Below are 49,074 nucleotides of genomic sequence, written 5' to 3'. Positions count from 1 at the left end.
CACGCCCAAGAGGATCGAGGTCACCGGAACGATCTTGTCGCGAAACGAGTCCATCTAGTGGTCCTCGCGGGATGGGTGCCCTCCTCTCCCCAATGGGGAGAGGAGGGAGCTCATCTTCCGCCGCCTCAATCATCATAGCTGTGCCCCGCCCTGAGCCCGTCGCGCACGCGTGCCGCGATCGCCAGGAACTCCGGCGTCTCGCGGATGTCGAGCGGCCGCTTCTTAGGCAGCGTGGATTCGATGACGTCGCTGACGCGGCCCGGGCGCGGCGACATGACGACGATGCGAGTCGACAGATAGACCGCCTCGGGGATCGAATGGGTGACGAAGCAGATGGTCTTGTTGGTCCGTTCCCAAAGCTCCAGCAGCTGTTCGTTGAGATGGTCGCGCACGATCTCGTCGAGCGCGCCGAACGGCTCGTCCATCAACAAAAGGTCGGCATCGAAGGCCAGCGCCCGTGCGATCGAGGCGCGCTGCTGCATGCCGCCCGAAAGCTGCCAGGGGTATTTCTTCTCGAAGCCGCCGAGATTGACGAGGTCGAGAGTGCGCTTGATGCGCGCCGCCTGCTCCGCCCTGGACAGGCCCATGATCTCCAGCGGCAGCGCCACATTGCGCTCGATCGTGCGCCACGGATAAAGCGCGGCCGCCTGGAAGACATAGCCATAGGCGCGGCTCTGGCGCGCCTGCTCGGGCGTCATGTCGTTGACCGAGATGGTCCCCGAGGTCGGCTTCTCCAGATCGGCGATGACCCGCAGCAAGGTCGTCTTGCCGCAACCGGACGGCCCGATGAAGGACACGAATTCGCCCTTGCCGATGGTGAGATCGACATTCGACAGCGCCTGCACCGGACCGTCATTGGTCTGGAAGGTGAGGCCAAGCTTGCTTGCCGACACGACGGCTGGCGATGCTCCCGTCATAGGCCGCGGCCTGCCTTCTCGCGCGGCTGCCGTGCCAGCGTGAATTCGGTTGATTTTGCCTCGATGTTGCTTTCCACTCGCCCCGTCCTGTCCGACTGAGAGTTCCCGTCCGGCTGAGAGTTCCCGCTCGATCGAGAGTTGCCCCGATGTCGCCCAAACCCACTTGCCATCTTATCCGCCCTGAAAGCTCTTATGAAGGCAAGCAGGGCCTGAGTTATTTCGCCGGTATCGCCGCCGAAAGCGTCGGCTCTTCCGGCATCTGCATGCATCTGCTGACCATGCCGCCGGGCGCCCGCGCCAAGGCGCATATGCATGAAAGCCATGAAACCGCGATCTATGTGCTCTCCGGCGAAGTCCATACCTGGTACGGCGACCGGCTTGAACAGCATATCGTGGTCAAGGCCGGCGATCTTTTCTACATTCCGGCCGGTGTGCCGCATCTGCCGTCCAATCTGAGCGACAGTCCTGCCTCGGCCGTTATCGCCCGTACCGACCCCAGCGAACAGGAAAGCGTCGTCCTGCTGCCGGAACTGGAAGGGATGGTCGCCTGAGGACTGAGCCGAGACCGGAAAGTTGGCCGTCATCGGCACCGGGAGACTTCGCCCATGACCATGCCGTCCTCATCGGCGATCACCAGTTTCTTGGCATTCTTGGGGCTGCGCTTGACGGTGAATGTGATTGGCGACTGGCCTTCCTCGCCCTCAGCCTCGCACAATGTTTTCAGCACCACCGAGCCGTCGGCTTGCGGCTGCTTTTCGGTGAACGTGCAGGCGCTGGTCGCCGTGATGAATTCGGTGTCGTTGAGCAGCAGCATGTCCTCGGCATAGACCTGCTGGCCGTTCTTGTTGATGCAGCCCGACTTGTTGCCATAAGGCTTGGACAGGTCGACGGCCGCCGCCGCGGAGGCGTGGCCGGCCGCGAGCACAGCAGCCGCGGCAAACAACATGCGAAACCCGCTTTTGGTCACGAACATGATTTCAACGGCCCTATCTCATCAAGGCCGGGGATGGTCACGAAGAACCCGTCCTCTCCTCTGTTGATAATGTTGACGACGTCTGTGGTCGTCCCCTCCTCGCCCTCGGCGAAACAGGTGGAGCTCAACAACTGGGTCGCAGGCGTCGTCGTCAATCGCTGTGCGAACTGGCAGCCACTGCCATAGGTTTCGACGCCGTCGGCGGTCAGCACGACATAATCGTCGCTGTCCTGATAACCGAGCCGTACACCAGCGCAACCGACCTCATTGCCAAAGGAGCCGGCAAGGACGTCAGCCGCCGCCGGCCTGGCGGCAAGGATCACCGCGGCCATTGAGATAATCGCTCCGTGGCTCGCCAAGCTCAAACGCCCGTCGCCGGGATGCCCGTCCGTTCCACCTTGCGCGGCGCGGAAATTTCCTTCCACGTCGACAGCGCCCGGTTGACCGCCGCGTTCGGCTCGCGGCCGACGAACTCGCCATGGCCGGGCTTCGCCTTGACCTCGTTTTCCTCGATCGACAGTTCGCCGCGCGAGAAGACGAAGCGCGGCAGGCCGGTTACCTCAAAACCTTCGAAGACATTGTAGTCGATCACCGACTGCTGCTTCTTGGCCGTGATCTTCTTCTTGCGCTTCGGGTCCCAGACGAGGATGTCGGCGTCCGCGCCTTCGACGATGGCGCCCTTCTTCGGGTACATGTTGAGTATCTTGGCGATGTTGGTCGAGGTCACCGCGACGAACTCGTTCATCGTCAGCCGGCCAGTGTTGACGCCGGTCGTCCACAGCACCGGCAAACGATCCTCGAGCCCGCCGGTGCCATTCGGAATCTTGGTGAAGTCGCCGACGCCGTTGCGCTTCTGTTTGGTGGTGAAGGCACAATGGTCGGTCGCCACCACTTGCAGCGACCCGGCCTGCAGGCCGGCCCACAGCGAATCCTGGTGCCATTTGTTGCGGAAGGGCGGGCTCATGACGCGGCGCGCCGCATGGTCCCAGTCCTTGTTGAAATACTCGCTCTCGTCCAGCGTCAGATGCTGGATCAGCGGCTCGCCGAACACCCGCATGCCTTTCTGCCGCGCGCGGCGGATGGCCTCGTGGGCCTGCTCGCAGGAGACGTGCACGACATAGAGCGGCACGCCGGCCATGTCGGCGATCATGATGGCGCGATTGGTCGCCTCGCCTTCTACTTCCGGCGGACGCGAATAGGCGTGCCCTTCGGGGCCGTTATTGCCCGCCGCCAGCAGCTTCTGCGACAGGGCGGCAACCACGTCGCCATTCTCGGCATGAACCAGCGGCAGCGCGCCGAGATCGGCGCAGCGCTGGAACGACGAATACATCTCGTCGTCATCGACCATCAGCGCGCCCTTGTAGGCCATGAAGTGCTTGAACGAGGTGATGCCCTTGTCGACGACATCAGCCATCTCGTCGAACACCTGCTTGCCCCACCAGGTGATCGCCATGTGGAAAGAATAATCGCAGGACGCTTTCGAAGTCTTGTTATCCCACATCTGCAGGGCCTCGAGCAGCGATTGCTGCGGCGCCGGCAGACAGAAATCGACGACCATCGTCGTGCCGCCAGCAAGCGCGGCCCGCGTGCCGCTCTCGAAATCGTCGGCCGAATAGGTGCCCATGAACGGCATTTCGAGATGGGTGTGCGGGTCGATACCGCCCGGCATCACATAACAGCCGCTGGCGTCGAATTCGTGGTCGCCATGCAGGTCCGGACCGATGGCGACGATCTTGCCTTGCTTGAACAGCACGTCGGCCTTCCACGTGCGGTCGGCGGTGACGACGGTTCCGTTCTTGATGACTTTGGACATTTTCTTGTTCCCTTGTTCTTGTCGCGCTTCTTGCGAGCGGCGTTACGAGGCAGCAGCCTATTGCTTCATTCGACAATCACCGCCGTCTCGACCACCGCATGAAACAGCACATCGGCGCCAGCCGCCGCCCATTCCTTGGAGATCTCCTCGGCCTCGTTATGGCTGAGCCCGTCGACGCAGGGGCACATCACCATAGCCGTCGGTGCGACGCGGTTGATCCAGCAGGCGTCATGGCCGGCGCCGGAGACGATGTTGCGATGCGAGTAGCCGAGCCGTTCGGCGGCGTCGCGAATCGCCTTGACGCAGCCCGGGTCGAAGGTGACAGGGTCGAAATGGCCGACCTGATCGATGGCATATTTGATGTCGAGCGCGTCGCAGATCGTGTCGATGCCTTCGCGGACGCGCCCGTCCATGGCATCCAGCACTTCTTTTTCCGGCGAGCGGATGTCGATGGTGAAGACCGTACGGCCGGCGATGATGTTGCGCGAGTTCGGATAGACCTCCATATGGCCGACCGCGCCCACCGCGTCCGGCTGATAGTCCATGGCAATCTCGTGCACCAGCTCGATCACCCGCGCCATGCCGAGCCCGGCATTGCGCCGCTTCGGCATCGGCGTCGAGCCGGTATGCGCCTCCTTGCCGGTCAGCGTCACCTGCAGCCATTTCAGTCCCTGGCCATGGGTAACGACGCCGATGTCGATGCCCTCGTCCTCGAGGATCGGGCCTTGCTCGATATGCAGTTCGAAGAAAGCGTGGATCTTGCGCTCGCCGACCTTTTCGGTGCCCTTCCAGCCGATGCGTTCGAGTTCCTCGCCGAATTTCTCGCCGTCCTTGTCGACATGCGAGTAGACGTCGGCCTGGTCGAGGACGCCGGCGAACACGCCGGACGCCATCATTGCCGGCGCAAAGCGCGCGCCCTCCTCATTGGTCCAGTTGGTGACGACGATCGGATGCTTTGTCTTGATGCCGAGATCGTTGAGCGAGCGCACGATCTCCAGCCCGCCGAGCACGCCGAGCACACCGTCATATTTGCCGCCGGTCGGCTGGGTATCGAGATGGCTGCCAACGTAAACCGGCGGCAGATTGGGGTCGGTGCCTTCGCGGCGGGCAAACATCGTACCCATCTCGTCGACGCCCATTTCGAGCCCCGCCTCATCGCACCAGCGCTTGAACAGATGCCGACCTTCGCCGTCCTCATCGGTAACAGTCTGGCGATTGTTGCCGCCGGCAATGCCGGGGCCGATCTTCGCCATCTCCATTATCGAATCCCACAAACGGTCTGAATTGATTCGCAGATTCTCGCCAGGAGCGGCCATATTCTAAAACCTCATCGGTTGCGGCACGCCAGCGTCCCCCTCCCCCTCGAGGGGAGGGTGGCCGCGAAGCGGCCGGGTGGGGTCGCCGAACATGCGCGCGACCTTATCCTTGACCACTTGTGCGACATGCCAAGCGCTGTTTATGACATCGGGCTCATCGACGCGAAAGATCTCGAACCCGAGCGATCGCAGATAGGCATCACGGACGGCGTCGTGCCGTTTGCCTCTCTCGTGTTCGTGCAGATCACCATCCACTTCCACGACCAGCTTTGCGGCAAGCCAGGCAAAGTCAACGATATAGGGCCCAATAGGACACTGGCGGCGGAACTTGATGCCGGACGATTTCAGCTCGCGCAGTTCATACCACAGCAGCGATTCGCCCTTGGTCGCATGAACTCGAAGCGCGCGCGCCTTTTGGCGCATTTCGAAACTCACGCGGGTACGGGGCATCAGAGACACCTATGCGGCCGAAAGTCAGGTTGGCGCACTGCCGCACCGACCCCACCCGGCCGCTTCGCGGCCACCCTCCCCTCAAGGGGGAGGGAAAGCTGCACCTGGTTCAATCCACCGCCCTCAGCACTTCGCGCACATGGTCGATCAACTCGTTGATCTGACCCTTGGTGATGATCAGCGGCGGCGACAGCGCGATGATGTCGCCGGTGGTGCGGATCAGCGCACCGCGCTCGAACGCCTTCACAAAAGCCGAGAAGGCGCGTTTCGTCGGCTGGCCGGCGATCGGCGCCAGTTCGATCGCACCGATCAGGCCGATATTGCGGATGTCGATGACGTTCGGCTCGCCCTTCAGCGAATGCAGTGCGTCCTCCCAGTACGGCGCCAGTTCCTCGCCGCGGGTCAAGAGCCCCTCTTCCTTGTAGGTGTCGAGCGTGCCGAGTGCGGCTGCACAGGCGATCGGATTGCCAGAGTAAGTGTAGCCGTGAAAGAACTCGATCATATGCTCGGGGCCGGTCATGAAGGCGTCGTGGATTTCCTTCTTCACGAACACCGCGCCCATTGGGATGACACCGTTGGAGACGCCCTTGGCGGTGGTCATGATATCGGGCGTGACGCCGAAATAGTCGGCGGCAAACGGCGTGCCGAGGCGGCCGAAGCCGGTAATGACCTCGTCGAAGATCAGCAAGATGCCGTGCTTGGTGCAGATCTCGCGCAGCTTCTGCAGATAGCCCTTCGGCGGCAGGATGACGCCGGTGGAACCGGCTACCGGTTCGACGATGACGGCCGCAATAGTCGAGGCGTCATGCAGCGCGACGATGCGCTCCAGCTCGTTGGCCAATTCCGCGCCATGCTCGGGCACGCCCTTGGTGAAGGAGTTCTTTTCCGGCAAATGCGTATGCGGCATGTGGTCGACGCCGCCGAGCAGCGTGCCGAACATCTTGCGGTTGGTGACGATGCCGCCGACCGAGATGCCACCGAAATTGACGCCGTGATAGCCGCGCTCGCGGCCGATCAGACGGGTGCGCGAGCCCTCGCCTTTTGCGCGGTGATAAGCGATCGCCATCTTCAGCGCCGTCTCGACCGATTCCGATCCGGAATTGGTGAAGAACACATGGTCCATGCCCTTCGGCGCGATATCGACCAGGCGGTTGGCCAGTTCGAACACGATCGGATGGCCCATCTGGAACGCGGGTGCGTAGTCGAGTTCGGCCGCTTGGCTCTGGATCGCCTCGGTGATCTTCGGGCGGCAGTGGCCGGCATTGACGCACCACAGGCCGGCAGTGCCGTCGAGAACCTTGCGCCCGTCGCTGGTCGTGTAGTGCATGTCCTTGGCCGACACCATCATGCGCGGCGCCTGCTTGAACTGCCGGTTTGCCGTGAACGGCATCCAGAATGCGCTGAGATCGTTCGGCGTGACTTTCAGCCGGTTGGACATGACCAAGACTTCCCCTTGTAACCTGTTTCGGTGCGGCCAACGCTTGGTCTTTGCTGCGTTTTCGTGCTACGCAAATTTTTGACCGGTTGGACAAACGTTAGCACCGCCTTATCAGCGGTCAAGGGATTACTAGCGGAAATGCGGCTTTCGAAGTGCGCTCCACAGGGCGGAGAAAAACTGGTCCAGAGAATTGGTCCAGGCGCCCGTCACAGTGAAAGCTTTTCGGGGTGACGGGGGCGGTCGAAGGCTCCGCTCCTCGCCGCACCCGCATCCAGCTGGAAAAGCGCGAGCTCATCCTGGAGGCGGCGCTCGAAGTCTTCTCCACCAACGGTTTTCGCGGCTCGACCATCGACCAGATCGCCGAAGCGGCCGGCATGTCGAAGCCGAACCTGCTCTATTATTTCCGTCGCAAGGAGGACATCCACGAGACGCTGATGCAGCGGCTTCTCGACACCTGGCTGGCGCCGCTGCGCGAGCTCGACGACATCGGCGACCCCTTGACCGAACTGCGCAGCTACATCAGGCGCAAGCTCGAAATGGCGCGCGATTTCCCGCGCGAGAGCCGGCTGTTCGCCAACGAGATCCTGCAGGGCGCGCCGCGCATCATGCCGATGCTGGAAGGCGAATTGAAGACGCTGGTCGACGAGAAGGCCAACGTCATCAAGGCCTGGATGCGTGCCGGCAAGATCGCCCGCACCGATCCGTGGCACCTGATCTTCTCGATCTGGGCAACGACGCAGCATTACGCCGATTTCGACGTCCAGGTCCGCGCCGTGCTCGGCCCCGACCGCGGCGGCGACGGCCGCTTCGAGGATGCCGCAAGATTTCTCGAGCAATTGTTCATCGACGGGCTGAAGCCGAAGGGCTGACGACCATGATCCCGAAAAGTGGAAGCCGGTTTTCGGACAAGATCATGGTCAAAACAAAGAAAGGGTTCAGGCGCTGCGCCGCTCGGCCGGAAGCGTCTCCAGCAGCTTTTCGAGCTTGGCGATCGAGTTCTGCTCGGCGAGCGGCGTGTAGACGATCAGCTTCATGTCCGAGCCGTCGTCGATCGACAGGCTCATGTGCTCGAACGCCATGGCGCCGGCCGTCGGATGCCTGACATGCTTCACACCCGACAGTTTGCGGGCCACATCGCGCAGCGGCCACCAGGCGCGAAACTCCGGGCTCGAACGCGTCATCAGCGCGATCAGCCGCTCGAAATCCGGGTCGCCGACATATTTGGCGCTTTCCGCCCGGAATGACGCCAGCACGGCGCGCGCCAGTTCCTCCCAGTCGATAAGCAGGCGCCGATGCTGCGGGTTGGTGAAAACCATGTGGACGACGTTGCGGGCATCGCCCTCCAGCAGGCCATAGTCGCCGAACACGGCTGCCGCGGCAGAGTTCCAGGCCAGCACGTCCCAGCGACGCCCAACGACATAGGCCGGCTGCAGGACCAGGCTTTGCAGCATGTGCAGCAAGGGGCCGTCGACTTTTTCAGGCGCGTCGACGCGATGCTCCGGCTGCGGCCGGCCGGCAAGGATGAACAGATGCCGTTTCTCGGCGGCGTCCAGGCGCAACGCCTGACTGAGCGCCGTCAGCACCTCCACCGACGGTCGCACGTCGCGCCCCTGCTCCAGCCATGTGTACCAGGTCGTGCCGACGCCGGCGATCATCGCCACCTCTTCGCGCCGCAGCCCGGGTGTACGCCTGCGCAAGCCCGTCGAGATGCCCGTGGCCGAAGGCGTCAGCCTTTCGCGCCGCGAGCGCAGAAAGGCGCCAAGCTCGCGGCGGCGGCTGTCTTCGGCAGAATGCGTCGGTGAATCCATCGGACCTATTATAGCAGTACCGATACCAGGATAAAGTTTGAACTGTTTGGCAAACGGCTTGCGCCCCATCTTTCCGCTCAGAGCTATGAGATGGAGGCTCCGAACATGGAACTGAAAGACAAGACGATCCTCATCACCGGGTCGACCGACGGCGTCGGCCGCGTCGTCGCGCAACGGCTCGGCGCCGGCGGCGCGCGCATCCTGGTGCATGGCCGCGACGCAAAAAGGGGCAAGGCGACCGTGGCCGAAATCGAATCCGCCGGCGGCAAGGCCGAGCTTCTCGTCGCCGACCTCTCCTCCCTGGCGGAAGTCCGCCGCCTCGCCGAGGCCGTGCGCGCAAGGACCAAGCGGCTCGAAATCCTCATCAACAATGCCGGCGTTGGCACCGCCGGCCCAAACGCGAAACGGCAGGTCAGCGCCGACGGCTACGAGCTGCGCTTTGCCGTCAACTATCTCGCCGGCTTCCTGCTCACCACGGAGCTGCTGCCGCTGCTCAAGTCCAGCGCGCCGGCGCGCATCGTCAACGTCGCCTCGGCCGGCCAGCAGGCGATCGACTTCGACGACGTCATGCAGACCCGCTCCTATGACGGCGCCCGTGCCTACTGCCAGAGCAAGCTGGCGCAGATCATGTTCACCATCGATCTGGCGGAGCAGCTGAAGAGCACCGGCGTCACGGTCAACAGCCTGCATCCGGCAAGCTACATGAACACTACGATGGTGCGGCAGGCCGGCATCACACCCTGGAGCTCGGTCGAAACCGGCGCCAAGGCCATCATCAACCTCGCGACGTCGCCCGCGCTCGAAGGGCGAAGCGGCCTCTATTTCGACGGCCAAAGGCAATCCCGCGCCGATGCGCAAGCCTATGACGCGAAGGCACGACGCCAATTGCGGGAATCGAGCCTCGGTCTTGCCGGGCTCGCACCGGCTTCCGCAACATCGAAGAAAGAGGATTCATGATCGAGAAAACGCAGCACACCGTGGTCGTCGGCGGCTCCTCCGGCATCGGCCTCGCCACCGCGAAAAAGCTGCTTGGCCCGGGCATGAAGGTGACCATCACCGGGCGCAGCAGGGAAAGGCTCGACAATGCATGGCAAAGCCTTGGCGGCGCCGTCGAAAAAGCTGCCTTCGATGCCGCGAAGCCGGACGAGGTTCGCCGGTTCTTCAACGAACTCGGCCCTTTCGATCACCTGGTGCTGGCCGCCAGCGGCGGCAAGGGCCTCGGCCCGTTCGAAACGCTTGACCTGACCGACATCGGCGGCGGCGTCGACGAGAAAGTCCGGCCACAGCTCTCCTGCCTGCAGGCCGCCTTGCCGACGCTGAACAAGAGCGGCTCGGTGACTTTCATCTCGGCGGTGTCGGCGCAATTGTCGGCGCCGGGTGTCGCCGGCATCGCCGCCGTCAACGGCATGCTGCTGACCGTGGTGCCGATCCTGGCAATGGAGCTGAAGCCGTTACGCGTCAATGTCGTGGCACCGGGCGTCATCGACACGCCCTGGTGGGACTTTTTGCCCGATGAACAGCGCCATGCCGTGTTTGCCGAGTATGCCGGCAAGACGCCCGTCGGCCGCATCGGCCGCGCCGAGGATGTCGCCGAGGCGATCGCGTTCCTGGTTTCGAACAGCTTCGTCACCGGCCAGGTGCTGACCTGCGACGGCGGCTTGCGGTATGCGGCATAGAGCGGCTGCCTCCGCGAGGCGGCGGTGGCTGTCAAAGCGACTGCGCGATCATCGCCAGAAATCCTCCGGTCAGCGCCACGTTGCCGACAAAGCCATTGATGCGAGACGCACGTTCAGGTCCTTGATGATCCCAGAAATTATGGAACATCGGCGTAGCGATGATCAGGAACAGGATCAGGCATGCCGCTGCCGGAGCGGTCCAGATGCCCGCGATCACCAGTGCTCCGGCAATGATCTGCAGGACGATCCCCAGCCACAGCACCAGCCGTGCCTGCGGCACGCCGCGCGTCGTCATCAATTGGCTCACCAACGCCGCGTTCTGAATGTTGCGCAGGCCGGCAAAGACAAAGGCGCCGCCAAGCAGCAAGCGGGCGGCGAATAGGATCTCACTATCAAAGTTTGAAAACATGCTGTCGGGTCGTTGAGCAGAAAAGAGGCGCGCGGCGGAAGGCCGCGCGCCTGGTCCATGCTCAAGCGGCCAAGACTGCTGGCATCGGATGGATTGCATGAAACGGAACGCAAAGCCGGTTCCAGGTGTTGATCATGCCAAGCGCAACCGAGAGCTTGACCAGTTCCTCTTCCGAGAAATGCTCGAGCGTCCGTGCATAGAGTTCGTCCGAGACACCGTTATCGGCGATCTTCGTCAGCGCGTCGCTCCAGGCGAAAGCGGCCCGCTCGCGCTCAGAAAACAGCGGCGATTCCTTCCAGGCGGAGACGAGATAGAGCCGCTGCTCGCTCTCGCCGTCGCGGCGGGCTTCGCGGCTGTGCATCTCGACGCAATACGAGCAGCCGTTGATCTGCGAAGCGCGCAGCTTGATAAGGTGCAACAGGCTTTCTTCGAGCCCGCATTCGTCGACTGCCTTGTTGAGCGCCGACACCGCCTTCATGAGTTCCGGCGCCGCGCCGAAAAATTGCAGCCTCTCTCTCATCGTCTTTAGCCTTTCATGCTTGCTTGGTTGAACTTGATTTCTGCGGCCGCCGATGGCGCTCGACGAAGGCGCAGTTCGCGGCGACCGAACGGGGATCGGCATCGGCAGTGTATTCTGCAACGATGTCGGACAGCCGGGCCTCGGCAAGAGCGGCGCGATAGGCGCGCTCGGCCTTCAGCATCGCCACCTTGATGCCGCAGGGTTTGACATAGACCGAAGCATCGAGCCTGGCGGGGCCGCGCTGGCGGATTTCGGCGCAGCGGAATGCCGGTTCACGTCCTTCTACGGCGAGCACGATGTCGAGCAGCGTTATGCGTTCGGCCGGTCGCGCCAGCCGGTAGCCGCCGGACGGCCCCGGCACCGATTCCAGAATGCCCGACGCCGTCAGCATGTTGAGATGCTTGAGGAGATAGCTCGGCGACAGCCCGAACGCTTCGGCCATGGCCGCACCCGGCATGGTCGCCGCGCCCTCCATGCCGGCAAGCATCGCGGCGCAGTGGATGGCCGCTTCGACGCCCTCGCCCAGTTTCATTTCCCTCTCCTGTTCATGGATATATGGTATCCTGGATAATTTACATCTGCAATAGCCATTTGAAAAAAAGCGGCGCCCGCAGGTGCCGCTTTTCCATAACGGGCCGTGCCCTATTCCGCCGCCGCCTTGGCCATCGGATTGTTCGGATGCGTCGTCCAGTTGGCATAGATCGGCGACACCGGCCTGCCGGTGCGCTGGTCCATCACGCCGACCGCCAGCGGCTCCATGGTGATGCAGTTCTCGACCGGACAGACATTGACGCAGAGATTGCAGCCGACGCATTCGGCCTCGATCACCTCGAAATGCCTGACGCCGTCCACGATTGCGGTAATCGCCTGGTGTGAGGTGTCCTCGCAGGCGATGTGGCAGCGGCCGCATTTGATGCAGGCGTCCTGGTCGATATGCGCCTTGGCGACGTAGTTGAGGTTGAGATACTGCCAGTCGGTGACGTTGGGCGTGGCGCGGCCGACGATGTCGTCGAGCGTGGCATGGCCCTTTTCGTCCATCCAGTTTTCCAGGCCGGCGATCATCTCCTGCACGATCTTGAAGCCATAGGTCATCGCCGCCGTGCAGACCTGCACATTGCCGGCGCCGAGCGCCATGAATTCGGCGGCGTCACGCCAGGTGGTGATGCCGCCGATGCCGGAGATCGGCAGGCCCTTCGTTTCCGGATCGCGCGCGATCTCGGCCACCATGTTCATGGCGATCGGCTTCACCGCCGGACCGCAATAGCCGCCATGCGAACCCTTGCCGTCGATTGTTGGTTCGGGTGCGAAATTGTCGAGATTGACGCCGGTGATCGAATTGATTGTGTTGATCAGCGACACCGCGTCGGTGCCGCCGGCAAGGGCAGCGCGTGCCGGCTTGCGGATGTCGGCGATGTTGGGCGTCAGCTTGGTGATCACCGGCATGCGGGTGTTGGCCTTGCACCAGCGCACCACCATTTCGATGTATTCCGGCACCTGGCCGACCGCCGCACCCATGCCGCGTTCCGACATGCCGTGCGGGCAGCCGAAATTGAGCTCGATGCCATCGGCGCCGGTTTCCTCGACCACCGGCAGGATCGCCTTCCAGGCGTGCTCCTCGCACGGCACCATCAGCGACACGACGATCGCCCGGTCGGGCCAGTCCATCTTGACCTGCTTGATCTCGCGCAGATTGACCTGCAGGTCGCGGTCGGTAATCAGCTCGATATTGTTCAGGCCAAGCAAGCGGCGGTCGGCGCCCCAGATAGCGCCATAGCGCGGGCCGTTGACGTTGACCACCGGCGGGCCCTCTTCGCCGAGCGTCTTCCAGACAACGCCGCCCCAGCCGGCCTTGAAGGCGCGGATGACGTTATAGGCCTTGTCGGTCGGCGGCGCCGAGGCCAGCCAGAACGGGTTCGGCGATTTGATGCCGACGAAATTGTTGCGGATGTCTGCCATGCTCATGCCCTCCCGTTCGAGGTCAGTGCCCGATGAATGCTTTCCGCCGCATCGCGGCCTTGCGCGACGGCCGAGACCGTCAGGTCGTCGCCGCCGAAGATGCAGTCGCCGCCGGCCCAGACGTTTGGCAGCGAGGTGCGGCCTTCGGCGTCGACCTTGATGCGGCCGGCTTCCAGGGCAAGCAAGGCCCCGCTGCCGTTGAGCGCAGCCGGAACAAAGCTCTGGCCGATCGCCTTGAATACCTGGTCGGCGGCCAGCGTCAGCCGCTCGCCAGTGCCGACGAGCCGGTCGCCGTCCATCGCGGTGTATTCGAGCTCGATCGCCGACACCTTGCCGCCATCGGCAATGACCCGCTTCGGCTGCAGCCAGTGACGGATAGTGACGCCGTTGGCGGCAGCCAGATCCTGCTCGAATTCGGAGGCGTTCATGTGCTCCTGGCCGCGCCGGTAGCAGATCGTCACCTCTTCGGCGCCGAGCAGCTTCGATTGCACCGCCGCGTCGATCGCCGTCATGCCGCCGCCGATGACGACAACACGCCGGCCGACCGGCAGGCTGGCCAGATCACTGGCCTGACGAAGCTCGGCAATGAACTCGACGGCATTGGTGACGCCTTGCGCCTCCTCGCCATCCGCTCGCAAGGCATTGACGCCGGCAAGCCCCATGCCGAGGAACACCGCATCGTAATTCCTGGTCAGGTCCGACAGCTGGTAATCACGGCCGAGCGCCTTGCCGTTCTGGATGTCGATGCCGCCGATCGACGTGACATAGTCGACTTCGGCCTGGGCAAAATTGTCGACGCTTTTATAAGCGGCGATACCGTACTCATTGAGGCCGCCGGGCTTCGGGCGGGCTTCCAGGATGGTCACGTCGTGGCCATGACGGGCGAGCCGATGCGCGGCTGCAAGCCCGGCCGGTCCGGCGCCGACCACGGCGACCGTCTTGCCGGTCGGTTCGGAGCGCTTGTAGAACTGCTTGTTTTCGGCCATGGCGACATCGGTGGCGTAGCGCTGCAGGCGACCAATCTGCACCGGCTTGCCTTCGGCCACCTCACGCACGCAGACTTCTTCGCATAGCGTCTCGGTCGGGCAGACGCGGGCGCACATGCCGCCCAAAATGTTCTGATCAAAAATAGTCTTGGCTGAGCCGATCGGATTGCCCGTCGAAATCTGGCGAATGAACAGCGGGATGTCGATCGAGGTCGGGCATGCATTCATGCACGGCGCGTCGTAGCAGAAATAGCAGCGGTCGGACTCGACCAGCGCCTCGTGATGATCGAGCGGCGGATGCAGGTCGGCGAAATTGTCGGCATATTGTTCCGGCGAAAGTCGCCCGCCGGCAATGCCTTGCTTGAACTGGCCTTCTGGCATCGTCAGTTCCCCATGTTCTTGTTTTGGGGGAGGCTAGCACGTTTTATTTTTTTATCAATTGGTCAATTTTCGGCGCAAGCGACTGAAAGGGTTGACCAAAACATGATAGATGAACTCATGTTTTCGAGATGGGGGCAATCACGATGCGGACAGAGGGTCGATCTCAGGGTCACTGCCATGGGTCGACCTGATCTCGTCGGCGACCAGCTCTTGCAACCGCCACAGGTTGCGGTCGCGAATGCCGAACTCTTCCAGATGATGGACGGTGTTGAAGAGATATTCGGCACCGGACCCGACATGCCCGCATGCTCTTGCCAGCACCCGCGCAACCTTTTCCAGCGGCCGTTTTAGCGAGGTGCCCCTGCCGGTTATGCCGACCCAGAAGCCCAGCGCCCTGATTGTGCCTTGCGCCGTGCGCACGGGAAGCCATCTGACCGAGCCGACACTCTCGTGATCATCGATCTCGCGCCGAAGCAGCCTTTCGATCTGCAGCGGCTTTTCGCCCTCCGGCAAGCGATGGATCACGCCATTGCATCGCCCGCCACGCTCGAGCGCCATCGTCAGCCCGGGCTACGCGGCGCTGCCGCGCCAGCGGGCGATGTCGAGGCAGAAGGACCGATGCCAGCCAAAGGCGGTGGCGCGCTGTCGTTCGACGGATTCGAAGGCCGGCTTCCAGATCAGCGAGCCATAGGCGAATACCCATAACGGCCCCTTGTCTGCTTCATCAGACAGACGCAAGGCAAGGTCTTGGAAATCCTCATCGGTCAACTGCGTCCAGCTTCCATCGGGACCGGGATCGGCCTCCTCCCGATGGCATAGCGCGACAAGTTCGGAAGTGAGCGACATCCGGCGCATGGATCGACATCCCCCGTTGACGGCAAGGAAAGTCGAAAACCGCAAGGCGCGCAACCCCACAACATTTCCGATTTTCTCGCCGTTTTTTGGTTGGCCGTCGGATTTTTGTCGTGAAGATCGTCCTAGGATGGATCGCGCATGATCGATGTATGAACCGCAAGGAGCACGACAATGCCACAGTCCCCGATGCCTTTCTTCTGGTACGAGCTGATGACCACCGATCTCGACGCCGCCGAGGCGTTTTACACAGCCGTGGTGGGCTGGAAAGGACAGCCTTTCGACGGGGCGCCGGGAATGCCGCGCTATATCGTCATGAATGTCGGCGAGCGCGGCGTCGGCGGGCTGATGACGCTGCCCGAGGACGCGCGCAAGATGGGCATGCCGCCGGCCTGGATCGGTTATATCCTCACCAGGGACATCGATGCGGCAACAGCCTCCCTCAAGAAAGCTGGTGGCGCGGTTCACCGCGAGCCCGACGACATTCCGGGTGTCGGCCGCTTTGCCGTCGTTGCCGATCCGCAAGGCGCGATGTTCAACTTCCTGCAGCCCAGCGGCCCAGACCAGCAGCCGCTACCATTGGCGACACCCGGCAACATTGGCTGGCATGAGCTCTATACGTCCGACTGGAAGGCGGCGCTCGATTTCTATTCCAGCCAGTTCGGCTGGACCAAGGGCGACGCCATGGACATGGGCCCAATGGGCACATACCAGCTCTTTGCCTTCGGCGGCGAACCCGTTGGCGGCATGATGAACAAGCCCGAACAGATCCCGGTGCCGGTCTGGCAGTTCTATTTCAACGTGCCCGGCATCGACGCGGCAGCCAAGCGCGTCACCGACAATGGCGGCAAGATCCTGATGGGCCCGATGGAGGTCCCCGGCGGCAGCTGGGTCGTGCAATGCACGGACCCGCAAGGTGCCCATTTCGCGCTGATGGCGCCGGTGCGGTAACAGGCCGCGCTATTCGCGGGGCCGCCATCGTGCGGCCCCCAAGCTGCAGCACTCCTCACGACTCTCCTCACCGACAATTGATGGCAGGCCGGACTATGTGAATGGTCCGGCCTTTGGCGTTGTTCTATGGCCGGGCGAGGTGAAAATGGAGTCATGCATGAAGCTTTTCGAAGGCCTCGCCAGATATCAACCCTTCGCCCTTGCCGCTTTGCGCATCATGACGGCGCTGCAATTCCTGCAGCACGGCACCCAAAAATTATTCAACTTTCCGGTCAGCGATCATGCCGGCGCCCTGAGCGGGCTGTCGCTGACAGCGGGCATCCTCGAATTCGCCGGTGGCATCCTGCTGGCATTGGGGCTTTTGACCAGGCCGGTTGCATTCCTTCTCTGCGGCGAAATGGCGATCGCCTATTTCATAGCGCACGTGCCGCAGGGCTTCTTTCCGGTCAACAATGGCGGCGATTCGGCGATCTCGTTCTGCTTCATTTTCCTCTATCTGGTGTTTGCCGGGCCAGGCGCCCTGGCGCTGGACAACCGCCGCAGCGCCTGAGCTTCAACAATTGCGAATCTCAGCCGCGCATCCGCTCGAAATTGGCGTCGAACAGCGGTGTCTGCTGCATGCGCGCAGCGTGACGCTTGCCCAATAGCTCGATCTCGAAACCGTCGGCCTCATCGGCGATCTCTTTCGGCACATAACCGATGGCGACGGACTTTTTGGAATGATGTGCGTAGCCGCCCGACGTGACCCAGCCACGCACGGCGCCGCCATGCCAGATCGGCTCGTCGCCGATGACGTCGGCATCGACAGCATCGACGACGAAGGCGCGCAGACGCAGTCTGCCGCCTTGCTTGCGCTCTGCCAGCGCTGCCTTCTTGCCGATGAAATCGGCCTCCTTGCCATAGGCGACGAAGCGGTCGAGCCCGGCCTCGAGCGGCCCATAGATCGGCCGGTATTCGCGCGCCCATGAACCGTAATTCTTCTCCAGCCGCAGCGCATTGAGCGCGCGCGAGCCGAACAGGCCGATGCCGAACTCTTCGCCCGCCGCCATCAGGGTCTGGTAGGCGGCACGCTGATACTCCGGCGCCACCCAGATCTCGTAGCCGAGATCGCCGGTGTAGCTGACGCGGCCGACCAGGCACGGCGCCATGCCGATATCCATCTTGGCGATGGCCATGAATGGAAACGCGGTGTTCGAGACACCAGATCGTGTGACCTTTTCAAGAAGGTTCCGCGCCCTAGGCCCGGCGATCGACAGCCCCGTGAGTTTTGCTCCCAGCGCTTCGATGCCGACCGAGCCGTCCTGCGGCAGATGCGCCTCGAACCAGCGCATGTGATACTGTTCGGCGATGCCGGAGCCGGCCAGGAACCAATCGTCACTTTCAGAATTGCCGAGATTGGCCAGCGTGAAATCGCCGATCAGCCTGCCGTCTTCCTTCAGCATCGGCGCCAGCGTCATGCGGCCGAGTTTCGGCAGCTTGCAGGCAAGCAAGCGGTCGAGCCAGGCTGCAGCGCCCTCGCCGGTTACTCTGTATTTGGCGAATGACGAGATTTCCGACAGACCAACGCGTTGCCGAACCGTCTCCACTTCTTTCGCGACGTGCTCGAAATCACTCGAGCGGCGCCAGGAGAATTCGTCCTTGACGCCTTCGGGCGCGTACCACAGCGGCACCTCCAGCCCGAAGGCGACGCCCCATTGCGCGCCTTTGGCCGACAACAGATCGTAGACCGGCGTCGTCTTGAGCGGCCGTCCAGCCGGCAACTCCTCGTTCGGGAAGCGGATCGAAAACCGCCGCGAATAATTCTCGCGCACCTTGGCGTTGGTGTAGGCCATCGTGGCCCAGTCGCCGTAGCGCGAAACGTCCATCGCCCAGATATCGGCACCGGGATCGCCCTCGATCATCCAGTTCGACAGCGCCAGCCCGACGCCGCCACCCTGTGAGAACCCCGCCATGACACCACAGGCCACCCAGAATCCCGGTAGGCCGCGCACCGGGCCGACCAGCGGATTGCCGTCCGGGGCGAAGGTGAAGGGCCCGTTGATGATCTGCTTGATGCCGGTATTCTGGAAGGCCGGGAAATGCCGGAAGCCGACTTCCAGCGACGGCGCAATGCGGTCGATGTCGGGCTCGAGCAGTTCGTGGCCGAAATTCCATGGCGTCTGGAATTCGGACCATGGCTTGTTGGCCTTTTCATAAGTGCCCATCAGCATGCCGCCGCGTTCCTGGCGCAGATAGAGCTCGCCGTCGAAGTCGACCGCATGGATGATCTCCGTGCCGGTCTTCTGGTTCCAGGCGGCGACCTCCGGCATGTCCTCGGTGATCAGGTACATGTGCTCCATCGCCAGCACCGGCAGCTCCAGCCCAACCATGCGGCCGACCTCGCGCGCCCACAGTCCACCGGCATTGACGACATGTTCGGCCACCACCTCGCCCTTGTTGGTGATGACGCGCCACAAGCCGTCGGCGCGCTGCACAATGTCCTCAACCTTGGTGAAGCGCTCGACCTCAGCACCAAGCTTCCTCGCGGCCTTGGCATAGGCGTGGGTAACGCCGGACGGATCGAGATGACCGTCCTCCTTGTTGCGCACCGCACCGACGAACTGCTTGGGATCGAGCAACGGCATCAGCTCGGCAGCCTCGTTCGGCGATATCTCCTCGAGCTCGATGCCGAGATAGCGGCCCTTGGCGACGACGCCGCGCAGCCAGTCGAGCCGCGCCTCGGTCGCCGCCAGCAGCACGCCGCCGGTCAAATGCACGCCGGTCGCCTGGCCGGACAGCTCCTCGATCTCCTTGTAGAGCGAGATCGTGTATTTCTGCAGCTTGGCGACGTTGGGGTCGCCATTGATCGTGTGCATGCCGCCGGCCGCGTGCCAAGTCGAGCCGGAGGTCAATTCATCGCGCTCCAGAAGCACAATGTCGGTCCAGCCGTGGCGGGCCAGATGGAACAGCACGGAGCACCCGACGACACCACCGCCGATGACCACGACCTTTGCATGCGATTTCATGAGGTTCTCGTTATTTCAAAGGGTTGGATGGGTTTCATGATTCTGGAGGAGAAGAGAATGAATCCAAATAAGAAGACTGGCGCTTAAGGCTCGCTTTGCCCGATCGCTTCCTTGCGCTTGGCCACGTACGCCTCCAGCGCCTCGCGCCGAGAGATATCCATCACCGGCTCGACATAGTCCTCCAGCGCCTTCTTCCATAGCCGGGTCGCCCGCGCCGTGGCGTCGAGCCCGCCGGCCTCCTGCCAGGCCTCGAAATTCTGCCAGTTGGACAGCATCGGCTGATAGAATGCCGTGGCATAGCGCTCCAGCGTGTGCGGCTCGCCGAAGAAGTGGCCGCCGGTCGGCACTGCCCCCAAAGCCTCGACGGCAAGCTCGGCCTCGTTGACTTCGATTGGGCGCAAAAACTCCATCATGTGCTGGATCATCTCGACGTCGATGATGAACTTTTCGAACGACGCAGTCAGCCCGCCCTCCTGCCAGCCGGCGGCATGGTAGACGAGGTTGCCGTGGCCGAGCACCGCCCCCCAAAGCGCCATCAGCGTCTCATAGGCGCCTTGCGCGTCGGCGGCATTGGAGGCCGAGCCCGGCGTCGTGCGGTAAGGTAGATTGTAATGCCGCGCCAGTTGTCCGGATGCGATGTTCGCCTTGGTGTTTTCAGGCGTGCCGAAGGCTGGCGCACCCGACTTCATGTCGACATTCGAGGTGAAGGCGCCATACATCACCGGTGCGCCGGGACGCACGAGTTGCGTCAGCACCACGCCGAACAGCGCTTCGGCATTCTGCTGGGCGAGCGCGCCGGCAAGCGTCACCGGGCTCATCGCGCCCATCAGCGTGAACGGCGTCACCGCGACCGATTGGCCGAACTCGCCCATGGTCATCAATCCTTCGGCCATCATCTCGTCGAAGCGGCGCGGCGAGTTGACCGAAATGATGGTGGTGACGCCGGGATCGTCGCGCATCTCGTCAAGCGTCAGTCCGCGCGCGATTGCCATCATTTCGATGCCGTCGAGCGCCCTGCCCCGGCCGATGGCCGAGACGTGAAAGCTTTTGTCGGTCAGTGTCAGATTGGCGAAATAGGTGTCGAGATGACGGGAATTCGCCGGCAGTTCCACCGGCGCGCAGACCTGGTTGCCGAGCATATGGATGCAGTTGAAGTGCTGGGCCAGCCGGACGAGGTCGGAATAATCGCGCAAATTGCCGGCACGGCGGCCGCGCTCCATGTCGTGCACATTGGGTGGCCCGGCGACCAGCGTGAAGTTGATGGTGTTGCCGCCGAGATGAACAGCGTGAGCCGGGTTGCGCGGCGTCAACGTATAGCTGGACTGCGTCGTCTTCAGCGCTTCCTCGATCATGCCGCGATCGATGCGGACGTTCATCGAGGCATGATCGACCTTGGCTCCGGCCTTCTCGAACAGCGACAGCGCCCGCGGGCTCATCACCTCGATGCCGAAATTCTCCAGGATATGCATCGACGCCTGGTGGATCGCCTCGATCTGGTCGGCCGAGAGCATCGCCATCGGCGGATAAGGGTTTGTCACCCGCCTGAGCGGCAGTTGCGGGATGGCGGTCGGTCCCCTGTTGCTGGTTCGCTCGGCGCCGCGCTTGCGTCTTGGTTCGCTCATGCGGCGCATCAAAGCGCCGGCACGAGGATCGAGCTGTCAGAAATCCGCCATTTGCGGGCGTGATTTTAGCCAAGGCGTCATACCGGGAATTTCACATCGGTAAAAGCGACAACAAACGTCGGAATGTTGATACTTGCTCTGCGCCAGCCAAAGCGGCCGATGAGCCGTTAAGGAACGCAGCAAGATTCCTTTTATGTTTTCGGCCTAATGCTCTTCCAATGCATAGTTCGAGTTTTAGTAAAATTGTAGCTGTCACCGTGCCGCTGGCGCTTTCGGCCTGCGCGACGCCGCCGAGCCATATCAACGATGTCTGCGCCGTTTTCGACCAGAATGACGGCTGGTTCGACAACTGGCAGGCAGCGGCACAACGCGCCGAGCAGAAATACGGCGTGCCGGTTCCGGTGCTGATGGCGACGGTGCGCAAGGAATCCGGCTTTAAGAGCAATGCCAGGCCGCCACGCACCAAGCTGCTGGGCTTCATTCCCTGGAAACATATCTCCAGCGCCACCGGCTTCTCGCAGGCGCTCGACGGCACCTGGGCGCAATACCAGAGCGAGACCGGCAGCTGGGCAGCGCGCCGCACCCGCTTTGCCGATGCCGTCGATTTCGTCGGCTGGTACCATTCGAAAACCGCCGACACGTTCGACGTCGCCCGCAACGACACCTACAATCTGTATCTCGCCTACTATCTCGGCTGGAACGCCTACAAGCGCGGCAATCCCGGCGACGCCGACGTGCAGCGCTATGCGCACGCCACCGAGCAGATGGCGCAGGACTACGCCGCGCAGCTACGGCAATGCGCGCCCTGAGCAGGTTAACGGCATTCAATCGCCCTTGCGTTTGCGCGGCTTGCGCGTGGCTTTCTCCGCCTGGCGGCCGTCGCCGACAGTCTGCGGCATGATCGGTGCTGACGCACTATTGGCCGAACTTGAAATGCCACCTGTCTCTGAAACCTCGTCGCGAACCTCGTGACGGCGGGCTTTGGCGACCGCTTCTCCATTCTCTGCCACCTGCCCCTCGGCATCGGCTTCCGCGCTGCCTGTCTTGCCGTGTGGACGCTTGGGCGGATCACCGGCAAAGCCCGGACCAGTGCCGTGCGGTGCATCGTCCGGCACGCCCTCAAGCGCGGCATGCTCCTTGTCGAATTTGATCACCGGCTCCATCTTCGCCAACACGTCGTCGGCCAGCCAGCACAGGCTCATATGGCCGTCGCCGAGATGCTTGACCGGCGGCACTTTGGTTTCGCAAAGATTGTCCGGCACCAGCTTCTTGTAGCCGCAGCGCGTCTGGAACGGACAGCCTGAGGGCGGATTCATCGCCGACGGAATGTCGCCTTCGAGCACGATGTGTCTTTTCACCACGCTGGTGTCGGCAATCGGGATCGCCGACAGCAGCGCCTCGGTGTAGGGGTGATAGGGCGGTGAAAAGATCTGGTCGGTCGTGCCTTGCTCGACGATGTAGCCGAGATACATGACGACGACGCGGTCGGCGATGTAGCGCACCACCGACAAATCGTGGCTGATGAACAGCATCGTCGTCTTGTTCTTGCGCTGGATGTCCATCAAAAGCTCGGTGACCGCCGCCTGCACGGACACATCCAATGCCGAGACCGGCTCGTCGGCCACCACCACCTTGGCGTCGCCGGCAAACGCCCGCGCAACGCCGATGCGCTGTTTCTGGCCACCTGAAAGCTGGCGCGGCTTGCGCGTCTCGAACGCCCTCGGCAGCTTCACGAGGTCGAGCAATTCCAGCATCCGCTTGCGTCGGTCGGCCACCGTGTTGCCGACATTGAACTTTTCCAGCGTACGGATGATCTGCGAACCGACCGAATGGCTGGGGTTGAGTGTGTCGAACGGATTTTGAAACACCATCTGGATCGACGATACCGTGTCGACGCTGCGCTTCTCGATCCCGGTCGACTGGATCTCCTTATTGCCGAGCTTCACGCGGCCGGAGCTTGCCGTTTCGAGGCCGAGCAGCACCTTGGCCAGGGTCGATTTTCCGCAGCCGGATTCGCCGACGATAGCGACGGTTTCGGATTCGCGCGCCATGAACGAGATCGTCTCATTGGCCTTGACGACACGGCCCTCGCTCGAGCCGAACACTTCGCTGCCGCCGACCTTGTAGTACTTCCTGAGGTCTTCGATCTGGAGCACCGGCGCACCGGGCACCACCCGCTCGTTGACCTTCTTGGCGCCGGGCGGCAGCGCCTCCCAGTCGATTTCGTTGAAGCGCACGCAGCGCGAGAAATGCCCGTCATGGCCTTCGACCGCGATCATCGGAATTTCGGCGGCGTTGCAGACGCCCTCGACGAAATGATGGCAGCGCGGGCCGAAATTGCAGCCCTTCGGCCGCTCGTGCGGCAGCGGCAACTGCCCCGGGATCGAGATCAGCGGCCGCGAATTCTTGTCGGCGCCTGGCAGCGGGATCGAGCGGAACAGGCCTTGCGTGTAGGGATGGCGCATCCGGTCGAAGACGTCCTTGATCTTGCCTGTCTCCACCGCTTCGCCCGAATACATCACCGTGATGCGGTCGCAGGTCTCCAGGATCAGGCCGAGATTGTGCGACACGAAGATCATCGAGGTGCCGAACTTCTCGCCCAGCCCCTTGACCAGGTCGACGATGCCGGCCTCAACCGTCACGTCGAGCGCCGTCGTCGGCTCGTCGAGCAGAAGCAGCGCAGGCTTCGACAGCAGCGCCATGGCAATGACGATGCGCTGCTGCTGGCCGCCGGAAAGCTGGTGCGGGTAGGAACGCATCATGCGCTCGGGATCCGGCAGCTTCACCGCGCGCACCATGTCCAGGGCGCGTTTGTAAGCTTCGTCCTTCGACACCTTGTCGTGGATCAGCGGCACTTCCATCAGTTGCTGGCCGACCTTCATCGCCGGGTTGAGGCTGGCCATCGGCTCCTGGTAGATCATCGCGATCTTGTTGCCGCGGATGGCGCGCAGTTCCTCGTCGGACAGTTCTCCCATGTCCTTGCCCTGGAACTTGATCTTTCCGCCGACGATCCTTCCGATATTGGACAGGTCGCGCATGATGCCAAGCGACACGGTCGACTTGCCGCAGCCGGATTCGCCGACAATGCCCATCGCCTCGCCGGGCATGACCGTGCAGGAAAAATCCATGACGGCCGGGATCTCTCCCTTGCGGGTGAAGAAGGAGATCGACAGGTTCTCGATCTCGATGATCGGCCCATTGGTCGGCTTGGCGGGATTTCGAACTGCCTCATTCATGGGTCGCTCCAATCCTTATTCTTCAGGCATGTCGGGCCGAACCCGGCATCCAATCTTTCCCGGCATCAATCTTTCATCGACTGTTCGCGCAACGAATCCGCCAGGAGGTTGAGGCCGAGCACGAACGACATCAATGCGATCGTCGGCGGCAGCGCCGGGTGGATGAAGGAGCGCAGCAGCCGGCTGGCATCCTTGATCGCCGTGCCCCAGTCCGGGCTTTCCGGCGCCAGCCCCAGCCCGAAATAGCCGAGCGTGCCGAGCAGGATGGTGGTGTAGCCGATGCGCAGGCAGGCGTCTACGATCAGCGGCCCGCGCGCATTGGGCAATATCTCCCACAGCATGATGTACCAGGGCGATTCACCGCGCGTCTGCGCCGCCGCAACATAGTCGCGCGTCTTGATGTCCATGACCAGGCCGCGCACGATGCGGAACACGCCGGGGCTGGAGGCGAACACCACCGCCACGAAGATGTTGAGCTGGTTGGGATCGATGTGAATGATCTTGAACGGATCGGCGTCGAAGACAAGGCCGGCATAGATCCAGCCGCCAACGACCAACGTCAGGCCAAGCAGGATATAGAGGCGGTCGGGCCGATTCTTGTAGCGCGTCCAGAACAGCACGCTGAAGAAGATGATCGGAAACAGGAAGAACAGCCCGGCCATCGCGTAGGGGATCGGCGTGTCCATGATGCCTGGCGTCACCAGCAGGTAGAACAGGAGGATCACCGGGAAGGCCAGCACAAGGTTGGCGAGGAAGGAGAGCACTGTATCGATCCTGCCGCCATAGTAGCCGGCCGGCAGGCCGAGCGTGATGCCGACCATCAGTGCAAAACCGGTTGCCGCCGGCGCGATGATCAGCACGATCTGGCTGCCATAGACCATTCGGCTGAACACGTCGCGGGCGAGCTTGTCGCCGCCGAAGAGATAGGCGAGCCCCGATTGCGGATCGATCGCGCCCGGCAGCGCGTCCTTCATGATCGGCACTTGGGCAAGCGGATCGAAGGGCGCGACAGTCGATGCGAAGATCGCCGTGAACAGCCAGAACAGGCAGATGCCGACGCCGACGATGCCGACGCCGCTGTCGAAAAGCTGGCCGTAAAGGCCAAGCTTCTTCTTGTAGCCGAAGCTCGCTCCCATCACCAGGGCGAGAGCGATCCAGACCGGCCAGAAGCGGGCAAGCACGCCGAGTACGACGTTGAAGGCGCTGAGATATTCGACCTGCATCCGCCCGGTCTCCTATTGAACTCTGATGCGCGGATTGAGGAAGGCATAGCCGACATCGGAGATGAGCTGTGTGATCAGGACGATAAACACCGAGACCAGCGAGCAGCCGAGCAGAAGATCGATGTCGTTGTTGCCGGCGGCCTCGACCAGCGTGTAGCCGAACCCCTGGTAGCGGAACATCACCTCGACGATGACGACGCCGGTGAGCAGCCAGGGGAACTGCAGCATGATGACCGTGAACGGTGCGATCAGGGCGTTGCGCAGAGCGTGCTTGACCACCACGCTGCCGAAGGAGAGACCCTTCAGCCGGGCGGTGCGGATATATTGCTGTGTCATCACCTCGACCATCGAGGCGCGGGTCATGCGAGCGATGTAGCCGATGCCGTAGATCGCCAGCGTCATCACCGGCAAGGTGAAATTGTAGAAAGTGATCCCCTGGCTGGCCGAGGCCGCCGAACCGTTCAGCACGCCGAGCCAGGAGGCGAAGATGACGGTGAAGATGACGCCCGAAACATATTCGGGCGTCGCCGTCGAGGCGATCGAAGCCACCGACAATGTGCGGTCGGTACGTGAGCCCTCGCGCATGCCGGCAAGAATGCCGATCAGAAGCGAGATCGGCACCATGACGGCCAGCACGCAGAGCATCAGGATGCCGGTCGCGCTGAGCGCCGGAAAGAGTTTCGAAGCGACCGTCGTCTTGAACTTGGTCGAGCAACCGAAATCGCCTTGCAGGATGCCGGAGAATGTCGGCACGACCGGATCGTTGCAGAAGGAGAAACGCTGCGCTGGCTTGCCGGTCGCCGGGTCGGTAACCGGCTGCTTGGGCATGACGCCCAGCCATTGGCCGTAGCGGACAAAGAAATTCTGCCGATAGCCATGGTTGACCAGCCAAGCCTCAAGTTGCTCGGCGGATGTGTGCATTTCAGTCTGGCTGATCGCCAGCTTCTTCAGATTGGGCCCGAGATTGACCAGGAAGAAGACGACCATCGTCAGGCACAGCATCGTCAATGCCATGGTGCCGAGACGCCTGATAACGAAAGAAAGCATGGCGGTCCCCTGCCGGTCGGGTTGGGGGGTGGAACCGGTTTGCAAGCCGTGCCCTGCCGCAAGCGGCAGAACAAGCCTTCAGACCAGTCCAGATGCGATACCCTTTTTATTGCAGACCTCGACCGAAGAGTCCGCAACTTTTTGCTGCGCCGACTTCAGGTCCAAGGACCATGCAAAGAGCGAGGGAAAGGGGCGAGCCGCCCCTTTCCGGATCGTCCGGTCAGGCCTGGTCGAGCCAGACCTTGCCGTAGTCGCGCTCGAAGGTCGGGTGCATCTTGTAGTTCTGCACCGCCTTGACCGAATGGCTGTAGAGCTTGCGCCAATAAGGCTGGATGATAATGCCGGAATCCTGCAAGATCTGCTCGATGTCCTTCATCATTTCCTTGCGCTTGGCGGCGTCGGCAACTGCGAGCGCAGCGTTGAGCTTGGCATCCCACTCCGGGTTCGACCAAGCCGTCTCGTTCCAGGCTTCGCCGGTGCGATAGCCGATCGCCAGAACCTGGACGCCGAGCGGCCGCATGTTCCAGTTGGTCATCGACAGCGGATACTTCGTCCAGTCGTTCCAGAAGGTCGAACCCGGCAACACCGTACGCTTGACCTTGATGCCGGCGTCGCGCATCTGCGCAGCGATCGCATCGCCGGTGTTCTTGTGCCAGTCTTCGTCGACCGTGATCAGCTCGTGCTCGAAATCGGCCTGGCCGGCTTCCGCCATCAGCGCCTTTGCCTTGGCCGGGTCGCGAGCAACCTTCGGCAACTCGTAGTATTCCGGATGGATCGGGGCGACATGGTGGTTTTCGGCGACAGTGCCGGCATTACCGTTGCCGAGCTGAAGGACGACAGCGTTGTCGACCGCGAGCTGCAGGGCGTTGCGGACCTTCTGATCCCCATAAGGCTTGTTGGTCACATTGGTGCGGCAGACGATCGTCGAAGCGGTGACGACCTCGGACTTGACCAGGTCGATACCATCGAGGATCGACACATAGTCGGCCGACGTCTCGAAATTGGTATGGACCTCGCCAGCTTCGAAAGCGCTGACCATCGCCGCCGGATCGGTGCCGTAGTCGATGAACTCTATGCCGTCGAGAAAGACCTCGCCGTCCCACCACTTGTTGTCCTCGCGACGCTTGTAGACGACCTTCTGGCCGACATCGTAGGAGACCAATTCAAATGGGCCGGTGCCGATCGGGCAGGCTTTGAAATCGCCGCCCTTTTCGTCGAAGGTCTTGTGGACGATGAGACCGGGATAATCGCACACATTGGGGATGAGGGCGATATCCGGCGTGCTGAGCTTCAGCTTGATCGTGTGGTCGTCGACCTTGGTCACTGCGCTTTCGTCCAGCTTGTCGTCCTTGACCAGCGAGCCGAGGCGACCGGGCATGGAATTGCCTTCGGCTTTCTTGTCGCCCCAACGCTTGAGGTTGAAGATGACGTCGTCGGCGGTGAACGGATCGCCATTGTTCCAGGTGACGCCCTTGCGCACATGCAGCGTGTATTCGGTAGCGTCGTCATTCACGTCCCAGGCTTCCAGCAGATAGGGGCGGAACGTGTATTCGGTGGTGTATTTGACCAGCGGCTCGAGCGCCTGGCGCTCGGCATTGGCGATTTCCGACCAGTCGGACTTGCGCGGATCCTTCGGATCCTTGATCCATTGCGCGACCTTCAGTATGCCGCCTTTCTTGCCCTGGATCTCCTCCGCCTTGGCCGGCGTGGGGTCTGCAAGGCCAAGCATGCCATAAGCCATTGCCGTCGACGCGCCGAAGACGCTGGCGAGAGCCAGAAATTCGCGGCGATCCATCTTGCCTGCCTTGGCGTCTTCGGCCATGGCCAGGATGTGATCGGGAACGCGGTCGCCGTTACTCTTGTAGATCGTCATGACTAACTCCCATTGTTGGCTTTCTGCCTTTTAACATTCCGCATTCGCGCCATGATGTCAAAGACGGCACGGATTGGGAACATGCCAAGGAATGTGCAACTTTGGAAGCAGGGCGGTTCGCGTGATAACGACAGTCTTGGCGCAAAATTGCTACTGCGCAAGGGATTTCGTTCGAAATCTCCAGGCGATTAAACTGGGACATTTGCTGCTGCGCCGCTCGTTCTTCTGACAAAGCAACTGCCATGCGCCCGCGCCGCGCCAACGGCCGGCTTCAATATTCCCGTTCGTAGAAAATGCCGCCCTTGGCTTCACCGGCGTCGGTTGCCTCGCCACGCAGTTTTACGCCACGCCCGACGTCGAGGTCGACGGTTGCCTTGCCCGAGCCCGGCCTGTCGCCCTTCTGGATCGTCACATAGGTGCGGTCGTTGAGATACTTGCCCGCCGAGACGGCGGTGCCGCCCTGTTCGTCCGTGATTACGTCGAGATCGTCGACGCCGATTGCGCTGCGCAGGTTCTGAAGCAGGGATGTCGAGCCGCCGACGCCGGCCAGTTGTCCGGCAGCCTCGGCGAGCTGCGCGATCTGCAGCGGCGACAGGTTCGACATTGAGCGGCCGAAGATCAGCTGCGCCAGCACCTCGTCCTCCGGCAGCGCGGGTACCGAGGAAAAGGTGAATTTCGGGTTGTTCGCCTCGCCCGATACCACGATGGTCACGGTGGCGCTGGTCGTCTTCGATTGCGCCGTGAGGTTGAGGTAGGGCACCAGCGAGCCCGAGAAGCCGACGGTGCCTTCAGTGAAGGTCAGCCGCTTGGCAAGGATCGTCAGCCGCCCGCGCCGTAAGGTGAAAGTGCCGACCGCCTGGGGTGACGATGCCGGGCCGGTCAGCCGCAGTGAACCGCCGAGCTCGGCGTCGACGCCCCTGCCCTGGATGAAGATCTGGCTCGGCGCATTGACCGTGACGTCTAGGTTGAGGCCGCTGCCGCCGCCACCGCTGCTTGCAGCGGCCGGGCGCAACGCCTTGTCCTGCGCACGCACCGCTGCCGGCGCACCTTTATGCTTGACGTTGAGCTCGGCCAGCGAGCCGGGCAGCTTTTCGGGTACGGTGATGACGGTCTTGGCCAGGTTGACGGTACCGGAAATCACCGGCGCGGAGGTGAGCGGTCCCTTGATGGTCAGGTCGCCGCCGAGATTGGCGGTGACCACCTTGCCGTCGGTATAGCGGCCGTCGACGAGCTTGACCGACAAGTCGGCCGGAAAACCTTTTGCCGGATCGATGCCGACGGTGCCGCTGGCCGAAAGGCTGCCGCGCGTCGACAGTGTGCCGGTCAGGCGATTGATCCTGGCCACGCCATTACCGATGGCGACGTCCGCGGTGATGTCATTGATCGCAAGCCCCGAGCGCGCGTCGACCAGGCGGGCGCCTGACGTGCGGACCGTGCCTGAGATCACGGGCGACGTCGCCGGGCCGCGCACCTGCACATTGACGTCGGCCGTGCCGCTCAAGGACAGGCCTTGCGCGGCGAGTGTCCTGGTGAGGAAGGCGAACGGCACCTTGCCGGAAAAGTTGAGATCAAGGGTGGGCGCGCCTGATGTCGACATCGTGCCGCCGCCCTTGAGGCCGAGGCCGGCGGCATCGCTCATATTGGCGTCGAAGGTCAGTCTGTTGCCCGAATACGTACCGGAGGATGAAACGCCCATGCCGCCGAAACCTGCACCGCGGGTCTGCGACGTCTGAACGCCTGCGGCGTCGATCTTGAAGGCAACGGCCGGATTGGCCGGCGCCCCCGTCACCTTCACCGTGCCCGAGATGGAGCCGGCGGCATCGAGGCCCGGCGAAAAACTGTTGGCTATCGAGATCGGCACGCGGGCCAGCGTCGCGTTGAGGTCGAGCCCCTGCCCAGCCTTGCCCGTGACCGTCGCCGTGCCGCCGCCGAGGTTGAGGACCAGCCTGTCGAGGCTGGTCGAGCCGTTGGCAATGGTGATGGTCGAGGCCTGGGCGATGGCCGCCTTGATGCCGCGGATGGTCGCTTCCCCGGAGGCAAGTTCGACCGTCGTCGAGCCCTTGACCGCCTTGACCCGGCCGGCGGCCTTCAGCGGAATGTCCTTGACGGTGGCGCCACCCGAGAAACCGGTCCATTCGCCGTCGCGCTTGAGATCGACGTCGACACCACGGATAACCGTGCCGCCGGAAGTGACGCTGTCGGCACGGATTTTTCCGGAGATCACCGGTGCCGCCAGATAGTTGGCGATCAGCGCATCGATGGTCACCGCCTTGGCCGAGACATCGCCGCGCGAGATCGAGCCCGTCGTCGCCTTGACGGCGACCTGCGGCACGGTGCCCGCCTTGGAGAAGGCGATCGTACCGCGCACATCGCCATCGGCCTTTTCCAGTGCCAGGGCAGCAAGCGGACCGATATCGGGCAGGTCGAGTGCCACGGTGCCGACCGGCACGAAGGCATCGTCGAGGGCCAGGTCGCCGGAAATCCGGTTCTTGCCGAGCGACAGCAAAAGCCCGTTGATGGCGCGTTTGCCGTCCGATGTCGCCAGCACCGCGCTGCCCTGCAGCGGCTGGTCCGCGACATTTCCGGTAAGTTGCACATTCGCTGCCGGGTTGGCAGCGTCCGCCTTGCCGGTGGCGGTGAGCTTCAGGCCAGTGATCTCGCGCGTAGCCACCGAAAGCCGATCGCTATTAACAGTCAGCGACAGATCCGGCGCGGTGCTGGCGCCTTGCGCATTCAGCGCGAAAGAGATGGCGCCTTTGGCGTCCTTGGATAGCAGCGAGACGTCGCGCAGCGCACCCTTGATGTCGGCGCTGAGCTTGTTGTCGGCAAGGCTCGCCTGTCCGTCGGCGCTCAGCGCGCCTGATGACAGCCTGACCGCGTTGGCGGTGACATTGCCGTTGGCGTCCCGCTTCAGCGCGGCACTGAGTTGCGTTCGCTCGGCGAGCACGCCACGTACCGCCGCCGGCAGTGCCGCCGAGGCGGCATCCGCCTTGAGGTTAAGGTCGATGGCGCCGTCGGCCAGCGAGACCCGCCCGTTAAAGCCGCTGTTCAACGCGTCGCTGGTCACGGTGCCGCTGTCCACGACGACGGCATCGGCGGCAAGGCTGCCGGCAAGTTTGGCAGTGACCTTGCCGGCGATCAGCGGCGCGACGGTCGGGTTGTCGAGGCCGATTTTTTCAGCGGTCACCGTGCCGGAGATCGGCCCCGTCCGGGCCTCCACGTCGAAGCGATCGGAGTGTAGCGCAAGCGTAATGCCCTCGACCTTAGCTAGATTGGTGGCGGCCAATGGCAGCGTTGCGGAGACGTCGAGCTTCGGCTGGGTGCCCTGCCCGGCCGCCTTCAGTGATAACGCCTGCAGCTCGAGCTTGATCGGGCTTGCCTTGCTGCCGAGCGACAGCGGCAGGCTCGGACCGGTCGAGGCGAGGTCGAGCGAGAAATCGCTGGCGCCGTTCGGATTGATGGTGCCGGCCGCCTTGCCGGAGATTTTCTCGCCGGCAAGCGTCGCGTGCTCGATGGCGATGCCGCTGGCCGACGAGAAGCGGCCTGCCGCATCGAGATCGAGCGGCCCGAGCCCAGCCTGCCGGGTCTGACTGGTTTCGGCGCCGCTGAGCTGGGCGTTGAAGCGGATGTCGGGAGCAGCCGACGATCCCGTGACCTGCGCAGTGCCGCTGAGCGTGCCCACTGCATCGAGGCCCGGCGAAAAATCATTGGCAAGTGCGGCCGGCACCGCCGACATGGTGGCAGCGAGATCAAGCGTCTGGCCAGCCGTACCCGACACGGCAACCGAACCACCGCCGACACCGAGCGCCAGTTTCTCTATGCTCACCCTGCCATTGGCGATTGTCAGCGCCGATGGCTGCGCGATAGCTGCCTTGATGCCGCGGATGGTCGCCTCGCCCGAGGCAAGCTCGATGCTGGTGATGCCGTTCGCAACCCTGACCCGCCCGGCCGCGCTGGCCGGAATGCCGGCGACCGTGGCGGCGCCGCTAAAGCCGGTCCAGTCGCCATCGCGTTTCAGGTCGACATCGATGCCGCTGATCATCGTGGTTCCGGAGGTGATCGTGTCGGCCTTGATTTTGCCGGAGATCGCCGGGGCTTTGAGATAGTTGGCGACCAGCGCGTTGACGGCGATTGTCTTCGCCGCCAGTTCGCCGCGCGAAATCGCGGCGCTCGTCGCATCGATCGCGACCGTCGGCGCTCCATTGTCGTTCGCGAAGCGGATCGTGCCACGCACGTCGCCCGCTACCGTCTGGCCGGCGAGCGACGCCAGCGGAGCAATATCCCGGGCATCGAGGGTCAACGTGCCGAGCGGCAGCAGGCCGTCGTCGAGCGTGAGGTCGCCAGAGATCTTGTTGTCGGCCAGCGAGACGGCAAGTCCATTGATGGAACGCTTGCCGTCGGTGGTGACCAGCGATGCCTTGAGGTCGAGCGGCTGGTCGTCGACCGAGCCGGTCAGCGAGACATCGGCGGCGGGACTGGCGATATCGGCCTTGCCGCTTGCGCTCAGCTTGATCTGCTTCACCAGATGGCCGGACGCCGTCAGGCTGTCGCTGTTGGCCGAAACTGAGAAATCCGGAGCGCTGCGCGCGCCGCTTGCGGTCAGCGCGAAACCGACGGCACCGCCGGCCTTGGCGCCGACCAGCGGCGACAGCACCGACACGTCGCCGAGCGTGCCCTTGATATCAGCCCGGATATCAGTGCCTTGCGCACTGGCGGTGCCGCTGGCGCTAAGCGTGCCGGAGGTGAGTTGCAATGCGTTCGCGGCGAACGCACCGTCCGGGTCGCGGGTCGCGGTTGCGGAAAACTGCACGCGCTCACCGAGAACCGAGCTGATCTGCGGCGGCAGCGCCGTCGAAGCCGCGTCGGCATTCATCTTGAGCGTCATCGACAGATCGGCCAGCGCCACTGTGGCCGTTACGGACGCATTGAGCGCGTCGCTGCGTAGCGTGCCTTCGTCGACGACAATCTGTTCCTTGCTGACGGAGCCGGCGAGACCGGCGCTGACCCTACCCGTTATCAGCGGCGCCAACGTCGCGACGTCGGTGTTCAGGCCGGCTGCTGTCAGCTTGATGGTGACAGGTCCGCTACGGTTCTGGATGTCGAAACCATCGGAATGCACTTGCCCGATCAGGTCGTCCACCCGCGTGCCGCCCGCCACCACCGAGACCAGCGACGCGCCGATATCGACCATCGGCGCCTTGCCATCGCCGAAAGCGCGGGCCGTGGCGTCTTTGATCGCCACGGTTATCGGCTGCGCCTCGCTGCCGAGGCTAAGCACGATCGGCGGCCCTTTCGCCGCGAGTTTCACAGAAAGATCGCTGGCGCCGTTCGGATCGACAGTGCCGGCGGCGGTCGCGTGCACGGCGCCGCTGTCGATATTGGCGCGCTCGATATCGACGCCGCCCGCCGTAGTCGCTGTGCCGGCTAGATCAAAGGTGGTCTTGCCGGCAAACAGCGGTTTCAGGGTTTCGGGCAAAAAACGCTCGAATTCGCCGTCACCATTGGCCTCGACATAATTGCCCTCGTCGGTGAGCTGATGGCGACCGGTGAGTTGGGTGACGATCCGGCCGTCGACAACGAAGGTCCCGATGCCATTCCAGTTGGCGAGCGGTCCTGTGCCGGAAACGACGATCTCGACCGGCGGCGCATCCGGCAGCTTGAGCAGGTTGGCGATAATGCCGCCGGCCGGCTCGGATGCCTTGAGGTCTAAGTCGAGCTTGTTGTCGGCCGGAGCGAAATGGACTTTGGCGTCGACCGTGCCTTGCTTGCCATCGTGGCGAACGATGTTGAGATTGCTCTCCATCGCCAATGGCGAGGCATCCGCCTTGAGCGCTCCCTTGGCTGCAAGTTCGGCGACACCATTGCCGGCCAGAGCCTGCCCGAGCGCGATTTCGGGAAGGTCGAGTTGCTTGACGTCGATGGAGACCGGCAGCGTTGTCGCTCCGCTCTGGCTCGGTTGTGTGCTGGCCAGCGGCAGCCTTGCCAGTTCGATACGCTCGGCGCCAATTCGATCGGCGCTGAAGCTCTTCGACAGCAGTGCCAGCGGCGACCAGTCGACAGCCACCTTGCGCGCCACCATCCAGGCGCCTTCGCGATCCTCCAGAACGACATGATCGACGGTCAGCGCACCCGACCAGATGCCGTCGATGCCGATGACAGTGACCTTGCGATCGCCGGTCGAGGCCATGGTCGAGATGATGCCGGCAAGGTTTTCGCGGCCGCGCTCGGTTTTGGTCAGCACGACGACCGCTCCCACCGCCGCTGCCACGACGATGAGCAGCGTGTAGAAAAGGATGCGGAGGATGCGCCTAAAGATTGCCATCAGAATGCCTGGCCAATGCCGGCATAAATGCCGAAATGAGGATCGTCAGGACCGCGGTTGAGCGGCACCGCCGCGTCGATGCGCAGTGGCCCGAACGCCGTCAGATAGCGCAAGCCTACACCGGCGCCGACCTTCATGTCCGAAAAATCGGGGACCTGCCTGGTCGACACCGTGCCGGCATCGACGAACGGCACGACGCCGATCTTGTCGGTGACGGCGATACGCATCTCGACCGAGGTCTCGAAGAAGGAAAGCCCGCCGATCGGCTCTCCATTGCTGTCCTTCGGGCCGATGCCTTGATAGGCATAGCCGCGCACCGAGCCGCCGCCGCCGGAGTAGAAGCGCCGGTCGGCCGGAACGTCCTGAAGACCGGCGCCGATGATCGAGCCGATGGCGACGCGTTCGGCGAAAACGAATTTCGAGGCCGAATCGAGCGACTGGTAGGCCGATCCTTCGCCCTTCAGCTTGACGAAAGCAGCCCCGCTCAAGATGTCGTAGCTCGGCTCGGCATAGGCCAGCACCCTGAAGCCCCTGGTCGGGTTGAGCTTGCTGTCGCGATTGTCGTATACATATTGCAGCGGAATACTGGCAATCAGATAGGTGTGCTTGCCGAAAGCGTCGTGGATCTTCGAATAGTCGAGCGCGACTTGCGCGGAAACCGTCTGCTTCTTGTCGAGTTCGTAGGACAGGCCTGTGCTGCCCTTGACCGAGAAGTGATCGTAGGCGTCGGGGTGCTCTAGCACCGTGTTGACGCTGGCAAGGAATTTCGACGCCGGTCCGACCACGCCTGGCTTTTCGAACATGATGCCGGCATTGTAATTGAGCTGGGTCAGGTCGTTGCTGCCGATGCCGCTGATCTTGCCGTCGATGCGCAGCTTTTCGGCGCGGCCAAACAGATTGCGGTGGCCCCAATAGCCTTCGAGACCTAGCCCCTCGGTGTTTGAGAAGGTGCCGCCAATGCCGAAATAGCGCGGCTTGCGTTCGCTGACCTGGACACCGATCGGGATGTTGCCCTCGGCATCGAGGCTGTCGGCCTCCTTCAGCGTCACGCTGTTGAAGACCTCCAGCCCAAGCAGCCGGTCGCGTGCATCGTCGATCTCATCGGGCGAATATTGGCGGCCGCGCTTCAGGCCGGTCATATATTCGGTGAAGTCGCGGTCGACCTTTTCGGTGCCCTCGACAGTGGTATCGCCATAGCCGGCGACCGGCCCGGCCGCGACGGTGAGCGTCACGTCGAGCGTCGAGCCGGCGTGCTCGGCGACGATCTCGCGGTCCGTCACCTTGGCCAAGGGCCTGCCCTCTTGCTTGAGTGCCCGCACGATCAGGGCCTCCGCCTTGAGGACAGCTCCCGAGCTGGCGTCACCGCCGGCGATCAGACCGAAATCGGCGCTTGCCAAGCCCGCGGCATCGCCCTCAAGCCTGATATTGCCAAGCGTGAATTTCGGCCCGGCTGCTATGTTTATCACCACCGGAATCGGCTGCGGACCCGAAAACTCGGCATCGGGCGGCAAATCGTCGAGGGGCTTGCCTTGGATAGTGATGGTGACGACACCCTCGTAGCGCGCGTCCGCGTAGAGTGCAGCGACAAGTTGCTCACGATCGCTGCGCGCTTTGGCCAAAAGGCCCAGCGAACCCGAGACTGGGTGTTCCTCGTCGGCTTTCAGGGTCGAGGCGTTTTCGAGCTTCTCGGCGAGATCCTTGTCGGCGTCGGGCGCCTCAATCGTCACTGCATAGCGCAGCGGGTCGACGATATCGGCATCTTCGTCCTTCGACGACCCCCACAGCTTGATGCCGAAAATCTCGAAGGCGGCCGCATTTCCGGTCTCGACAATAAGTGCCGTCGAGCACAGCAAGGCAAAAAGCAGGGCGCGCGAAAGCGCGCGCCGTGGCGCGGTTCCTCCCGACATCTGCCTTTCATACGCCGGCATTATGTTCCTAGCCTAGCTCGCAAAACTAAAATTGGAATGAAGTTCTGAAGCGCTCGTAAAGGGGCCACAATCCAATTGCTGAAATAGACAGGGCTTGGAACTCACACCTTCTGCATCGCCGCAAGAAAGCGTGATCCCCTGTCCTATGGAGGTACTACCGGTCACCGGCCGGAAAGCAAACCGTTGGCAGGCGGATCCTGCCGCGTCCTGATGTTGACAAGCGCGACTGAAGCTTGAACATGTCTGGACGTTAGCACTTGTCTGGAGGGGTTTATGGCAATGCGCGCGGCACGTGGTCTATCGATTCTTTTCCTTCTCTTTTTTGCCTGGAGCAGTGTCGCGCAAGCGGCCGAAGCCCGGCGGGTGGTGACATCGGACAATTCCGACTATTTCGGTTTCGACCTCAGATCCGACCAGAATGTCAGCCTAGACCAGTGCAAGACCACTTGCCTCGGCGATCCGGCCTGCCGCGCCTTCACCTACAACCTCAAGGCCAAATGGTGCTTCCTTAAATCCGATTACAATTCGCTGAAACCCTTCGGCGGCGCCGTCGCCGGAAAAGTCGTCAATATCGACGGCGACCCCGACATCGGTGCGCCACCCGAACTCGCCTTCTTCCCCAACTGGATGGCCGACCAGGCCCAGCAATACCGCAACAAGCTCACCAGCCCGACCTACACCAAGCCGACCGAGGGGCTGACGGCGCTGAGGGCGGTCGCCGAACAGTCGGCGCTGACGGGCGACCGTCGCTCGGCCATGCAAAAGTACGAGGCGGCGGTTTCGGTGTTGCCGGATGATGGCCAGCTCTGGCTCGAACTGGCGCGCGAAACGCTTGCCGTCCATCCGACCGCCAACAGTTCGGAAGCATCGACCCTGCCGGCAAACGCCACCTCCGCCGCCTTCAATGCGTACAAACTGCTGCGCACCGCCAAGACGCGTGCCGATGTGCTGGCACTGCTCGGCGACGGCCTTGATCGCCGCGATCTCTACAGGCCGGCCCTGCAGGCCTACGAGGCGAGTCTGGCTTTGGTCAATTCGCCGGCGGTGAGGGCCGCCTATCAGGATCTCAAGGCCCGCAAGGGCTTCCGCATCATCGATCATACCGTCGACGCCGACACCAGCGCGCCGCGCATCTGCGCGCAGTTCTCCGAAGACCTGGTCAAGACCGGCGTCGACTATGCGCAATTCGTCACCGTCGATAACGCCCCCCCAAAAGGCGTCGAAGCCAAGGACAAGCAGATCTGCGTCGAAGGGCTAGAGCACGGCCAGCATTATGACGTGACCTTCCGCGCCGGCCTGCCGGCCGCCATCGGCGAGGTCACCGCAGCACCGGTGGTGCTGTCGATCTACGTGCAGGACCGCGCGCCTTCGGCCCGCTTCACCGGCGACAGCTTCGTGCTGCCTGCCGGCGCACGCCGCGGTATACCGGTCGTCACCGTCAACATGAATGCCGCCGAAATGAAGCTCTACCGCATCGGCGACCGCTCGCTGGCCCAGCTTCTGTCGGGGTATCAGTTCCTTCGCCAACTTGACGGCTACGACATTTCGAACATCTCCGAACAGATGGGCGAGCCGGTCTGGCAAGGCCAGCTCGACATCGCCAGCGACCTCAACAAGGAAGTCACCACCTCCTTTCCCATCGACGAGGCGTTGCCGCAGCGCAAGCCCGGCGTCTATGTGCTGACCGCGCAAGCCGTCAACGGTCACAACGACGACTATGATTCGCGTGCCACGCAATGGTTCGTCGTCTCCGACATCGGCCTGTCGACCTACACCGGACAGGATGGGCTGAACGTCTTTGCCCGTTCGCTCGCAACCGCCAAGCCGATTGCCCGCGCCGAACTGACGCTGCTGGCCAGGAACAACGAAATCCTCGGCACCGCGACCACCGACGCGGAAGGGCGGGCGGTGTTCAACCCCGGTCTGACGCGCGGCGACAGCGGCATGGCGCCGGCCGTGCTGATGGCCAAGCAGGGCGACAACGATTTCGTCTTCCTCGACATGGGCCGGGCCGGCTTCGACCTGTCCGATCGTGGCGTCGGCGGGCGCCCGGCGCCGGGCGCGCTCGACGTCTATGCCTGGACCGAACGCGGCATCTACCGCGCCGGCGAAGACGTCCACGTCGCGGCCCTTGCCCGCGACAGTGCCGCCAAGGCGGTCGAGAACCTGCCGCTGACATTCATCTTCTCGCGGCCCGACGGCGTCGAGGACCGCCGCATCGTCAGCGACGGCGCATCGGCCGGCGGCCACGCCGTCGACCTGCCGTTGGAACCCAACGCCATGCGCGGCACCTGGACGGTGGCGATCCACACCGACCCCAAGCAGGCAGCGGTCGCCAGCCAGATGTTCCTGGTCGAGGACTTCGTCCCGGATCGGATCGAGTTCGACCTGTCCTCCGACAAGCAGGAGATCGCGCAGGGCGAAACCGCCAACATCACCGTCGACGGCCGCTTTCTCTATGGCGCGCCGGCCGCGGGCCTCGCCCTCGAAGGCGAATTGACGCTGTCGACCGCCCGCGACTGGGACCGCTTCAAGGGCTATTCCTTCGGTCTCGCCGACGAACAGTCGGCGGAACCGACGGTGACGCCCTTCACCGGCTTGCCGGTGGTCGGCGAGGACGGCAAGGCGACCTTCCCTGTCTCCGTCGATCAACTGCCGTCGACCACCAAGCTGGTCGATGCCAAGGTCACGATCCGGATGCGCGAGACCGGCGGCCGCGCCATCGAGCGCTCGCTGAATATCGGCATCCGCCCGCAGGGCCATATGATCGGCATCCGCCCCGATTTCGACGGCGACGCGGTGCCGCAAGGCGGCACGGCCAAGTTCAGCCTGATCGCCGTCGACCCCGACGGCACGCGTGAGGCGCTAAAAGGTGCGCAATGGTCGCTGGTCAAGGTAGAGCGCAACTACCAGTGGTACCGCTCGAGCAACTTCTGGAACTATGAGCCGGTCACCTTCACCAAGGCGGTTGCCAACGGCCAGGTCGACCTGAGCGCCGATGGCGAGGCTACCATGTCGCTGCCGGTCGACTGGGGCCGCTACCGGCTCGAGATCGAGACATCAGATCCGGAAGGCCCGGCCACCAGCTACGAGTTCGATGCTGGCTGGTACGTCAGTTCCACCACCACCGAAACGCCTGACGGGCTAGAGATAGCCCTGGACAAGGATACCTATGCGGCCGGTGAAGTGGCCAAGCTGAAAGTGTCGCCGCATTTTGCCGGCGAATTGCTCGTCACCATCGGCGCCGACAAGCTCTTGAAGACCGTCACCGCCACCGTGCCGGCCGGCGGCAGCACTGTCGATATCCCGGTCGGCGACGACTGGGGCGCCGGCGCATATGTCACGGCAACGCTGTTCAGGCCAGGCGATGCGCAAGAGACGCGTATGCCGGCCCGCGCCATCGGCGTCAAATGGCTGAAGCTCGATCCGGGCTCGCGGAAGCTCGCCGTCACCTTGACGCCCCCCGACAAGACCATGCCGCGCCAGCAGCTGTCGATCCCGGTCGCCGTCGCCGGCGTGCAGCCGGGCACCAACGCCTATGTCATGGTCGCGGCCGTCGACGTCGGCATCCTCAACCTGACCAACTACAAGGTGCCGGATCCGGAGAACTGGTTCTTCGGCCAGCGCATGCTCGGTCTCGAGGTTCGCGACATCTACGGCCGGCTGATCGACGGCTCGCTCGGCACAACCGGCAAGCTGCGCACCGGCGGCGACGGCGCCAACATGCAGTCGCAAGGCAGTCCGCCGACCGAAAAGCTGGTCGCCTTCTTCTCCGGCCCGGTCCAGCTCGACGCTGACGGCAAGGCGCGGATCGACTTCGATATTCCGCAGTTCAACGGCACCGTGCGCGTCATGGCCGTCGCCTGGACCAAGGAAGCGGTCGGCCATGCCCAGTCCGATGTGATCGTGCGCGATCCGGTGGTGATCACCGCCGGCCTGCCGCGCTTCCTGGCGCCGGGCGATTCCGCCGTCATGCGGCTCGACGTCGCCGACACCGACGGCCCCGCAGGCGATTACAAGCTGACCGTCAACACGACAGGCGACCTGTCCACCGGCAGTGCCGCCTTGCCTGAGAAGCTGACGCTCGCCAAAGGCAAGCGGCAGACGCTGACTGTGCCGTTGATTGCGCAGACCGCCGGCAACGCCTCGATCACCATCAAGCTCGCCCATGCCGACGGCACCGCCGTCGAGCAGACGCTCTATGTGCCGGTGCGCCCGGCGCAGCTGCCGGTGACCACCCGAATGGTCGTCGACCTCAAGGGCAATGGCGGCGCGCTGCGCGCCGACAAGGAGCTCTTGGCAGCAAGCCTGCTCGATGGCGCTTCTGTCAGTGTCGGCGTTTCGCAGTCAGCTGCCTTCGACGTGCCGTCGCTGCTGATGACGCTCGACCGCTACCCCTATGGCTGCGCCGAGCAGACCACCAGCCGCGCCATGCCGCTTCTCTACGTCAATGAGCTGGCCTCCGGCATCGGCATGGCCAGCGACCCGGATCTGCATGACCGCGTCCAGGATGCCATCTACAAGGTGCTGAGCTACCAGGCCTCGGCCGGCAGCTTCGGCCTGTGGGGTCCGGGTTCCGGCGATCTGTGGCTCGACGCCTATGTCACCGATTTCCTGACCCGGGCGCGCGAGCAGAAATACGACGTGCCGGCCCTGGCGATGAACCAGGCGCTGAGCAATCTGCAGAACGGGATCGGCTACGACCAGGACGTCCAGGATCGCGGCAGCGAGATCGCCTATGCGCTCTATGTGCTTGCCCGCAACAAGAAGGCCTCGGTCGGCGATCTGCGCTATTATGCCGACACCCAGCTCGAAGCCTTTACCAGCCCGATGGCCGTCGCCCAACTGGCCGCGTCTCTCGCGCTCTACGGTGACACGCAGCGCTCGGCGGCAACCTTCCAGGCCGCGTTGCAACTGGCCAAGTCGACCCCCGAATATGACTACTACCGGTCCGATTATGGCTCACGGCTACGTGACGGCGCGGCGATCCTGGCGCTTGCTGCGGAAAGCAAACCAGTGCCGACCATCGTGCCGGCGCTGATCCAGCTGGTGACCAGGGAACGCGCCGACGCCAGGTGGACCAGCACGCAGGACGAGGCCTGGATGCTGCTGGCGGCTCGCGCGCTGAAGGCCGGCAACGATTCGATCGCGCTGACCATCAATGGCGCACCACATGCCGGCGGCTATTCGGACCAGATCGCCGGCGGCGACCTGGCCGACAATCCGCTGACCATCGTCAACACCGGCAGCAATCCGCTGCAGGCGGTCGTCACCACCGTCGCCTCGCCGATCCAGCCTCTGCCGGCCAGCGGCAACGGCTTTACCATCAGCCGTACCTACTACAAACTCGACGGCACAGAGGCCAATGTCACGGAGGTCAAGCAGAACGAACGCTATGTCGTCGTGCTCAAGGTCTACGAGCAGAACACCTGGCCTTCGCGGCTCCTGATCACCGACCTGTTGCCGGCCGGCTTCGAGATCGACAATCCGGGCCTGGTCTCCAGCGCTCAATTGACGAACTTCTCCTGGCTGGCGCCGACCGATGCTGCCCATCTCGAATTCCGCGACGACCGTTTCGTCGCGGCGTTCAATCCCAATGACGGCGACCGCCACATCACGCTCGCCTATGTCGTGCGCGCGGTGACGCCGGGCACTTATGCCCATCCGGCGGCGACGATCGAGGACATGTACCGGCCGCAATATTCGGCCCGCACCGCCACCGGCATGATGGAGGTCAAGGCGCCGTAAGGCAAAGATGGTGATGGACGCCATGAGCAAAGTGCCCCCTCACCCGCCCTCCGCTTCGCTCGGTCGACCTCTCCTCGAGGGGAGAGAAGACGGCCAGCGCCGGCGCCAGTCTCTTCTCCCCAATGGGGAGAAGGTGGCCGCGAAGCGGCCGGATGAGGGGGCCTCTTTCCAGCTATGAAGATGCTTCGCAAATTCGCTATTGGAGCCGCAGGGTGCGCCGCCGTGTTGACCCTTTCAGCCGCCACCCTCTGGCAGCTCGACCGCGCGTTTCCGCCGCCGCTCCCACCCGCGCTGACGGTCTCGACCGAGGTGCAGGACCGTGACGGCCAGCTGCTGCGGGCCTTCGCCACGCCGGACGGCTATTGGCGGCTTGCCACCAACCTGGACCAGGTCGACAAGCAGTTCGTCGACATGTTGGTCACCTATGAGGACAAGCGCTTCTGGGATCATCAGGGTGTCGACGTGCTGGCACTGGCGCGTGCCGCCGGCCAGTTCGCGACCAGTGGCCACATCGTCTCCGGTGGTTCGACGCTGTCGATGCAGCTCGCCCGGCTTAGCGAACCGCGCGACAGCCGCAGCCTCGGCTCGAAGATCAAGCAGATGCTGCGCGCCGTTCAGATCGAACGACGGTTGTCGAAGCGCGAGATCCTCGAACGCTATCTGACGCTGGCGCCCTATGGCGGCAATCTCGAAGGCGTGCGTGCCGCTTCGCTTGCCTATTTCGGCAAGGAGCCGAAGCGGCTGACGGTCTCGGAGGCGGCTCTGCTCGTCGCCTTGCCGCAATTGCCGGAGAAGCGGCGCCCCGATCGCAATCTCGAGATCGCCCATGCCGCCCGCGACCGGGTGCTGACCCGCATGGTCTCGGCTGGCCTGCTCGGCGAACGCGAGGCCGCGAGAGCCGCGCTCGACGATGTGTCGGGGCTGCGGCGGACCTTGCCGGCGCTCGCCGCCCACGCGGCCTATACGATGCTGCCCAAGGCCATTCCCGGCCAGCAGCTGCAACTGACGATCCGCAAGAGCGTCCAGGAAGGGCTGGAGCAGGTGGCCAAGGATGCCGCCGCCAGGCTCGGCCCTCGCCTCTCGGTGGCCATGGTGCTGGCCGATGCCCGCACCGGCGATATTCTTGGCGAGGTCGGCTCTGCCGATTTCTTCGATGCCAGCCGTTCGGGCTGGATCGATATGACCAAAATCGTTCGTTCGCCTGGCTCGACGCTGAAGCCGTTCATCTATGGCCTCGCCTTCGAACAAGGCCTGGTGGCGCAGGAGACGCTGATCGAGGACAGCCCAGCCGATTTCTCCGGTTACCGGCCGAAGAACTTCGACATGGGCTATCAGGGCGATGTCAGCATCAGGCAGGCGCTGCAATTGTCGCTCAACGTGCCGGCGATCCGCGTGCTCGATGCGGTCGGCCCGGCCCGGCTGATGGCGCGCTTCCGGCAGGCCGGCGTAAACCCTGTGCTGCCCGTCAACGAAGCGCCTGGCCTGGCGATCGGCCTCGGCGGCGTCGGGGTGACGCTGCGCGACCTGGTTCAGCTCTATACCGGGCTCGCCAATGGCGGCAAGGCACACACGCTGCATGACGGCACCGAGTCGGCAAATGCCGAACGCTCGACCACCACCATCCTCGACGATCAGGCGACCTGGCAGATCACCGACATCCTGTCGGGCGTCAAGCCGCCCCAGGGTGCTGCCCAGCGCGGCATCGCCTACAAGACCGGCACCTCCTACGGCTATCGCGACGCCTGGTCGGTCGGCTTCGACGGCCGCTACGTGCTCGGCGTCTGGGTCGGCCGCCCCGATGCCGGCGCGGTGCCCGGGCTGTCCGGCTATGTCTCGGCCGCGCCCATCCTGTTCGAAGGCTTTGTCCGTTCCGGCCTGGCCGCCATGCCGCTGCCAACCCAACCGGCCGGCGTCCGGCGGCCAAAGCGCGAAGAATTGCCCGTGACGCTGACGCGCTTCGGCGCCGGCGCCGATGGACTGGTACAGGCGACGCCGACCGAACCTGCGCCGACCATCATCTTTCCGCCTGACGGCGCCCGCGTCGATCTCGGCACTTCCTCGGCCGCCGCCACGCCGCTGGTGCTCAAGCTGCAAGGCGGCCGTGCACCGTTCCGCTGGCTGGCCAACGGTAAGCCGCTGGTCGGCATCGACCGGCGGCGCACCGCGACCTGGCAGCCGGACGGCGCCGGCTATTCCACCCTGACCGTGATCGACGCGGCGGGACGCGCGGCCAGCGTAAAGGTTTTCGTCGAGTGAAAGTTTCCCTTGAATAGAATACGGCAGGTGATTCAGGGGATTGGGTTTTACGCCTTGCTTTCGGCCGCCGGTATTTCCCCCGCTTTCGCCGCTGACCTCCCAGCCGGCTTTGTTCGGCTGGCCGACATCGATCCCAGTATCCGGCAGGATATCCGCTATGCCGGCTTCGAAAACTTCCTGCATCGCAAGGTAAGCGGTTACGATGCGCCGGTATGCGTCCTCACCAGGCAAGCGGCGCAAGCGCTTTCGGGAGTGCAGAAAGCGATTGCTGCCGAAGGACTGACGCTGGTCGTGTTCGACTGCTACCGCCCTGCGCGGGCTGTCTCCGACACGGGCGAATGGACAAAAACGGGCGGACCACCGGACCCGCAATGGTACCCAAAGGTCAAGCGCAAGGATCTCATCGCCAAGGGCTATATCGGCGAACTGTCCACCCATTCGCGCGGATCGACGGTCGATGTCGCGATCGCGCGAGCCAACCGCAAGAGCGCTCCGAAACCGGCCTGCGGCGCGACCGATGCCGATACGCTCGATTTCGGCACTGGTTTCGACTGCTTCGATCCGGTGAGCGAAACGGCTCACCGACCGATTGCCAGTGAAGCGGCGGCTAACCGCAAAAAACTTGTCGAGGCGATGCACGCCGGCGGCTTCAAGAATTACGCGCGCGAATGGTGGCACTTCACGCTGGAAGACGAGCCGTTTCCCAGAGAGCGCTTCAACTTTCCCGTTACCGACGAATAGTCCGCCGAAACCTCGTTCGGACGCGATTCGGCCATTGCCGAAGAGCTAGCCGTTTCTAGATAATCGCGTCGGGAGCGCGACCATGGATCCTGCGCGGGGAAAATAGTTCCTCGTATCGCCGAAAGTAGGCGAAAAATTGCTTCAATAGGCCAAAAAAGGCAACATTGAATGCATCTAAATTCTATCAATTCGGTAGATTGGCGCGAGTTCAACGGAGGCGGAAATGATCAAACCTCATTTCAGGAAACTGCTCGGCGCACTGGTCGCCACGTCTGTCCAGTTCGGCACGCTCGGTTTCGCGTTTGCCGACACCACCATTCTCAACGTGTCCTATGACCCGACGCGTGAGCTCTACAAGCAATTCGATGAGGCCTTTGTCGCCCACTGGAAGGCCGAGACAGGCGAGACTGTCACCGTCCAGCAGTCGCATGGCGGATCCGGCGCCCAGGCGCGCGCCGTGATCGACGGGCTCGACGCCGACGTGGTGACGCTGGCGCTCGAAGGCGACATCAACGCCATTGTCTCGAAAACGAAGAAGATCAATCCCGACTGGCGGACGAAATTCGAAAACAATTCGGCGCCCTACACCTCGACGATCATCTTCCTCGTCCGCAAGGGAAACCCCAAGGGCATTCATGATTGGGGCGATCTGGTCAAGGACGATGTCCAGGTGATCACGCCCAATCCGAAGACCTCCGGCGGGGCGCGCTGGAACTATCTTGCCGCCTGGGCCTATGCCAGCGCCAAGGATGGCGGCGACGAGGCCAAGACCAAGGAATTCGTTGGCAATCTCTATGCGCATGTCCCGGTTCTCGACACCGGTGCGCGCGGCGCCACCGTGACCTTCGCGCAAAAGGGCCTGGGCGACGTGCTGCTCGCCTGGGAAAACGAGGCCTATCTGGCGCTCGACGAGTTTGGCGCCGACAATTTCGATATCGTCTACCCGCCGACCTCGATCCTGGCGGAGCCGCCGGTCGCCGTGGTCGACGCCAATGTCGACGCCAAAGGCACGCGCAAAATTGCCGAAGCCTATCTGAGCTATCTCTATTCCAAGGAAGGCCAGACGATCATCGCCAAGAACCATTATCGTCCTTCGAAGCCCGACCTGGTGCCGGCGGAGGACCTGGCCAAGCAGCCTGAGATCAAGCTGATCACCATCGACGACCCGCTTTTTGGCGGCTGGAAGAAGGCACAGCCTTATCATTTCGGCGACGGTGGTATATTCGACCAGATCTATAAGCCGGCCCAGTAGCAATTTAGATCAGGACGACATGACCACAGCACCCGCCAAGGCGGGGTGGCGGTTCAGACAGCCGAGCGTCATTCCGGGTTTCGGATTGACGCTCGGCTTCTCGCTTGCCTACCTCACCCTCATCATCCTCATTCCCCTGTCCGGGCTGATCTGGCGCTCGGCGGCGCTCGGCTGGACCGACTTCTGGGCGATCGTCACCGACCGCCGCACCATCAACGCTCTTGAAATCAGCTTCGGCACGGCCTTCATTGCGGCCGCCGTCAACGTCGTCTTCGGCACGATCGTCGCCTGGGTGCTGGTGCGCTACAGCTTTCCCGGCCGCCGCATCGTCGATGCCATGGTCGACCTGCCCTTTGCGCTGCCGACGGCGGTTGCCGGCATCGCTTTGACCACGCTTTACGCACCGAATGGCTGGATCGGAAGCCTGCTGACGCCGCTCGGCATCAAGGTCGCCTATACGCCGCTCGGCATCGTCATCGCGCTGATCTTCATCGGCCTGCCCTTCGTCGTGCGCACTGTGCAGCCGATCATGGAGGAAATCGACAAAGAAGTAGAGGAAGTGGCCGCCACGCTCGGCGCCAATCGCTTCCAGATCATCAGCCGTGTTCTGCTTCCCGGACTGGCGCCGGCTATCGTCACCGGTTTCGCGCTGGCCTTCGCGCGCGGCGTCGGCGAGTACGGCTCGGTTATCTTCATCGCCGGCAACCTGCCCTACAAATCCGAGATCGCACCGCTTCTGATCGTCATCCGGCTCGAGGAATATAATTACGCCGCGGCGACCGCAATCGCGGCGATCATGCTGGCGCTGTCCTTCGTGATGCTGCTGGTCATCAACCTGGTGCAGACCTGGAGCCGCAAGCGCTATGGCTGACCCGGAGATCAAATCCTACGCGCCGCACCACGAAAGCCGCTCGGCGGCGGTAACCGAAAGCCGCCCGGCGCAAGCCGTGCTGATGGCGGTAACGTTTGCGTTCCTCGCCATCTTCCTGCTCTTGCCGCTGATCATCGTTTTCAAGGAAGCTTTCGCCAAGGGCATCAGCGCCTACACGCAGGCGCTGGGCGAAGCCGACAGCCGCTCGGCGATCCGCCTGACGCTTCTGGTCGCGGCGATCTCGGTGCCGCTCAATGTGATTTTCGGCATCTCCGCCGCCTGGGCGATCGCCAAGTTCGAGTTCAAGGGCAAGGCGTTCCTGACCACGCTGATCGACCTGCCGTTTTCCGTCTCCCCGGTCATTTCCGGCCTGGTCTATGTACTTCTGTTCGGCGCGCAAGGCCTGCTCGGCGCCTGGCTGAAGGCGCATGGCATCGTCATCCTGTTTGCCGTGCCGGGCATCGTGCTGGCCACCGTCTTCGTCACCTTCCCCTTTGTCGCGCGCGAACTAATCCCCCTGATGCAGGAACAGGGCAATGGCGACGAGGAAGCAGCGCTCTCGCTCGGCGCCAATGGCTGGCAGGCGTTCTGGTACGTGACGTTGCCCAACGTCAAATGGGGATTGCTCTACGGCGTTCTGTTGTGCAATGCCCGCGCGATGGGTGAGTTCGGCGCGGTCTCGGTGGTGTCGGGCCACATACGCGGGCTGACCAACACCATGCCGCTGCATGTCGAAATCCTCTATAACGAGTACAATGCCGCCGCCGCCTTTGCCGTCGCTTCGCTGCTTGCCGGCCTGGCGCTCGTCACGCTGGTCTTGAAAACACTTCTCGAAATGCGCTACGGCGCCGAGATCGCCGCGACGCGCGGACACTGAATGCATGTCGCCCAAAAGTGCGTAGCGGTTTTGGGATAACGACATACCTCGACAAAAAGGGACGGTTAATGGAAGTTCGCGTTGCCAACGTGCGCAAGGAGTTCGACCGGTTTCCGGCGCTCCAAGACGTATCGCTCGACATCAAGTCCGGCGAGCTGATCGCGTTGCTCGGACCTTCCGGCTCCGGCAAGACGACATTGCTCAGGCTGATCGCCGGGCTGGAGCGGCCGACGAAGGGAAAGATATTCTTCGGCGAGGAGGATGCGTCGCAAAAGTCGATCCAGGAGCGCAATGTCGGCTTCGTCTTTCAGCATTACGCGCTGTTTCGCCATATGACGGTCGCCGACAATATCGGTTTCGGCCTCAAGGTCCGACACGGGCCATCCCGTCCATCGGCGAAGGAAATCCGCCGCCGCGCCTCGGAACTGTTGAATCTCGTCCAGCTTTCCGGCCTCGAAAAGCGCTATCCGGCGCAGCTTTCGGGCGGCCAGCGCCAGCGCGTGGCGCTTGCCCGCGCCATGGCCATCGAACCGGCCGTGCTTTTGCTCGACGAGCCGTTCGGCGCGCTCGATGCCCAGGTGCGCCGCGAACTGCGCCGCTGGCTGCGCGACATCCACGACGCCACCG

At 63.3% G+C, this 49,074-nt stretch carries 35 protein-coding genes and 1 pseudogene; 14 read left to right on the top strand and 22 right to left on the bottom strand.

Annotated elements, in window-relative coordinates; genetic code table 11:
- Nucleotides 1-125: 125 nt before the first annotated feature.
- Nucleotides 126-917, bottom strand: a complete 792-nt coding sequence (locus NKJ94_RS27685; RefSeq protein WP_352529615.1) for an ABC transporter ATP-binding protein — start codon at nt 915-917, stop codon at nt 126-128.
- 146 nt (nt 918-1,063) lie between these two features.
- Between NKJ94_RS27685 and NKJ94_RS27680 the strand changes: the two genes are divergently transcribed.
- Entirely contained in the window at nt 1,064-1,468 is a 405-nt protein-coding gene (locus NKJ94_RS27680; RefSeq protein WP_352529613.1) for a cupin domain-containing protein, read from the top strand.
- 29 nt (nt 1,469-1,497) lie between these two features.
- Here the strand turns inward: NKJ94_RS27680 and NKJ94_RS27675 are convergent, their stop codons facing one another.
- From NKJ94_RS27675 to aptA, 6 genes are all read right to left on the bottom strand, one after another.
- Nucleotides 1,498-1,890, bottom strand: coding sequence for a hypothetical protein (locus tag NKJ94_RS27675; protein WP_352529611.1), 393 nt, complete (start codon nt 1,888-1,890; stop codon nt 1,498-1,500).
- The gene (locus NKJ94_RS27670) at nt 1,881-2,222 is read right to left on the bottom strand and encodes a hypothetical protein (protein WP_352529609.1); all 342 of its coding nucleotides are present in this window, start codon (nt 2,220-2,222) and stop codon (nt 1,881-1,883) included. Before NKJ94_RS27670 ends, NKJ94_RS27675 begins: the two co-directional genes overlap by 10 nt.
- Before the next feature lie 29 nt (nt 2,223-2,251).
- On the bottom strand, nt 2,252-3,703 hold the full coding sequence (hydA, locus tag NKJ94_RS27665; protein WP_352529607.1) for a dihydropyrimidinase: 1,452 nt from the start codon (nt 3,701-3,703) through the stop codon (nt 2,252-2,254).
- A 65-nt stretch (nt 3,704-3,768) separates the two neighbouring features.
- Nucleotides 3,769-5,019 (bottom strand): Zn-dependent hydrolase, encoded by a 1,251-nt coding sequence (locus tag NKJ94_RS27660; RefSeq protein WP_352529606.1) that lies wholly within the window; start codon nt 5,017-5,019, stop codon nt 3,769-3,771.
- Nucleotides 5,020-5,022: 3 nt separating this feature from the next.
- Nucleotides 5,023-5,469 (bottom strand): endonuclease domain-containing protein, encoded by a 447-nt coding sequence (locus NKJ94_RS27655; RefSeq protein WP_352529604.1) that lies wholly within the window; start codon nt 5,467-5,469, stop codon nt 5,023-5,025.
- Between the two features lie 109 nt (nt 5,470-5,578).
- Entirely contained in the window at nt 5,579-6,907 is a 1,329-nt protein-coding gene (gene aptA / locus NKJ94_RS27650; protein ID WP_352471500.1) for an omega-aminotransferase AptA, read from the bottom strand.
- A 227-nt stretch (nt 6,908-7,134) separates the two neighbouring features.
- Between aptA and NKJ94_RS27645 the strand changes: the two genes are divergently transcribed.
- Complete coding sequence (locus NKJ94_RS27645) at nt 7,135-7,776, top strand: TetR family transcriptional regulator C-terminal domain-containing protein (protein ID WP_352529602.1); 642 nt, start codon at nt 7,135-7,137, stop codon at nt 7,774-7,776.
- Nucleotides 7,777-7,842: 66 nt separating this feature from the next.
- Here the strand turns inward: NKJ94_RS27645 and NKJ94_RS27640 are convergent, their stop codons facing one another.
- Nucleotides 7,843-8,715 (bottom strand): helix-turn-helix transcriptional regulator, encoded by an 873-nt coding sequence (locus tag NKJ94_RS27640; protein ID WP_352529600.1) that lies wholly within the window; start codon nt 8,713-8,715, stop codon nt 7,843-7,845.
- A 105-nt stretch (nt 8,716-8,820) separates the two neighbouring features.
- Between NKJ94_RS27640 and NKJ94_RS27635 the strand changes: the two genes are divergently transcribed.
- Together NKJ94_RS27635 and NKJ94_RS27630 are read left to right on the top strand one after the other, a co-directional pair.
- Nucleotides 8,821-9,672, top strand: coding sequence for an SDR family NAD(P)-dependent oxidoreductase (locus tag NKJ94_RS27635; RefSeq protein WP_352529598.1), 852 nt, complete (start codon nt 8,821-8,823; stop codon nt 9,670-9,672).
- The gene (locus NKJ94_RS27630; protein WP_352529596.1) at nt 9,669-10,391 is read left to right on the top strand and encodes an SDR family oxidoreductase; all 723 of its coding nucleotides are present in this window, start codon (nt 9,669-9,671) and stop codon (nt 10,389-10,391) included. Before NKJ94_RS27635 ends, NKJ94_RS27630 begins: the two co-directional genes overlap by 4 nt.
- Nucleotides 10,392-10,422: 31 nt before the next feature.
- Here NKJ94_RS27630 and NKJ94_RS27625 read toward each other — a convergent pair whose 3' ends face one another.
- From NKJ94_RS27625 to NKJ94_RS27600, 6 genes and pseudogenes are all read right to left on the bottom strand, one after another.
- Nucleotides 10,423-10,800: a DoxX family protein gene (locus tag NKJ94_RS27625; protein WP_352529594.1), complete on the bottom strand. Its 378-nt coding sequence runs from the start codon at nt 10,798-10,800 to the stop codon at nt 10,423-10,425.
- Nucleotides 10,801-10,861: 61 nt separating this feature from the next.
- Nucleotides 10,862-11,320, bottom strand: coding sequence for a carboxymuconolactone decarboxylase family protein (locus NKJ94_RS27620; protein ID WP_352529592.1), 459 nt, complete (start codon nt 11,318-11,320; stop codon nt 10,862-10,864).
- A gap of 13 nt (nt 11,321-11,333) precedes the next feature.
- Nucleotides 11,334-11,852: an RrF2 family transcriptional regulator gene (locus NKJ94_RS27615; protein ID WP_352529590.1), complete on the bottom strand. Its 519-nt coding sequence runs from the start codon at nt 11,850-11,852 to the stop codon at nt 11,334-11,336.
- Nucleotides 11,853-11,962: 110 nt separating this feature from the next.
- Nucleotides 11,963-13,276, bottom strand: a complete 1,314-nt coding sequence (gene preA / locus NKJ94_RS27610) for an NAD-dependent dihydropyrimidine dehydrogenase subunit PreA (protein WP_352529588.1) — start codon at nt 13,274-13,276, stop codon at nt 11,963-11,965.
- 2 nt (nt 13,277-13,278) lie between these two features.
- Nucleotides 13,279-14,643, bottom strand: a complete 1,365-nt coding sequence (locus tag NKJ94_RS27605) for an NAD(P)-dependent oxidoreductase (RefSeq protein ID WP_352529586.1) — start codon at nt 14,641-14,643, stop codon at nt 13,279-13,281.
- A 138-nt stretch (nt 14,644-14,781) separates the two neighbouring features.
- Nucleotides 14,782-15,498, bottom strand: a pseudogene (locus NKJ94_RS27600) (gamma-glutamylcyclotransferase).
- 171 nt (nt 15,499-15,669) lie between these two features.
- Between NKJ94_RS27600 and NKJ94_RS27595 the strand changes: the two are divergent.
- Entirely contained in the window at nt 15,670-16,446 is a 777-nt protein-coding gene (locus NKJ94_RS27595; RefSeq protein ID WP_352529584.1) for a VOC family protein, read from the top strand.
- A gap of 157 nt (nt 16,447-16,603) precedes the next feature.
- Complete coding sequence (locus NKJ94_RS27590) at nt 16,604-16,996, top strand: DoxX family protein (protein WP_352529582.1); 393 nt, start codon at nt 16,604-16,606, stop codon at nt 16,994-16,996.
- 19 nt (nt 16,997-17,015) lie between these two features.
- Here NKJ94_RS27590 and NKJ94_RS27585 read toward each other — a convergent pair whose 3' ends face one another.
- Both NKJ94_RS27585 and NKJ94_RS27580 read right to left on the bottom strand, forming a co-directional pair.
- The gene (locus NKJ94_RS27585; protein ID WP_352529580.1) at nt 17,016-19,451 is read right to left on the bottom strand and encodes a GcvT family protein; all 2,436 of its coding nucleotides are present in this window, start codon (nt 19,449-19,451) and stop codon (nt 17,016-17,018) included.
- A gap of 83 nt (nt 19,452-19,534) precedes the next feature.
- Nucleotides 19,535-21,073 carry a trimethylamine methyltransferase family protein gene (locus NKJ94_RS27580; RefSeq protein ID WP_352529578.1) on the bottom strand — a complete coding sequence of 513 codons (1,539 nt, stop codon included), beginning with the start codon at nt 21,071-21,073 and terminating at the stop codon, nt 19,535-19,537.
- Between the two features lie 218 nt (nt 21,074-21,291).
- Here NKJ94_RS27580 and NKJ94_RS27575 point away from each other — a divergent pair, with 218 nt between their 5' ends.
- Nucleotides 21,292-21,882 (top strand): transglycosylase SLT domain-containing protein, encoded by a 591-nt coding sequence (locus NKJ94_RS27575; protein ID WP_352529576.1) that lies wholly within the window; start codon nt 21,292-21,294, stop codon nt 21,880-21,882.
- 15 nt (nt 21,883-21,897) lie between these two features.
- Here the strand turns inward: NKJ94_RS27575 and NKJ94_RS27570 are convergent, their stop codons facing one another.
- The 6 genes from NKJ94_RS27570 to NKJ94_RS27545 form a co-directional block, all read right to left on the bottom strand.
- Nucleotides 21,898-24,309: a dipeptide ABC transporter ATP-binding protein gene (locus tag NKJ94_RS27570; RefSeq protein WP_352529574.1), complete on the bottom strand. Its 2,412-nt coding sequence runs from the start codon at nt 24,307-24,309 to the stop codon at nt 21,898-21,900.
- Between the two features lie 65 nt (nt 24,310-24,374).
- The gene (locus tag NKJ94_RS27565; protein ID WP_352529572.1) at nt 24,375-25,532 is read right to left on the bottom strand and encodes an ABC transporter permease; all 1,158 of its coding nucleotides are present in this window, start codon (nt 25,530-25,532) and stop codon (nt 24,375-24,377) included.
- A 12-nt stretch (nt 25,533-25,544) separates the two neighbouring features.
- On the bottom strand, nt 25,545-26,579 hold the full coding sequence (locus NKJ94_RS27560; RefSeq protein WP_352529570.1) for an ABC transporter permease: 1,035 nt from the start codon (nt 26,577-26,579) through the stop codon (nt 25,545-25,547).
- A gap of 220 nt (nt 26,580-26,799) precedes the next feature.
- Complete coding sequence (locus tag NKJ94_RS27555; RefSeq protein ID WP_352529568.1) at nt 26,800-28,452, bottom strand: ABC transporter substrate-binding protein; 1,653 nt, start codon at nt 28,450-28,452, stop codon at nt 26,800-26,802.
- A gap of 271 nt (nt 28,453-28,723) precedes the next feature.
- A complete protein-coding gene (locus NKJ94_RS27550) occupies nt 28,724-34,774 on the bottom strand; it encodes a translocation/assembly module TamB domain-containing protein (protein WP_352529566.1) in 6,051 nt (2,016 codons plus the stop codon).
- Nucleotides 34,774-36,702, bottom strand: coding sequence for an autotransporter assembly complex protein TamA (locus NKJ94_RS27545; protein WP_352529564.1), 1,929 nt, complete (start codon nt 36,700-36,702; stop codon nt 34,774-34,776). The genes NKJ94_RS27550 and NKJ94_RS27545 overlap by 1 nt, the downstream gene beginning before the upstream one ends.
- Before the next feature lie 273 nt (nt 36,703-36,975).
- Here NKJ94_RS27545 and NKJ94_RS27540 point away from each other — a divergent pair, with 273 nt between their 5' ends.
- The 7 genes from NKJ94_RS27540 to NKJ94_RS27510 all read left to right on the top strand — a co-directional run.
- The gene (locus tag NKJ94_RS27540; RefSeq protein ID WP_352529562.1) at nt 36,976-42,450 is read left to right on the top strand and encodes an alpha-2-macroglobulin family protein; all 5,475 of its coding nucleotides are present in this window, start codon (nt 36,976-36,978) and stop codon (nt 42,448-42,450) included.
- Between the two features lie 174 nt (nt 42,451-42,624).
- Nucleotides 42,625-44,706 (top strand): penicillin-binding protein 1C, encoded by a 2,082-nt coding sequence (pbpC, locus tag NKJ94_RS27535; RefSeq protein ID WP_352529560.1) that lies wholly within the window; start codon nt 42,625-42,627, stop codon nt 44,704-44,706.
- An 18-nt stretch (nt 44,707-44,724) separates the two neighbouring features.
- Nucleotides 44,725-45,447 carry a M15 family metallopeptidase gene (locus NKJ94_RS27530; RefSeq protein ID WP_352529617.1) on the top strand — a complete coding sequence of 241 codons (723 nt, stop codon included), beginning with the start codon at nt 44,725-44,727 and terminating at the stop codon, nt 45,445-45,447.
- A gap of 223 nt (nt 45,448-45,670) precedes the next feature.
- Nucleotides 45,671-46,699 (top strand): sulfate ABC transporter substrate-binding protein, encoded by a 1,029-nt coding sequence (locus NKJ94_RS27525; RefSeq protein ID WP_352529558.1) that lies wholly within the window; start codon nt 45,671-45,673, stop codon nt 46,697-46,699.
- A gap of 19 nt (nt 46,700-46,718) precedes the next feature.
- Entirely contained in the window at nt 46,719-47,570 is an 852-nt protein-coding gene (gene cysT, locus NKJ94_RS27520; RefSeq protein WP_023720880.1) for a sulfate ABC transporter permease subunit CysT, read from the top strand.
- Nucleotides 47,563-48,447 carry a sulfate ABC transporter permease subunit CysW gene (cysW, locus tag NKJ94_RS27515; RefSeq protein ID WP_352529556.1) on the top strand — a complete coding sequence of 295 codons (885 nt, stop codon included), beginning with the start codon at nt 47,563-47,565 and terminating at the stop codon, nt 48,445-48,447. Before cysT ends, cysW begins: the two co-directional genes overlap by 8 nt.
- Before the next feature lie 68 nt (nt 48,448-48,515).
- Nucleotides 48,516-49,074, top strand: a 559-nt coding sequence (locus NKJ94_RS27510; protein ID WP_352529554.1) for a sulfate/molybdate ABC transporter ATP-binding protein, incomplete at its 3' end; no start/stop codon positions are given.

It is taken from the genome of Mesorhizobium sp. M0060 (assembly GCF_040323155.1).
Taxonomy (GTDB): domain Bacteria; phylum Pseudomonadota; class Alphaproteobacteria; order Rhizobiales; family Rhizobiaceae; genus Mesorhizobium.
This window is presented reverse-complemented; position numbering and strand designations above follow the sequence as displayed.

What these genes read in the sequence shown, in the direction of transcription:
- NKJ94_RS27565 (WP_352529572.1), bottom strand. Translation starts at nt 25,532, where the DNA reads ATGCAGGTCGAATATCTCAGCGCCTTCAACGTCGTACTCGGCGTGCTT.
- NKJ94_RS27625 (WP_352529594.1), bottom strand. Translation starts at nt 10,800, where the DNA reads ATGTTTTCAAACTTTGATAGTGAGATCCTATTCGCCGCCCGCTTGCTG.
- NKJ94_RS27595 (WP_352529584.1), top strand. Translation starts at nt 15,670, where the DNA reads ATGCCACAGTCCCCGATGCCTTTCTTCTGGTACGAGCTGATGACCACC.
- NKJ94_RS27630 (WP_352529596.1), top strand. Translation starts at nt 9,669, where the DNA reads ATGATCGAGAAAACGCAGCACACCGTGGTCGTCGGCGGCTCCTCCGGC.
- NKJ94_RS27555 (WP_352529568.1), bottom strand. Translation starts at nt 28,452, where the DNA reads ATGACGATCTACAAGAGTAACGGCGACCGCGTTCCCGATCACATCCTG.
- NKJ94_RS27605 (WP_352529586.1), bottom strand. Translation starts at nt 14,643, where the DNA reads ATGCCAGAAGGCCAGTTCAAGCAAGGCATTGCCGGCGGGCGACTTTCG.
- NKJ94_RS27655 (WP_352529604.1), bottom strand. Translation starts at nt 5,469, where the DNA reads ATGCCCCGTACCCGCGTGAGTTTCGAAATGCGCCAAAAGGCGCGCGCG.
- NKJ94_RS27620 (WP_352529592.1), bottom strand. Translation starts at nt 11,320, where the DNA reads ATGAGAGAGAGGCTGCAATTTTTCGGCGCGGCGCCGGAACTCATGAAG.
- pbpC (WP_352529560.1), top strand. Translation starts at nt 42,625, where the DNA reads ATGAAGATGCTTCGCAAATTCGCTATTGGAGCCGCAGGGTGCGCCGCC.
- NKJ94_RS27590 (WP_352529582.1), top strand. Translation starts at nt 16,604, where the DNA reads ATGAAGCTTTTCGAAGGCCTCGCCAGATATCAACCCTTCGCCCTTGCC.
- NKJ94_RS27575 (WP_352529576.1), top strand. Translation starts at nt 21,292, where the DNA reads ATGCATAGTTCGAGTTTTAGTAAAATTGTAGCTGTCACCGTGCCGCTG.
- hydA (WP_352529607.1), bottom strand. Translation starts at nt 3,703, where the DNA reads ATGTCCAAAGTCATCAAGAACGGAACCGTCGTCACCGCCGACCGCACG.
- NKJ94_RS27680 (WP_352529613.1), top strand. Translation starts at nt 1,064, where the DNA reads ATGTCGCCCAAACCCACTTGCCATCTTATCCGCCCTGAAAGCTCTTAT.
- NKJ94_RS27640 (WP_352529600.1), bottom strand. Translation starts at nt 8,715, where the DNA reads ATGGATTCACCGACGCATTCTGCCGAAGACAGCCGCCGCCGCGAGCTT.
- NKJ94_RS27585 (WP_352529580.1), bottom strand. Translation starts at nt 19,451, where the DNA reads ATGAAATCGCATGCAAAGGTCGTGGTCATCGGCGGTGGTGTCGTCGGG.
- NKJ94_RS27675 (WP_352529611.1), bottom strand. Translation starts at nt 1,890, where the DNA reads ATGTTCGTGACCAAAAGCGGGTTTCGCATGTTGTTTGCCGCGGCTGCT.
- NKJ94_RS27670 (WP_352529609.1), bottom strand. Translation starts at nt 2,222, where the DNA reads ATGGCCGCGGTGATCCTTGCCGCCAGGCCGGCGGCGGCTGACGTCCTT.
- cysT (WP_023720880.1), top strand. Translation starts at nt 46,719, where the DNA reads ATGACCACAGCACCCGCCAAGGCGGGGTGGCGGTTCAGACAGCCGAGC.
- NKJ94_RS27545 (WP_352529564.1), bottom strand. Translation starts at nt 36,702, where the DNA reads ATGCCGGCGTATGAAAGGCAGATGTCGGGAGGAACCGCGCCACGGCGC.
- NKJ94_RS27540 (WP_352529562.1), top strand. Translation starts at nt 36,976, where the DNA reads ATGGCAATGCGCGCGGCACGTGGTCTATCGATTCTTTTCCTTCTCTTT.
- aptA (WP_352471500.1), bottom strand. Translation starts at nt 6,907, where the DNA reads ATGTCCAACCGGCTGAAAGTCACGCCGAACGATCTCAGCGCATTCTGG.
- NKJ94_RS27550 (WP_352529566.1), bottom strand. Translation starts at nt 34,774, where the DNA reads ATGGCAATCTTTAGGCGCATCCTCCGCATCCTTTTCTACACGCTGCTC.
- NKJ94_RS27685 (WP_352529615.1), bottom strand. Translation starts at nt 917, where the DNA reads ATGACGGGAGCATCGCCAGCCGTCGTGTCGGCAAGCAAGCTTGGCCTC.
- preA (WP_352529588.1), bottom strand. Translation starts at nt 13,276, where the DNA reads ATGGCAGACATCCGCAACAATTTCGTCGGCATCAAATCGCCGAACCCG.
- NKJ94_RS27570 (WP_352529574.1), bottom strand. Translation starts at nt 24,309, where the DNA reads ATGAATGAGGCAGTTCGAAATCCCGCCAAGCCGACCAATGGGCCGATC.
- NKJ94_RS27615 (WP_352529590.1), bottom strand. Translation starts at nt 11,852, where the DNA reads ATGAAACTGGGCGAGGGCGTCGAAGCGGCCATCCACTGCGCCGCGATG.
- NKJ94_RS27660 (WP_352529606.1), bottom strand. Translation starts at nt 5,019, where the DNA reads ATGGCCGCTCCTGGCGAGAATCTGCGAATCAATTCAGACCGTTTGTGG.
- NKJ94_RS27525 (WP_352529558.1), top strand. Translation starts at nt 45,671, where the DNA reads ATGATCAAACCTCATTTCAGGAAACTGCTCGGCGCACTGGTCGCCACG.
- NKJ94_RS27635 (WP_352529598.1), top strand. Translation starts at nt 8,821, where the DNA reads ATGGAACTGAAAGACAAGACGATCCTCATCACCGGGTCGACCGACGGC.
- NKJ94_RS27560 (WP_352529570.1), bottom strand. Translation starts at nt 26,579, where the DNA reads ATGCTTTCTTTCGTTATCAGGCGTCTCGGCACCATGGCATTGACGATG.
- cysW (WP_352529556.1), top strand. Translation starts at nt 47,563, where the DNA reads ATGGCTGACCCGGAGATCAAATCCTACGCGCCGCACCACGAAAGCCGC.
- NKJ94_RS27580 (WP_352529578.1), bottom strand. Translation starts at nt 21,073, where the DNA reads ATGAGCGAACCAAGACGCAAGCGCGGCGCCGAGCGAACCAGCAACAGG.